The sequence below is a fragment of the Blautia sp. AM23-13AC genome (genome assembly GCF_003435675.1).
Taxonomy (GTDB): Bacteria; Bacillota; Clostridia; order Lachnospirales; family Lachnospiraceae; genus Fusicatenibacter; species Fusicatenibacter saccharivorans.
Map to the genome: position 1 here is coordinate 57,672 of NZ_QTUL01000010.1, position 53,363 is coordinate 111,034.

General features: G+C 43.4%; 37 protein-coding genes and 2 pseudogenes (1 of these 39 only partly in view). 11 read left to right on the forward strand and 28 right to left on the reverse strand.

Annotated elements, in window-relative coordinates:
- The 5 genes from DW642_RS11565 to DW642_RS11585 form a co-directional block, all read right to left on the reverse strand.
- Window positions 1-1,137: the 5' portion of an alpha-L-fucosidase gene (locus DW642_RS11565; protein WP_117510264.1), read on the reverse strand. The gene continues 153 nt to the left of window position 1, outside the view; 1,137 of the gene's 1,290 nt are visible here — the first part of the coding sequence; the start codon lies at window positions 1,135-1,137; the stop codon falls past the left edge of the window.
- A gap of 193 nt (window positions 1,138-1,330) precedes the next feature.
- Window positions 1,331-2,962, reverse strand: coding sequence for an extracellular solute-binding protein (locus tag DW642_RS11570; protein WP_117510265.1), 1,632 nt, complete (start codon window positions 2,960-2,962; stop codon window positions 1,331-1,333).
- Window positions 2,963-3,099: 137 nt separating this feature from the next.
- Complete coding sequence (locus tag DW642_RS11575) at window positions 3,100-4,029, reverse strand: carbohydrate ABC transporter permease (protein WP_117510266.1); 930 nt, start codon at window positions 4,027-4,029, stop codon at window positions 3,100-3,102.
- Between the two features lie 14 nt (window positions 4,030-4,043).
- Window positions 4,044-4,979 carry an ABC transporter permease gene (locus DW642_RS11580; RefSeq protein ID WP_022463174.1) on the reverse strand — a complete coding sequence of 312 codons (936 nt, stop codon included), beginning with the start codon at window positions 4,977-4,979 and terminating at the stop codon, window positions 4,044-4,046.
- A gap of 454 nt (window positions 4,980-5,433) precedes the next feature.
- Window positions 5,434-7,674, reverse strand: coding sequence for a glycoside hydrolase family 3 N-terminal domain-containing protein (locus tag DW642_RS11585; protein ID WP_147326120.1), 2,241 nt, complete (start codon window positions 7,672-7,674; stop codon window positions 5,434-5,436).
- A 242-nt stretch (window positions 7,675-7,916) separates the two neighbouring features.
- Between DW642_RS11585 and DW642_RS11590 the strand changes: the two genes are divergently transcribed.
- Both DW642_RS11590 and DW642_RS11595 read left to right on the forward strand, forming a co-directional pair.
- Window positions 7,917-8,984: a carbohydrate-binding family 9-like protein gene (locus DW642_RS11590; protein WP_055221380.1), complete on the forward strand. Its 1,068-nt coding sequence runs from the start codon at window positions 7,917-7,919 to the stop codon at window positions 8,982-8,984.
- Window positions 8,985-9,035: 51 nt separating this feature from the next.
- The gene (locus DW642_RS11595) at window positions 9,036-10,058 is read left to right on the forward strand and encodes a LacI family DNA-binding transcriptional regulator (RefSeq protein WP_117510268.1); all 1,023 of its coding nucleotides are present in this window, start codon (window positions 9,036-9,038) and stop codon (window positions 10,056-10,058) included.
- Window positions 10,059-10,196: 138 nt separating this feature from the next.
- Here the strand turns inward: DW642_RS11595 and DW642_RS11600 are convergent, their stop codons facing one another.
- From DW642_RS11600 to DW642_RS11610, 3 genes are all read right to left on the reverse strand, one after another.
- Window positions 10,197-13,307: an alpha-mannosidase gene (locus DW642_RS11600; protein ID WP_117510269.1), complete on the reverse strand. Its 3,111-nt coding sequence runs from the start codon at window positions 13,305-13,307 to the stop codon at window positions 10,197-10,199.
- A gap of 115 nt (window positions 13,308-13,422) precedes the next feature.
- A complete protein-coding gene (locus tag DW642_RS11605) occupies window positions 13,423-14,412 on the reverse strand; it encodes a glycoside hydrolase family 130 protein (RefSeq protein WP_055221374.1) in 990 nt (329 codons plus the stop codon).
- 217 nt (window positions 14,413-14,629) lie between these two features.
- Window positions 14,630-16,501 carry a beta-N-acetylhexosaminidase gene (locus DW642_RS11610; protein ID WP_117510286.1) on the reverse strand — a complete coding sequence of 624 codons (1,872 nt, stop codon included), beginning with the start codon at window positions 16,499-16,501 and terminating at the stop codon, window positions 14,630-14,632.
- 371 nt (window positions 16,502-16,872) lie between these two features.
- Here DW642_RS11610 and DW642_RS11615 point away from each other — a divergent pair, with 371 nt between their 5' ends.
- Together DW642_RS11615 and DW642_RS11620 are read left to right on the forward strand one after the other, a co-directional pair.
- Complete coding sequence (locus tag DW642_RS11615) at window positions 16,873-17,325, forward strand: response regulator (protein ID WP_242991177.1); 453 nt, start codon at window positions 16,873-16,875, stop codon at window positions 17,323-17,325.
- 147 nt (window positions 17,326-17,472) lie between these two features.
- Window positions 17,473-18,363: a LysR family transcriptional regulator gene (locus tag DW642_RS11620; protein ID WP_117510270.1), complete on the forward strand. Its 891-nt coding sequence runs from the start codon at window positions 17,473-17,475 to the stop codon at window positions 18,361-18,363.
- A gap of 93 nt (window positions 18,364-18,456) precedes the next feature.
- On the opposite strand, the gene DW642_RS11625 is transcribed toward DW642_RS11620, so the two are convergent.
- From DW642_RS11625 to pflA, 3 genes are all read right to left on the reverse strand, one after another.
- Window positions 18,457-20,034 (reverse strand): flotillin family protein, encoded by a 1,578-nt coding sequence (locus tag DW642_RS11625; RefSeq protein ID WP_226906392.1) that lies wholly within the window; start codon window positions 20,032-20,034, stop codon window positions 18,457-18,459.
- A 247-nt stretch (window positions 20,035-20,281) separates the two neighbouring features.
- Window positions 20,282-20,629: a HEAT repeat domain-containing protein gene (locus tag DW642_RS11630; protein ID WP_117510271.1), complete on the reverse strand. Its 348-nt coding sequence runs from the start codon at window positions 20,627-20,629 to the stop codon at window positions 20,282-20,284.
- Between the two features lie 235 nt (window positions 20,630-20,864).
- Entirely contained in the window at window positions 20,865-21,644 is a 780-nt protein-coding gene (pflA, locus tag DW642_RS11635; protein ID WP_022463161.1) for a pyruvate formate-lyase-activating protein, read from the reverse strand.
- Window positions 21,645-21,857: 213 nt separating this feature from the next.
- On the opposite strand from pflA, the gene DW642_RS11640 reads away from it, so the two are divergent.
- Window positions 21,858-22,175: a PadR family transcriptional regulator gene (locus tag DW642_RS11640; RefSeq protein ID WP_022463160.1), complete on the forward strand. Its 318-nt coding sequence runs from the start codon at window positions 21,858-21,860 to the stop codon at window positions 22,173-22,175.
- A gap of 17 nt (window positions 22,176-22,192) precedes the next feature.
- Complete coding sequence (locus tag DW642_RS11645) at window positions 22,193-23,248, forward strand: DUF4097 family beta strand repeat-containing protein (RefSeq protein WP_117510272.1); 1,056 nt, start codon at window positions 22,193-22,195, stop codon at window positions 23,246-23,248.
- Between the two features lie 94 nt (window positions 23,249-23,342).
- Here the strand turns inward: DW642_RS11645 and DW642_RS11650 are convergent, their stop codons facing one another.
- The 5 genes from DW642_RS11650 to DW642_RS16290 form a co-directional block, all read right to left on the reverse strand.
- Entirely contained in the window at window positions 23,343-25,265 is a 1,923-nt protein-coding gene (locus DW642_RS11650; protein WP_117510273.1) for a hybrid sensor histidine kinase/response regulator, read from the reverse strand.
- 78 nt (window positions 25,266-25,343) lie between these two features.
- Window positions 25,344-25,547 (reverse strand): hypothetical protein, encoded by a 204-nt coding sequence (locus DW642_RS11655; protein ID WP_022462380.1) that lies wholly within the window; start codon window positions 25,545-25,547, stop codon window positions 25,344-25,346.
- An 80-nt stretch (window positions 25,548-25,627) separates the two neighbouring features.
- Window positions 25,628-28,501, reverse strand: a complete 2,874-nt coding sequence (locus DW642_RS11660; RefSeq protein ID WP_117510274.1) for a response regulator — start codon at window positions 28,499-28,501, stop codon at window positions 25,628-25,630.
- A gap of 432 nt (window positions 28,502-28,933) precedes the next feature.
- Window positions 28,934-29,113: a hypothetical protein gene (locus DW642_RS11665; RefSeq protein WP_028086473.1), complete on the reverse strand. Its 180-nt coding sequence runs from the start codon at window positions 29,111-29,113 to the stop codon at window positions 28,934-28,936.
- A 124-nt stretch (window positions 29,114-29,237) separates the two neighbouring features.
- Window positions 29,238-29,816: an ATP-binding protein gene (locus DW642_RS16290; protein ID WP_242991184.1), complete on the reverse strand. Its 579-nt coding sequence runs from the start codon at window positions 29,814-29,816 to the stop codon at window positions 29,238-29,240.
- Between DW642_RS16290 and DW642_RS11680 the strand changes: the two genes are divergently transcribed.
- Window positions 29,809-30,810, forward strand: coding sequence for a relaxase/mobilization nuclease domain-containing protein (locus DW642_RS11680; protein ID WP_242991178.1), 1,002 nt, complete (start codon window positions 29,809-29,811; stop codon window positions 30,808-30,810). The two genes, DW642_RS16290 and DW642_RS11680, sit on opposite strands and share 8 nt — an antisense overlap.
- Window positions 30,811-30,973: 163 nt before the next feature.
- Here the strand turns inward: DW642_RS11680 and DW642_RS11685 are convergent, their stop codons facing one another.
- From DW642_RS11685 to DW642_RS11715, 7 genes are all read right to left on the reverse strand, one after another.
- Window positions 30,974-31,675, reverse strand: a complete 702-nt coding sequence (locus DW642_RS11685) for a pilin N-terminal domain-containing protein (RefSeq protein ID WP_117510275.1) — start codon at window positions 31,673-31,675, stop codon at window positions 30,974-30,976.
- Window positions 31,659-32,525: a class C sortase gene (locus DW642_RS11690; RefSeq protein ID WP_242991179.1), complete on the reverse strand. Its 867-nt coding sequence runs from the start codon at window positions 32,523-32,525 to the stop codon at window positions 31,659-31,661. The genes DW642_RS11685 and DW642_RS11690 overlap by 17 nt, the downstream gene beginning before the upstream one ends.
- 125 nt (window positions 32,526-32,650) lie before the next feature.
- Window positions 32,651-34,417 (reverse strand): SpaH/EbpB family LPXTG-anchored major pilin, encoded by a 1,767-nt coding sequence (locus tag DW642_RS11695; protein ID WP_117510288.1) that lies wholly within the window; start codon window positions 34,415-34,417, stop codon window positions 32,651-32,653.
- Window positions 34,418-34,533: 116 nt separating this feature from the next.
- Window positions 34,534-43,407, reverse strand: coding sequence for a Cna B-type domain-containing protein (locus DW642_RS11700; protein ID WP_242991180.1), 8,874 nt, complete (start codon window positions 43,405-43,407; stop codon window positions 34,534-34,536).
- 126 nt (window positions 43,408-43,533) lie between these two features.
- Window positions 43,534-44,988, reverse strand: coding sequence for an Rrf2 family transcriptional regulator (locus DW642_RS11705; protein WP_117510278.1), 1,455 nt, complete (start codon window positions 44,986-44,988; stop codon window positions 43,534-43,536).
- A 272-nt stretch (window positions 44,989-45,260) separates the two neighbouring features.
- The gene (locus DW642_RS11710; protein ID WP_117510279.1) at window positions 45,261-46,919 is read right to left on the reverse strand and encodes a PucR family transcriptional regulator; all 1,659 of its coding nucleotides are present in this window, start codon (window positions 46,917-46,919) and stop codon (window positions 45,261-45,263) included.
- A gap of 298 nt (window positions 46,920-47,217) precedes the next feature.
- On the reverse strand, window positions 47,218-48,093 hold the full coding sequence (locus DW642_RS11715) for a tyrosine-type recombinase/integrase (protein WP_242991181.1): 876 nt from the start codon (window positions 48,091-48,093) through the stop codon (window positions 47,218-47,220).
- A gap of 217 nt (window positions 48,094-48,310) precedes the next feature.
- Here DW642_RS11715 and DW642_RS11720 point away from each other — a divergent pair, with 217 nt between their 5' ends.
- The 4 genes and pseudogenes from DW642_RS11720 to DW642_RS16665 all read left to right on the forward strand — a co-directional run.
- Complete coding sequence (locus DW642_RS11720; RefSeq protein WP_117456480.1) at window positions 48,311-48,685, forward strand: helix-turn-helix domain-containing protein; 375 nt, start codon at window positions 48,311-48,313, stop codon at window positions 48,683-48,685.
- 276 nt (window positions 48,686-48,961) lie between these two features.
- Entirely contained in the window at window positions 48,962-49,507 is a 546-nt protein-coding gene (locus tag DW642_RS11730) for a transposase (RefSeq protein ID WP_242991182.1), read from the forward strand.
- 216 nt (window positions 49,508-49,723) lie between these two features.
- Window positions 49,724-49,855, forward strand: a pseudogene (locus DW642_RS16660) (helix-turn-helix domain-containing protein); the annotation flags it as partial.
- Between the two features lie 78 nt (window positions 49,856-49,933).
- Window positions 49,934-50,122 (forward strand): annotated as a pseudogene (locus tag DW642_RS16665) (IS256 family transposase); the annotation flags it as partial.
- Between the two features lie 160 nt (window positions 50,123-50,282).
- Here DW642_RS16665 and cptIN read toward each other — a convergent pair.
- The 5 genes from cptIN to DW642_RS11760 all read right to left on the reverse strand — a co-directional run bounded on the left by cptIN (window position 50,283) and on the right by DW642_RS11760 (window position 53,242).
- Complete coding sequence (cptIN, locus tag DW642_RS11740) at window positions 50,283-50,780, reverse strand: type III toxin-antitoxin system CptIN family toxin (protein WP_117510281.1); 498 nt, start codon at window positions 50,778-50,780, stop codon at window positions 50,283-50,285.
- A gap of 490 nt (window positions 50,781-51,270) precedes the next feature.
- Window positions 51,271-51,741, reverse strand: coding sequence for an NUDIX hydrolase (locus tag DW642_RS11745; protein ID WP_117510282.1), 471 nt, complete (start codon window positions 51,739-51,741; stop codon window positions 51,271-51,273).
- 34 nt (window positions 51,742-51,775) lie between these two features.
- Window positions 51,776-52,258 (reverse strand): NUDIX hydrolase, encoded by a 483-nt coding sequence (locus DW642_RS11750; RefSeq protein ID WP_117510283.1) that lies wholly within the window; start codon window positions 52,256-52,258, stop codon window positions 51,776-51,778.
- Between the two features lie 229 nt (window positions 52,259-52,487).
- Window positions 52,488-52,730 carry an NUDIX domain-containing protein gene (locus DW642_RS16300; protein WP_242991183.1) on the reverse strand — a complete coding sequence of 81 codons (243 nt, stop codon included), beginning with the start codon at window positions 52,728-52,730 and terminating at the stop codon, window positions 52,488-52,490.
- An 11-nt stretch (window positions 52,731-52,741) separates the two neighbouring features.
- Window positions 52,742-53,242 (reverse strand): kinase, encoded by a 501-nt coding sequence (locus tag DW642_RS11760; RefSeq protein ID WP_117510284.1) that lies wholly within the window; start codon window positions 53,240-53,242, stop codon window positions 52,742-52,744.
- Window positions 53,243-53,363 lie beyond the last annotated feature (121 nt).

A 53,363-nucleotide genomic window follows, 5' to 3' on the forward strand; every position in this document is an offset into this window, starting at 1 on the left:
CGTATAGGAGAACCGAAGCTCCTCTCCCGTATGCAGAACCGTCACCCTTTTTACCGGTGTTTTAATGCCTTTCACGCACAGCGTCTCCTGCGGCTTATCATAGACAAAAAGATACATCGTCTTCTGATCCGCCGAAATCGTGCTTCCACCGAGGAAATGATTGTAATCCAGTCCTTTTTCTGTTCCAAATACTGCTTCCTCGTGGTCATGAATCCATCCGCCGAGATCCAGCAGCACCTTCTCCTGACGCTCATCGAGCGTTCCGTCCTCTTTCGGTCCGATGTCCAGCAGCATTCTTCCGCCGAGGGTAATACAGTCACAGAACATGCGCACAATCTGACCGCTGCTCTTGTAATCATTGTCCGATGGACGATATCCCCAGGAATCGTTGATTGTCGTGCAGAATTCCCACTCGCCTTTCGGTCCGTACAGCGGGATTCCCTGCTCCGGTGTCTCATAATCTCCATAGCCCTGCATTCTCGAATTCAATACAACGTTCGGATTCAGGGTATGCAGATATTCCCTGAATTCCGGCATCTTCCACTGTGCCGCGCTCCGTTCCCAGTCACCATCAAACCATAAAAGATCCACCGTTCCGTAATTCGACATCAGTTCTTTTAACTGATGATTGTTGAATTCCAGAAACTCCTGCCATTTCTGCGGCTCCTCCTCTTTTCCGGCCGGGGAACCATAGATATCGTTCAGACAGTCTTCTTTTTTCATTCCTTCCGGGTAAACCGTGCGGTACCGCGGATCCGACCAGTCGATCAGTGAATAATAAAGGCCGACCTTCAGACCTGCCTCACGCATGGCAGCTGTATACTCTTTTACAAGGTCGCGCGCTGCCGGTGTTTTCTTCACAACACTTAAATCACTGTATCCGGTATCAAACAGTGCCACGCCGTCATGGTGCTTTGCTGTCATAACCACGTACTGCGCACCTGCTTTTTGAAACAGCTCCGCCCATTTTTTCGCATCAAACTTCGATGCTGTAAAGCCTTCACACTGTTTCATGTAATCTTCATAAGAAATATTTCCGTTGTGGAACGACCATGACTCCGACACATCACCCACCGCATAAATCCCATAATGGATAAAAATGCCCAGCTTCGCGTTCCGAAACCAGTCCTGCATCATATCTTCCAGCTCCTCCTTTTTTGTACTCCCAGATTAAAAGACTCCGGGCATAGCTTTTTTATCCGATCTAATTACCCCTTTATTGTTCCTTCCCATTGTATCAGTTCTTGCCCAAAAAGAAAGGCATATTACCGTTTTACACTGTAATATGCCTTTTTTTCATTCCATAGGAAATATCATTACCTTTTCCTATTTATTTCGCGATTTCCTCAATACCCTGAGTTGCTACCCAGTCCTCAAGTCCCAGAGAGTACATACCGTCTACATAAGCCTGCCAGTCAGCATCGTTGTCGATGTCAAGCTCGCCGCATACGAACTGTGCCTGCTGCTGCTCAAAGAAATCTTTGATTGCTGTGTTCGTATCAGAGAAGGTATCAATCTTATCCAGGTCAATCCAGTAGGACGGAATAATCTCTTTGGTCAGATTTGCCTCATAAGCTTCCTCTGTCGCTTTTTTCTCATCGTACATCGGATGCTCTTCTACAAATTCGAAGTCTGCCGGCAGATATTTCGGCAGAGACTGCGGCCACAGATTGCCCCAGGAATATTTTTCCTGATCTTCCTCAGACAGTGTGGTGGTGTCAATCGCATGGTATCCGTCATCCTCTTTGTTTACAATCACGCCAACCGGTCCTCTGTTGCAGCCGATGCCGTTCTCCAGTGCGAATGCATTGTCAAACCAGCGGCAGATGATTTCCGGATGCTCTGCCTTGTTTGTGATGACAGCCTGGGTTCTGTATACGCTGAAGCCTTCCGTATCGCGCAGCCAGATTCCGCCTTTGTCTGTATTCAGAACAGGCATGGAATCGAAATCGCCTTTTTCCTCTGCATCCGGGATTCCGGTAAACTCTCTGCTTCCGTATGCGATGGAAACGCCGTACAGATCCTGATTTCCTTTACCTTCCCATGTGGAGCTGTCCTGTGTGTAAAGCTCTACGTCTACGAGTCCTTCTGCATACAGTTTGTGGAACCAGGAAAGGAACTCACGATACGTATCGCTGACACCGCCGTAAACAACCTTTTCATCCTGGATTGCAATACCAAGTTTGTTCATCGGAAGTCCGAAGTAACCGGCCATAGCCTCGATATGTTTGTTGTTCGGGTCTGTAGAGAACGGGATTTCATCGGAAGCGTCGCCGTTGCCGTTTGCATCCTGCTCTTTGAATGCTTTTAAAACTGCCTCAAACTCGTCTGTAGTGGTCGGCATGCTCATACCAACATTTTCCAGCCATTTCGTATTGATGTATGGGCTGTATCCAACGGTTGTATCGGCGCATACGTACGGAATCGTGTAGATGTGTCCGTCCGGTGCTGTCATTTTTTCTCTTACACCCGGCAGATCCAGGATAGCAGAAATGTTCGGGCAATATTTCTCAAAATAATCTTCCAGCGGAATGAATACGCCCTGGTTGACACCGTAGGTGAGGATTGCATTATCGCTTAAGGTCCATCCGCCGATCACATCCGCGTAATCTCCGGAGTTCAGATCCAGATTCAGTCTCTCCGTTGCTGTTTCGTATGGATAAATTTTCAGGTCAACGTCTACATTGGTCTGTTTTTTGAACTCATCGAGCATGATAAACTCGCCGGATTCGCTGGAATCATCGCAGAAGATAGAGAAGGTGTAATCTCCCTCATCTACCAGCGGAAGACCTTCCTGATACATAATGCCGTTTACTTTTCCGTCCTCATCCACGGTGTCGTTTGCTGCGGATGCTGCAGAAGTACTCTTTGCCGAGCTGCTTCCTTTATCACTTCCACATCCGGTAAACATAGATGCCACCATTACTGCAGTTAAAACTGCTGCGACTGCTTTTCTTTTCATGATTTTTCCCTCCTGTGTTATTCCGGCGGCATTTTTCCGCCGGAAGCGCTTTTGCCTGTCCGTTGTCCGGACCCTTTATTTACATACCGCCGTTTCCCGTGCGGCAGATAAATCGTCAAAAAAATTTCCGCTGTAAATCAACCCTTCATGGATCCGATCATAACACCCTTTACAAAGTGCTTCTGCACCAGTGGGTACATAACCAGAACCGGGATACTACTGATGATGATCAGTGAGTATTTCATAACGTCGATCAGCTGCTGTTTTTCCTGCAGTGCTGCTCTTGCTGCCGCAGTTGTTGCTGTCTGGGACAGCGCGGTCTGGTTCGTGATCAGGATGTTACGCAGAACCAGCTGCAACGGATACTTTGCTTTGTCCGAAATATAAACGAGTGCTGAGAAGTATGAGTTCCAGTGACCGACACCATAGTACAGAACCAGAATTGCGATGATCGCTTTGGAAAGCGGAAGTGCAATCTGGAAAAAGAATCTCGCCTGGGTGCAGCCGTCAATTTCAGCTGCCTCATACAGCTCTTCCGAAATGTTCGACTTGAAGAAGGTTCTTGCCACGATCATGTTGTATACGCTTAAGCATCCCGGAAGAATCAGTGCCCAGATCGTGTTCAGCATCTGCAGTCTCTGAATAACCAGATAGGTAGGGATCAGACCGCCGCCGAAGAACATGGTGATCAGGTAAAAAATGGTGATCGGTTTCTTTCCGGAGAAATTGCTTCTGGAAAGTGCATATGATGTCGGAAGCGTTACGATCAGGTTGACCATAACACCGCAGAAGGTGATGATCAGGGAGTTTAAAAAGCCTCTCATAACCTGGTCGTTTTTAAATACTTCTGCGTAGCCCTTCAGGGTAAATCCGATCGGGTGAAGCAGTACTTTACCACTCGATACGGCGCTTGGCGCACTGATGGATGAAATGATAACCCAGTACAGCGGATATGCCACAACAAACAGAACCAGCGTCAGGATAATGAAGCAGGCTGCGTCAAAAACGACGTCCTCTTTGCATCGTTTCATTTTCTTTTTTGTCACTGCGGTATTTTCTTTACTCATGTTTTCGTTTCCTCCTACCACAGGCTGTTGCCCGAAAGTTTATCAGATATCGTATTGACAATGATCAGCATAACCATGTTTACGATGGTGTTGAACAGACCGATTGCTGAAGAATACGACATATCGTTGTTGATCAGACCGACCTTATAGACGTAGGTGGAAATGATCTCGGATACGCTGGCATTCAGGTTATTCTGCAGAAGGAAGGCTTTTTCGAAGCCGACGGAAAGAATGCTTCCGCAGTTCATAATCAGAAGAATGGTTGCGGTCGGCATGATCAGCGGAAGGTCGATGTGACGGATCAGCTGTAATTTCGTTGCGCCGTCTACCTTTGCCGCCTCATGCAGCTCCGGGCTGATGCCGGCGAGTGCTGCGAAGTAAATAACAGAGCTCCATCCTGTACTCTGCCATACGCCGGTCCACACATAAATGTGTCTCCAGTAGGCTTTTTTCGCCATGAAGTTGACCGCCGGAATTCCGATTGCTTCCAGTACGTGGTTGATAACACCGACGGACGGAGACAGGAACAGAATGATCATACCGCACATAACTACGGTGGAAATGAAGTTCGGCGCGTAGGTGACGGTCTGGATCACTTTCCGATATCTCTTATGGCGGAAGGAGTTCAGCATCAGTGCCAGGATGATCGGAATCGGGAATGATACAACCAGTCCGTACAGACTCAGGATCAATGTGTTCTTGATAGTGGAAGCAAAGTATGGAGAGTTGAAGAATCTCTCAAAGTAGTACATGCCTACCCACGGGCTCTTTGTGATTCCGGCTGTCGCATTAAAGCGGCGGAACGCGATCTGTACACCATACATCGGAATGTAGCTGAAGATGAATGTCAGGATTACGCCCGGAACACAGAAAAGCCAAAGCGAGATGTCTCTCTTAAAGGCGCGGATGGTGCGGCCTTTTTTCTTTGCTTTTGTTGGTTTCTCTTTCATTTCTCTCTTGTCCTCCCTTTTAAAGGTTTCGTGTTTTCCTTGATTGGAGCATCCCTTGTCGTGAACATTTTGAACATTTTGCTTTCGCATCATCCTCGCATGCTGCTTCTTTTTTGTGCAACTGCCACAATCAAATCTGTTATTTAAGATTTATCCAACACTGTTTTGATGAGTTTATTTTACATTTTGTTTCCTTATTTGTCAATTAATTTTTAAACACAAATATCATTTTGTTACTTTTACGCAATTTAAACCGATACTTTTTAAGCACTTTTCCCATAAATTCTCCTGTTTTTCCATTTGTTTTTCGTTTCACGGCATCGGAGCGTACGATCCATTTATATTTTTATCCATTTTCTGCAAACCAAAAGAAGGAAACTATGTTTCTTTATTTTGTAATATAGTTTCCTTCTTTGTTCATTCTTATTATATTTTTATGTTTTTTCGTCCGTTCTTACATTTCCGTCACGTTCCCGCTCCACCATTTCTCTGCTCCATCTTCAAGCATCAGCTCGTACTCATGGCAGATGACCTCTGGTTTTCCCGGAATCTGGACAAAATTCAGCTCCTCTTTTGTAAGATGGAACACAGCTTCTTTTTTCTCTCCCGGTGCAAGTGCAATTCTCGTAAAGGCTTTCAGCTCTTTGATTCTTGCCACAACGCCGCCGGAACGTTTCCGCACATACAGGCACGGAACGGAAGTTCCGGCCATATTTCCGGTATTTTCCACGGTAAAGGAAACAGAAATACCATTTTCTTCTTTTGTTACGGAAACATCACTGCCGGTAAACGTTGTGTAGGATCTTCCTTCTCCGAAGGTATGCAGCGGCTGGCTTGTCATATCACAGTACGCCGGGGCAACGGAAGTCCGATAATTGTAGCATACCGGGATCTGTCCCACGTGGCGTGGCATAGAAACCGGAAGACGGCCGGACGGATTGCTGCTTCCATAGAGAAGCTCAGCAACTGCCCTGCCTCCCATCGGTCCCGGGTAGAATGCATATAAAACGGCATCGGAAGCATTTTCGATCTTCTCGATACAGTATGCTCTTCCGGCAATTACAACCGTTACCAGTGGTTTGCCAAGGCGGGCAAGTGCTGCAATCAGTTCTTCCTGCGCGGCCGGAATGTGAACCTTCGCGGTGTCCATTCCCTCGCCGCAGTCCATCGAACGGCTGCCCGTTCCCTTCGAGGCTGCTCCGTTTGCATCGAACACAGCTCCTCCAAACCGTGAGGAGGAACCGCCGACAACGGCCACGATCACATCGCTTTCTTCTGCAAGTGCCATCGCTTTTGCTTTTTCATGCTCATCCGCCTCGGAAAAACCGGACCCCATCGCATAAGAGACTTTCACGCCATCCGGTGCTTCCTGCTTCATGCCCTGCAGAACCGTGACGCACTCGCTTTCCGGCACCGGCGGAGTATAATCGCCGAGCATACAGTAACGGTCTGCCGCATGGTAGCCGATCACTGCTACTTTTTTATATTTCTTTGCAAGCGGAAGCACCGTCTTTTCATTTTTCAGAAGCACAGCAGACTCCCGCGCCAGTGCAAGAGATACCTCCGGAATGCCGGCTTCTTCCGGTGAAAGCATGTTTTCCTCCATATAAGGATGCTCGAACAGGCCTTTTTCAAATTTCAGTTTCAGAACGCGGAGCACCGCCTCATCGATCTGGCTCTCTTCCAGAAGTCCCTGATCAACCGCCTCGCCGAGACGGCCAAAGGCTTCATCCCACAGGCTCACATCAACACCGGCCTTTCTTGCCGCAACGGCTGCATGCAGCGTATCCCCCTCTGTGTTTTTCAGGAAATCGACAGCCAGTCCGTCTGCCATCACAATGCCGTCAAAGCCCATCTCACCGCGCAGTACATCGCGAAGCAGCCATGCATTTCTGTGGCAGTACACGCCGTCGATCTCGTTATACGCCGCCATGATTCCTTCCACACCGGCTTCGCAGCACGCTTTTGCAGACGGAAAATGGATTTCACGCAGCTCACGCTCCCCGATTCTCGCCGCACTCGCATTTACACCTCCGGTCGTCTCGCCCTGGGCGCAGAAATGTTTTGCCACGCTGCCGACGCCGGTCGACTGCATTCCGGTCACGGCTGCTTTTGCCATCGCTGCTGCAAGGCATGGATCCTCAGAGTAGCACTCTTCACTTCTTCCCCATCTCGGATCGCGCGCCATATCAAGTGCCGACATCAGCGCCAGCTCCACATGACCGCTCTTTAACTGCTTTCCGCATGCCTTGTAGCCTTCCGAAAGAAGCGCCGGATCAAACGTTGCTCCGGCAGCCAGGTTGACCGGAAGCAGACCTCCTCCGAGTGCCTGATGGCCATGCGGGCACTCGCTGCTCATCATCATCGGAATGCCGAGGCGGGAATGTTCCATGACGTAGTGCTGTACCATATTGTAGGCTTTCGCGGAGAGTTCCGGCACGATTCCGGTCTTCTCGTCCTTATCTGCCCACGGGTCGGCACGGTACAGGCCGTACAGAACCCCCAGTCCGCCCATGCGCTCTACTTCTTCTTTGAATTCGTCGGTCAGGGTAAATTCCTCTCCCTGCCGCTCATAGATCCGGAATCCGTACAGACGCTGATTGAGCTGTCCCACTTTTTCCTTTAATGTCATCCTTCCCAGAAGATCCTTTGCTCTCTCTTCCGGTGAAAGGGCTGTATTCTGATATGCTTCCATCTGATTTTCCTCCTTATATGCTTTCTGCCCGGCCGTTTTCTTCCTGCCGGTGTATTTTTGATCTGTTTCCCCCAAAATTCTCCTATGAAACGGCTTTATTGTATCTCATTTTTTTACTTTTGTCCACAATAAGTTATATTTCGTTCATTTTTGTTCATTTTTCATGTTGAAATTTATTACTTTTAGTGTTATGATACCTTTCGCTACTAAATTTTGCAAATTACAAAGGGAGGTTTTTACTTATGAGCAAAAACATCACGATTCCGGTTCCGGCTGTCCCGTTTGCACCGCCGGTTTATACCTGCCACCGCGCAAAAAAAGAGTTCCATCTGGACGGAAATATCAACAAACCATTCTGGGAGGACGCACCGTATACCGATGAATTTCTGGATATTCAGGGCAGCCACATGCCGCTTCCGCGTTTTGTCACCCGCGCAAAAATGCTCTGGGATGATGAAAATCTTTACGTTGCTGCCGACCTTGCCGGCGATGAAATCTGGGGTCATTTAACAGAACGCGATTCTGTCATCTACTTTGACAACGATTTCGAGATCTTCGTTGACCCGGATTCCGATACGTACCATTACTATGAATTTGAAATGAACGTTCTGAACACGGTATGGGATCTGTTTCTCGCAGAGCCGTACCGCGACGGCGGCAGCGGCCTCAATGGCTACGATATGCACGGCCTTCGCACCGCTGTCCATGTGGACGGTTCCATCAACGATCCTTCCGCTGAAAACAAAGGCTGGAGTGTTGAGGTTGTGATTCCGTTCTCTGCTCTCTACGAATACCAAAAAGAGCGCCGCGCACCGAAAAACGGAGAATTTTACCGTATGAACTTCTCCCGTGTGCAGTGGAATGTGGATGTCAAGGACAACACTTACGTAAAACGCACCGATGAAAACGGAAATGTTCTCCCGGAAGACAACTGGGTATGGGCTCCGACCGGCGTCATCAATATTCATTATCCGGAGCTGTGGGCTTTCGTCTTCTTCTCCGAGGACCGCGAGGATGCTCCATGCGACAGCACCATTCCGGAGGACGAGTATCGCAAATGGGAGCTCCGCAAGCTGTATTACGCAGAAAATATTCTGTTTGAGACAACCGGCTCCTACAGCAGCAGCCTCGATGAACTGCAGAAAACGCTGGATGCGTATGCACCGAACGACTGGAATAAATCTGTAAAAGATCTTGGATATACCATTGAAACCACCAGCCGTACGTACCTGATTTCCTGTCCGAGTGCCGATCGTGCACATCTCCTCCTTCTGTATTCCAACGGAAAGGTTGAAAAAATTACACTTTAAGCGTATAATATCGGTTAGTAGTTAAAATTTGTAACAGGATCGGTTGAAACTATGAAAAAAGTCACTTTACAGGAAATTGCAAATTCCCTGGGCATCTCCCGGACCACCGTCTGGAAGGTGTTCAGCGGACACGAAGGTGTCTCCGATTCCCTGCGCACCAAGGTCATCGCCAAAGCCCAGGAGCTTGGCTATGCCATCCCGGAAGATTTTCAATATCCTTCCAGCGCGGAGGAGACCACGCCGGTCAACATTGCAGTTGCCGTCTGCAGACCGGAAACCTCACTTTTCTGGATGACCATCATCCACCAGATTGCAAAAGTATTTTCAACACACAATGTCAATCTCGTTTACACGTATCTTCCGACTTCGGCGGATAAAACGTATTTTCTCCCGCCCACACTTACAAACGGAAGCGTCCACGGCATCATTGTTCTGAACGTGTACAACGAACGTCTTCTGCGTCTGCTCGCAGAGACACAGATTCCCAAAGTGTTCCTGGACACTTCCTCCCTCGTATCCCCGGATGAACTGAACGGCGATCTTCTCCTGATGGAGAGCCGGAACAGCGTCCGCAATATCACCGCCCATCTTCTCGAGAAAGGACGCACCCTTCCGGGCTTCATGGGTGATATCGGCTACGCACAGTCCAACCGCGAACGCTATGAGGGCTTCTGCCAGGCACTGATGGATGCCGGAAAAACACCGAATCCTTCTCTTTGCCTGACCACACCGCTTGGGATTGACTCCTACCGCGAGGAAATCGATTCTTTCCTTTCCTCCCTTTCCCGCATGCCGGACGCTTTTGTCTGCGCCAGCGACTACGTTGCCTGTATTCTGATGCAGCTTCTTGAAAAGCGGGGACTGCGCGTGCCGGAGGACGTTGCCGTATCCGGCTTTGACAACAATATCGAGGATCTTCTGGCAGAAAATCTGACTACCGTTCAGGTCTTCAATGAGGAGCTCGGCTCCCGCCTGGCGCTTCAGATTCTTTACCGGATCAAATATCCGCACACGCCGCATGAAGTGACGTATCTGGAATCCAAAGTTCTGTACCGCGCTTCCACCGGCGACTGATGCAACCGTTTTTCTAATTTTGCTTTTTGAAAAGACACCGTCTTCCGTTTATTTCGGATCCGGTGTCTTTTTTGTGTTTTCTTTTTTCCGGGAACGCATTGGTTCTGCGCTCCCGGAAGCATTTTCTGTTCTGATTTCTTATTTTGTCGTGCGAATGCGGATGGTACGGATCTCGTACGGTTTGATCGTAAGTGAAATCTCGTTTTCTTTCACATCGATGGCACTCTCTGCCGGCTGCTCCAGCAGATTGGTTTCCTCTGCGGAAAGAATCGCATCTGCGCAGTACAGTGTCACTTTCGTTCTCGCATTCTCCACCTCATACAGACGCACAATGATGCCATCGCCGTCCTCTGCCTTTTTCACGGTCTCAAGCACAACGTTGCGCTTGTCCACGGACAGGAATTCCATACGGTCTTTTTCTGCCGCACTGGAAACAGCTTTTGCCGGCACGTTCAGGTTCAGTGCTTCCTGTACCGTACCTGCCTCGCGCCATGTTCCTGCGTGCGGATACAGAGAGTAGGTAAAGAAATGTTCTTCCTGGTCTGCGGTCAGATTCGGCTCGGTTCCGGATTTGATCAGGGTCTGTGTTATCACACGGTCCTTCATGGAATAGCCGTACTTGCAGTCGTTCATCAGGCTGACGCCGTAGCCTCCCTCGGAGAGATCGGCCCATTTGTGGCCGCATACCTCGAATCTTGCCTGATCCCAGCTTGTGTTGGTGTGCAGTTTTCTTGTCACATTACCGAACTGGATATCGTACGTTGCCTCGTCGCTGTGAACGTCTGCCGGGAAGTGAACTTTGAGCACATGCTCGGCAAATTTCCAGTCAACGTAGGTTTCGAAGTCGATTCTGCGGTCTTTTGCATAGAAGTGGATCTGCTGGCGGATCACGGTATCCATGACCTCACGCTCGATTTCAAGAGTTGCGCGGACCGGACCGTTTTCTGTCCACTCCATGCGGCGCACGCCCTCTACCTTCCAGGATTTCTCGGTGTGGAAGATATCCAGGTTCCATGCACTGTACTGCAGCGGTTTATCCTCATAGATGCGCAGCTCATTGCCGGTTTTTCCGCTCTGCAGCACTTCGCGGTCATTCTCTTTATCAAACAGGGAAGTAAATTCGCCGTTTGCATTGATCTCGATGGTGTAGAACGGTGTCTCAAACGTATAGCCTTCTCCTGCTTCTGTTACGGCAAACGGTGTTTCCACAGCTGCCCCGCTTACCGGACGCAGCACCTGATATCCCTTGGACGGCAGGTTTTCCGCATAAATAACGGCTCCATCTTTCGTCTGCTGTACCGGGTACACGTTCGTTCCGTCGGTCAGTGCCTCTGCGCTGTTTGCGCCAAGCTCTACGATATCGTTTCTCCTGTGCCCCAGCGTGTTCCATACAGTTACGCTCTCGTCCTTCTTCGCACAGAGTGCATTCAGACGCTCACTGATCAGTTCTGCAGATGTTTCTGCAATCTCTGCGTACTCTTTCTTTGTCTGCTCATATACCTCATGGATCGAGGAGCCCGGCAGAATATCGTGGAACTGATTCGTCAGAATCGTCTCCCACATGCGGTTCAGTTCTTCGGTCGGGTATGCTTTTCCGGCGTTTTCAGCCAGAACGGACAGAAGCTCTAATTCCATCATCGCGTACTCGCTCTTGCGGTTGCCGCGTTTGTTGCGTGCCATTGAAGTGTACGTTCCGCGGTGGAACTCAAAATACAGCTCTCCGATCCAGGTTGGGAGGCGTTTGCTGTCTTTTACTTTCTCATGCAGTTCGTCGAAATACGTTCTCGCAAATGCCTGGCGTACTTTCGGCACACCTTTGATGCCTTTTTCCATACGCTTGGATGTCTCGAGCATCGTTCTGGTCGGACCGCCGCCGCCGTCTCCGTAGCCGTAGCTGATCAGGATATCGTTGTTGATGTCCTTGTTCTGGTAGCGGTCCCATCCGCCCATGATCGCGTCCGGGTGCAGCATACCGTTGTATGTCGTAAAGAAGCTGGTCTCCGGCTGGCCGACGCCGAGCGTTGTGATCATATGGGTGAAGACTTTGCTTCCGTCGATACCTTCCCAGTTCATCGTATCGTACGGCACTTTGTTGAACTCGTTCCATGCCAGCTTTGTCGTCATGAAGTAGTCGATTCCGCATTTTTTCAGAATCTGCGGCATCGCTGCGCTGTATCCGAAGACATCCGGCAGCCACAGGATCTTGTTGTCCACGCCGAACTCTTCTTTGAAAAAGCGTTTTCCGAACAGGAACTGGCGCACGAGGGACTCTCCTGAAGTCAAGTTGCAGTCTGCCTCAACCCACATGCCGCCTTCCGGCTCCCAGCGTCCTTCTTTGACTCTCTGACGGATTTTCTCGTATACTTCCGGGTGTCTTTCCTTTACAAAGCTGTAGAGCTTCGGCTGGCTTGACATGAAATGATAGTTCGGATACTCCTCCATCAGTTTTAATACCGTTGCAAAGCTTCGGCAGGATTTCTGGCGAACCTGGTCAATCGTCCACAGCCATGCCACATCAATGTGGGTGTGGCCGATGCACGTTGCCACAACTTCGTCCCAGCCGCCCATTTTTTCATAGATCTCTTCCTGGATGCATTTTTCTGCCTCTTCGATGGAAGCGTAGAACTCTTTACTGTACGGCTTGCGCAGGTCCAGCAGATTGATCGTGTTGGTCAGTGCGGTTTCGAGATCCAGACGCGTTTTATTATCCTCGTCCATACGGTTCAGGCCCTGCATCGGAACGATGAGGTCGTAATAGATCTCCTCGATTTTCGCATCATGCTCCTCAAGGTCTGCCAGCAGACGGAACTCGCTGTGCAGCGTTCCGGTGTAGGACTGCAGGTCAAGCTGGATTTTTTCACCGGCCTTTGCATTTTCTCTTACAAGTACTTCGCGGTGGTTGATATCCATACCCTGGATCACTTCGCCGTTTGCAAACAGCAGGAACTGCGGGTTTCTTCCGTCATCCCATTCGTCCAGTCCTGCATGGACTCTCATCCAGAGATTTTTTCCATCGAAGCTCTCCGGAATGGTGATGGTGGTGCGGAACCAGTAATGTTTGTCCGGTCCGTACCAGCGGTCATTGACCGTATCAAACGATGTCCACGGCTCTTTTGATGCATCGGCCTCTGCCGGTGTGATATAGCATCCATTTTTCACCTGCATATCGGTGATTTTAATTTTCTGTGAAATCGAAAGTCTTGCCAGTTCCTGGCAGATTACGTTCACACGCTCTTTTACAAATTTCATAGTGCCTCCTTATGCTGTCCATGGGGTCATTTTTAAAAAGAAAGTCCGCCGGACCTGCAGGCTTCTTTCACCCGTAAGCCCGGCGGACTTGTCGCTTTTTAAGTTATCTTATAAATCAAAGGCTATTCTCTTTCACATAGTTCAGCAGCTCATCTACGGTTGTGAATGCCATACCGGTTACAGTATCTGCGCATCCGTAGTAGATAGTGATTCTTCCGGTTGCTGCATCGCTTAAGGTTGCGCACGGGAATACTACGTTCGGAACATCACCCATGCACTCGTACTGGGTGATCGGAGCCATAATATAGTCTTTCGTTCTGTATTTTACTTTCCACGGCTCGTCGATATCAAGCAGTGCGCATCCCATACGATATACGTATCCGTTGCAGGTTGTGATAACGCCGTGGTAGATCAGCAGCCATCCCTCATCTGTTTCGATCGGAACCGGGCCGGCACCGATCTTGGTGCACTGCCATGCAGACTCATCGCCGCGGACCGGGCTCATCATGTGACGGTGTCTTCCCCAGAATTCCATATCTTTACTCTGGCTGACAAAGATATCGCCGAACGGTGTATGGCCGTTGTCGCTTGGACGGCTCATCATCATGTAGTAGCCGTTGATCTTTCTCGGGAACAGCACGCCGTTACGGTTGAATGGAAGGAATGCGTTCTCAAGCTGAACGAATTTCTTGAAGTCATAGGTGTAAGCAACACCGATGGTCGGGCCGTGATAGCCGTTGCACCAGGTTACATAGTATTTGTCGTCGATTTTGCAGACACGCGGGTCATAACGGTACTCTCTTGTCAGAATCTCCTCGTCAGCGCCCTCAAATTTGATCGGTTCATCCTCGATCTCCCAGTGGATACCGTCTTTACTTCTTCCAACGAAGATGTCCATGCTGATGGAACGGCTGTCGCAGCGGAATACACCTACGTATCCGTCCTCGAACGGTACGACTGCGCTGTTGAAGATACTGTTGGAACGTTTCTGCTCGTAACGGCCGATGATCGGGTTCTGATCATAGCGCCATACCGGCATGTGCTCTCCTGCTGGTTTTTCCTGCCAAGGCATATCCGGCAGATTGTTTCCGATGATTTTACTCATGATTGTTTCCCCCTGTGAAAATTATTTTTTTCTTTCTCTCTTGTCACGCCATACGGACATTTTTGATCTTTCGATCCGATACTTCTATCTTCGTCCATTTCTGCGCAAAAGTCAAGTGTTTTTGTTCACTTTTATGTAAATTTTCGTTTTCTTTGTTACTTTTTATCGTTCATTTATTTTCTATTTGTGTTCATCTTTGTTCACAAATGGATTTTTTCTATTTTTCGTACGGTTTTCTTCCCCGCAGAATGTCGGCATACCAGAATACAATCTCTGAAATGTGGTGCAGATCGCCTTCTTTGCTGATGCTTCTCCAGGACGCTTTATACTTCATAAACCAGGTTTCCAGCCGTCCCGCAAGTGCCGCGCAGGCTGTCTCATCCTTTTCTTTTCCAAGCTCAATGTCACACATTCTCGCGCCCGTCTCATTCCAGATGTCAATCGCTTCCATCGTGAGTTCCAGCACCGGAACCATTGGACGGCAGGATTCTTCCAGAGCACCGGCTGTCTTTTTCAGTTCTTTTTTCAGAGCCGCAATTGTTTCCTTTGCAGCTGCACGCTTCGCCTCATCTTGGATTCTCGCGTCAAACAGCGCATTCCGGTTGTTCGGATGACCGAGCACTTTTTCCTCGTAAACGACGTTGGCATCCCACCAGTCAAAGATGGAGCATTCTGCCGTTTTTGCCATATAGGAAACGAATTTTCCGCTCCGGTCGCCGTAGGCCAGACGGGAAATCTGTTCATTCAGCTCCTCAAAGCTGTCGGTATCGTCTCCCCAGGAGAAGACGGCTCCATAGATCATGCCAGGAAGGGAAAAGTCCGGCTGATTGATGTGGCCGCAGTCACCCCAGTCTGTGTTCAGAACACCTTCCGCATGGTATTTTCTCGCATAGCCGCACATCCGTGCGATATTTTTGTAGCTGTTCTCCACCAGGTTCATCCACTGGTTCCAGCCGCCGACCCCAGGACAGAGATACTGTCTTGCACCAGCTTCCGCCATCACTTTTGCCTCATGCTCTCTCTGCTCGGCTGCATAGCCCCAGGTCAGGCAGACGGTTTCCTCTGGCAGCTCTTTGATCAGCTCCGGCTGTGCGCAGATGATATCGCCCCAGAACATCGGCTTTTTGCCTTTTGCCACGAGAAACTCGCAGAGCTCTTTTACATAGTCGATATACAGGCGGTGAACGCCTTTCTCGTCTGCCAGCGGTTTCGATTTTCCTTTTCCAAGGTCGAACGTTTCGTCCGCGCAGATGTTGAATTTATCCGTGGCAAAAAGCGCCATGTACTCCTCGATCATGGCCTTGATCAGCTCGATCGCTCTGCCGCCGGAGACATCCACCGTGTGATGCTGCATCCGGTCCCAGAAGGAAAACGGCTCTTTCCAGCTGTCTGGGAATTCACAGAGGTCGCCATAGCTCTTTGTGGAGAGCAGCATGTACAGATGGCCGAACGTTGCGATCGACGGCACCAATTCGATATGAAGCTTTGCGCAGTACGCATCCAGCTCGCGGATTTCCTCTGCCGTAAGCGGCGTCTCATCGCGCCACATCTCGGAAAGTCCGGAGAACAGATACGTGTGCTCCACATAGAGCTGCAGCTGGTTCAGCTTGTAGTACGCCATGCGGTCTGCCACCTGTTTTAAATAGGAAAGTGTCAGCACACGGCCTCTCGTCTCATCGAGATAATAGCCGCGCACCGGCAGATCCGGCTCATCCTCGATCCGCACGGCAGGAAGCAGTGCACCGTATTCGTGCATCACCTGGCACAGCGTCTGCACACCGTAGAGCACGCCGGCTCCGTCTCCGCCCTGGATGCGGATTTCCTCCTCTGTCACCTGCAGCACATACTGCTGGCTTTTCCTTGTCTCATCCAGTTCCAGTACAATCGCGCCGGTCTCTTTTCTTCCCGGAACGCCGTATCCGATATCGTACTGCATTCCGGTTTCCTTTTTGATTCCCTTCTGCAGCACTTTCGCATACGTATCCCCATTTCCCAGCAGTCTGCCATCCAGTACAATTCTGCCGTCATAGCAGAGTGCATGTTCCCCCGTCAGGAGTTTTACCTCTTTTGGTTTTGGTAAAAATTTCATTTTCCTTCTCCTCTTGTTTTTTGTTTTCTTTGTAACCATAGAACTTTCACTGAACGTTAAGTAACATTTTGAAACCACTTTTCTCTTCTCCCCCATCCTACCATATTTTTTCCACATATTCCACAATAATTTGTAATTTTCTTCAATTTTTTTCAAAATTTCTTCCTGTTCTGCTCTTTTATATGTAAAGTAACTTTTGTTTCCCATTTTCATTCCGGAACAAAATCTGTTTTTTCGGATGAATGCGATCATCGGCTTTACCGCTCTGGCTGCCGCCCACGTCAATCAGCCGGACCAGGTGCAGGAATACCTGAACAAGATTTCCACCTCCGGCCAGCACCTTTTTCCGCCTGAACCAGATTCTGCTGAATTTGCTGAGCAATGCCACGAAATTCACACAGAACGGCAGCACCATCATTGTCCGTATTATTCAGAAACCGTACTATAAAAAAGGGTATGCGCTCTACGAATTCCACGTCCGCGACAACGGCATCGGCATGAGCCGGGAATTCCAGGAGCACCTCTTTGAATCGCTTACACGCGAGGAGACTTCTACGGTCAGCGGCATTCAGGGTACGGGACTTGGCATGGCGATCAACGTCAGCCATATGGTACAGGAAATCGCGATGGAGCTCCTTTCGAACGCCGGATTTTCCGTCAGCCTTGCAGACGACGGCGATGTTGCCGTTGAGACGCTCCGCACCGCAGCGCCGGATCAGTTCGATCTGGTGCTGATGGATATTCAGATGCCGAAACTCGACGGATACTCTGCAACGCGCCAGATCCGCACGCTGGACAGCGCCATTGCCAAAGTGCTTGGCTGATTCCCCTTTCTTATCTGCCGGAACCGTGAATTTTCTCTTACTCGAAAAAGAGGAGAAAAAGTTCACGGCTCCGGCAGATTTTTTCTTGCATTCTTTCGGGGAAGTGTGCTAGAGTGAAGGTATCATATTTTATAAGAGGTGCTTATTTTGGATATTAATTACGAGTTATATAAGGTTTTCTATTACGTTGCCACCACACTCAGTTTTTCCGAGGCCTCCAAGCTGCTTTTTATCTCGCAGTCGGCGGTCAGCCAGTCGATCAAGGTACTGGAGAAAAAGCTTGGAATCACGCTCTTTATCCGCAGTACAAAGCGCGTGCAGTTAACGCCGGAGGGAGAAACGCTGCTGCGCCACGTAGAGCCTGCGATCAACCTGATTGCGCGCGGTGAAGCACAGATTATGGAAGCGGGAACGCTTGGCGGCGGCCAGCTCCGCATCGGCGCGAGCGACACAATCTGCCGCTATTTCCTTGTTCCGTACCTGAACCGTTTCCACCGCTCCTTTCCGAATGTCCACATCAAGGTGACAAACCAGACTTCGACCCAGTGCGTCGATCTGCTGGAATCCGGCCAGGTGGATTTCATCGTGACCAATTATCCAAACTCGCATCTTTCCAGCCGTCTTCAAACGATTCCGATTCATTCGTTCCACGATATCTTCATCGCAAACGGCGAATATTACCCGGAACTGGAAAACAGGCCGGTTCACTTAAAAGAGCTGCTGCAGTACCCGATTCTGATGCTCGACCGCAAGAGTACGACGAGTGAGTTCCTGCACAGCCAGTTTCAGCGGTTCCAGCTCGACCTCGTGCCGGAAATTGAGCTTGGCAGCAACGATCTTCTGATCGACCTGGCGAGTATCGGCCTTGGCATCGCGTTTGTGCCGGACTACTGCCTTGTAAAAGAGACGGCGGCCTTCCAGCTCGACCTCGTGGAGGAGCTTCCGCCGCGCCAGCTTGTCGTTGCCCACAGCTCCCATCTGCCGATCCCGCAGGCGGCAAAAGAGTTCATGAGCATGCTGGAAAAAGGCGCCGAATAACTTTTTCCGATCTATACGTCAAAAGAGGCAGGATCCTCAAGAAATTTTTCTGGATCCCTGCCTCTTTTTCTGTTTTTATGATCCGTTCTGGATTTACTGCTCGCTGCCGTCTTTCTGCACCGGTTCGGATGCTTCCGCTTTTTCCGGGCTTTCTGCATCCGCTGCTGCCTTTCCGGCTTCTGCTTTCAGATACTCTTTGAGCTCTTCCGGGCTGGAGATCTGAATGTTGCGGTTTACTTTTGCATCGTATGTATCGGCTCTCATGATTTCGGAGAGATCGACACCGGTCGCCTCTTTCATCGACTCAAACAGCTTTGCCATCACCACCGGCACATTGCCCGCTACGGAGCCGATGCCGTTGTCTTCGCTTCCGCCGCCGATGATCGTAATCTTGTCGATCTGGCTGAGCGGCTCTGCGATCTTTCCGGCGATCTCCGGCAGAACCTTGATCATCATCTCTGCCATTGCGGCTTTGTTGTAGCGCTGGTAAGCCTCGGCTTTCTTCTCCATACCTTCGGCCTCTGCAAGTGCCTGGGCGCGGATAGATGCGGCTTCCGCCTCACCTTTTGCCTTGATACCGAGTGCTTCCTGCTCCATCGCATAGCGCTGGGCTTCTGCCTGGGCTTTCTTTGCCTCCGCCTCGCGGATTTTTTCGAACTGGTCTGCCTCTGCGTCTTTCTGACGGCGGTACAAATCTGCCTCTGCCTGCTGCTGTTTTGCGTAACGCTCGGCCTCGGCTTTCTTCTTGACTTCTGCCTCGAGGGATTTCTCGGTTACTTCTACTTCTCTGGCACGGAGCTCAACCTCACGCTCCTGACGGGCGATGTTCGCATTCGCGGAAGTGATTTCCAGCTCTTTTCTCTGCTGCTCTTCCTGAATCTTGTACGCTGCATCTGCCTCTGCCTTTTTGATATCGGACTCTTTTTTCAGCTCTGCCGACTTGATTGCCAGATCGTTGTTTTTCTTTGCGATCTCGGTCTCGGCAAGAACGCGCTCATCGTTCGCCTCTTTATTTGCACGCGCCTGGGCAATTTTGATTTCTTTCTCGGAATTGGCACGGGCGATCGCCGCAGATTTCTTGATTTTTACGATATTGTCGATACCGAGGTTTTCAATGACCTGATTGGAATCAACGAAATTCTGTACGTTGAAGCTGATGATGTCAAGTCCCATCGCAGCCAGGTCCGGTTCTGCATTTTCTTTGACCAGCTCCGCAAACTTCTGGCGGTCGGAAACCATCTCTTCCAGACGCATCTTTCCAACGATCTCACGCATGTTTCCTTCAAGGACTTCTCTTGCAACCTTGGCAATATATTCGCTGTCGCGGTTCAGGAAGTTCTGGGATGCTTTCTGAAGCTTCTGCGGTTCGTCCCCGACTTTGATGTTGACGGCTGCATCCACCTGAATATTGATGTAGTCAGCGGTCGGCACGGCGTCGCTCGTCTTCACATCGATCGCTACCAGCTTCAGACTCAGCTTGTCCAGCCGCTCAAAGAATGGGAGCTTGATGCCGGCTTTACCGATCAGGATCCGCTGGCCTTTTTGGAAACCGGAAATAATAAATGCGGTATCCGGCGGCGCCTTCACATAACCGCTCGCCAGAATGGCAAGAATGATCACCACAACAGCGATCACGGCAATCATGGTTGCATGTTCGAATACAAATTCCATCTTGTTTCCTCCCTTTTTTCTGCGGATGCTTTTCGCTCCGCGTTCTGCTTTTGTGTCTGTGTTATTTTCACTATAGCATTTTTTGCGGGATAAATACAACTGCATTATTATTACGATTTTGTAAGATTTCTGTTCGGGCAAAAACAATCCGCTGGAGCAGATTCTGATATGCCTTGCAACAAAAAAACGAAGGAGCTTCTTTTTACAGAAACTTCTTCGCCTTTCCTTTTTTTCACTGATCCTGCTCTTATGCTCTTTCGACAATCTTCTCCAGCGCTTTTGTGATCGCTGCTTTCAGCTCCGTCTGATCTGCCGGTGTCTTGACGGCCAGCTGACGGATCAGTGCTGTTACGTGATCGTCTCCAACATCACCAAGGCTCGTAACGGCCGCGATTTTTACGTCTACATCGTCTACTTCCAGAAGAGAAGTCAGAATATTAACAGAACCATCATTTCTCGAAGCTGCACAGGCTTTTGCAAGCGCTACCTGCGTTGTCTTGTCCGAATCCAGATACTGTTTTCTTAATTTGTCCCATTTTCCTTTTTCCACCATTTTTTTCAGCTTGTCTTCCGATGCCTCTTTTGAACCAAACATTGTAAATCCTTCTTTCTTTTTGCTCTTATTTTTGGTGGATGCAGCAACTGCCGCGGCGAATCAAAAAGGTTCGTAGTGTTTTTGCTGTCGTCCCTGTCATGTCCGCCACATTGTAACCATGCTCTCGTCCATAACAGAAATTATACTCCTTTTCTTCTGGTTTTTGAACAGAAATACTATAAAGTTTTTATAAAAATTGTTACTTTTTCACATTTTTTTCTTGTTGTTCTGCTTTTTATTTCAGATATCCCGTATATTCCGCCGTATGCAGCAGTTTATTGGCGTTTTCCACGCGCTCCTTGGTCGGCGGGTTGATGCCTTCGAGTTTGTATGGGATTCCTAAGGTTTCCCATTTGAATACGCCGAGGGTGTGGTATGGGAGAACCTCTACGCGCTGTACGTTGTGCAGGCTGTGTAAAAACTCATCGAGGCGAATCAGGTATTCATCGTAGTCGCTGCGTTCCGGGACGAGGACGTGGCGGATCCAGACTGGTTTGCCGATCTCGTCAAGGTAGCGCGCCAGATCGAGGATGTTCTCGTTGGTGCAGCCGGTCAGCTCTCTGTGCGCCTTGTCGTCAATCAGCTTGATATCGAGCAGCAACAGGTCGGTGTATTTCATCAGCTCATTAAATTTGCTGAAATACGGCTCCTCTCTTGTGAACGGATTTCCACTGGTATCCAGCGTTGTGTGAACGCCGTTCTTTTTTGCCTTGCGGAACAGCTCGATCAGGAAGTCGATCTGCAGCAGCGGTTCTCCGCCGCTTACAGTAATGCCGCCCTTTTCGCCCCAGTAATTTTTGTAGCGGAGCGCCTTTTTCAGCACCTCATCCGCGGTCTGCCAGTCGGCATCTTTCGTCGTCCAGGTGTCCGGGTTGTGGCAGAACTGGCAGCGCATGTTGCAGCCCTTCACGAAAATCACGTAGCGTACGCCAGGTCCGTCGACGGATCCGAAGCTCTCGATCGAATGGATCGCGCCCTTTACCGGGCCATTGTTATTCTGATTCATTTCACTCATATTTTTTCCTCTTCTTTCCAACTTACTATCTTTCTATTTTTCTGTATTTTCCGGTCAAATTTCAGGGTTCTGCTTGATTATACGGAAATCCGCGGTTCTTTTCAAGGCATTTCCATGTACAAAATCGAACACATGGCAGAATAAAAATTTGGTTTGCTATATTGCATTACGATATAGTCTGTGTTATGATCTACTCAACAAGGAGGTGTTCATATGAATCCACAACTCAAAAAGGGCGTCCTCGAGCTCTGTGTCCTCTCCCAGCTGACAAAAGAGGACAAATACGGCTATGAGCTGACAGACGCCATTTCCCGCGAAATGTCCATCGCCGCAGGAACGCTCTATATGATTTTAAAACGACTCAAGGAAGCCGGTTACGTGGAAACGTATCTGCAGGAATCCGCATCCGGCCCTGCCCGGAAATATTACCATCTGACTGAAGCAGGAACAGCTTATCAGCAGGAGAAAAAACAGGAATGGCTGGATTTCACCCAGCAGATTAACCGACTGATTTCAGATGAAACGATCTGACGATAGAAAGGAAAATCATGATGAATACAACGTATGAAACTTATATGAATACATTGAAACAGGGCCTTGCATCCTTTGATTCTGCCGCCGCAGAGGAAATTTTAAACGATTTCGAATCCCATTTCGCCGACGCCCGCAGCCAGGGTCTCTCCGATGAGGAAATCTGTGCGGAACTCGGCAATGTCGACGATGTCCTCGAATTTTTCCGTCAGGAATATGCCACAACGGAGCAGCCTGTTGCAAACGTGCTGCCACAGGAGAAAACCCACTCCAATTCTGAAGAAACACATCCGAACTACCCGTACGACCCTTCCACCGCCATCACCGCTATGGAAATCTCCCTGCGGAACGCTTCTGCCAACTTTGCTCCGGGCACTTCCGCTTCGGTTGAGTTTGACTTTTCCGGCGACTTCGATCCGGACCGCTTCGAAGCAGGCATTGAGGGCAATACGTTCTGTCTGCGAGAGAAAAAGCTCATCCCTTCCGTATTCTGGAAACATCTTTTCTGCAATAATCACCAGAAAGAGGTGTTCTCCTTCCAGGTGCCGTCCACCGTACAGAAGCTGACGCTCCGCTCTTTGAACGGCGCGGCCGGGCTTGATACCCTCTCCCTTACTACGCTCGAAATTTCCGCCACAAACGGCAAAATCACCGGCGATTCCCTTTCCGCATCCAGCTGCCGCATACAGGCTGCGAACGGAAAGATCGTCCTGACCCGTCTGCGCACAGACAGCCTCGATGTTTCCGCCACAAACGGCAGACTTGAAATCACCGGCGGCTGCTCCCGCGCATCCTTAAACAGTGTCAACGGCAAAGTCCTCTTCGAGGGAACCTGTTCCGAGTCCCTGACAGCAAAATCCGTCAACGGTTCCGTGAAACTCCATCTCCCGCACGACCTTGCCGATGCGTCCATTCATGCATCCACGACAACCGGAAAAATCCGCCTCGTCTCCAATGGAAGAACGGATTCCTACACAAAAACATTCACCCACTCCGGTATTTCTGCATTCACCATTCAGGCAAGTACCGTCAACGGAAATATCCTGCTCTCTGACTTGCCGGCAGAAGACTGACAAAAAAAGAATGGACTGGATAAAATGTTTTTCTTTAGTCGACTGATATGTAAGAAGGACACTGACTACAAAATCAGTGTCCTTCTTTCTTCCTTTACATATATTTCATAATAGTCGGCAATAATACATTCATATCTATTGGTTTTGCAACATGATCATTCATGCCACTTGCCAAAGCCATCTTCTTATCTTCTTCAAACGCATTTGCTGTCATTGCAACAATTGGAATCTGCGATTTGTTACCGTCTTTCAGTTCTCGAATTCTCCTGGATGCTTCATATCCGTTCATAATCGGCATCTGAATATCCATCAGAATCAGACTGTAGTAATTTTGCTTTGCTTTGTTAAACATATCAATACATGCAACGCCGTTCTCCGCTCTTTCTATCATGATTCCCTCTTCCGTCAAAAGTTCCGTTGCAATTTCTGCGTTCAAGTCATTATCTTCTACCAGAAGAACCCTTTTTCCTTCCAGTTTTTTGATATTCAACTGACCGTCTGCATGTTTCGGATTCCTTTCTTCCGCATTTGCTATTTTTAATGGAAGCGTGATTGTAAAAGTAGAACCTGCTCCCGGTTTGCTCTGAACTGTGATCTTGCCATTCATTAAATCCACCAGTTTCTTCACGATTCCCATGCCAAGTCCGCTACCTTCTATTCCGCTGTCTGACGAAGATCGTTCCTGTGAAAATGATTCAAAAATATGTTTTTGGAATTCTTCTGACATTCCGATTCCGTTGTCTGCTATGATAAGCTCTAATACACTCCAACCTTCTTTTTCGCCGGGATATTGGTTCAATGTACAGCTTATGTTACCGCCTTCACCCGTGTATTTCACAGCATTACTCAAAATGTTAATCGTAATTTCAGATGATCTTGCATCATCCATATACAGGTATGGATATCGAATGTTCTTATTGACTTTCAGTGTTTGATGTTTTTCTTCTATCGGTTTCCTAAACATATCAATACATAAATCAAAGTTTTTAGAAACATCTGTTATTGTTTCATCCAGCGTTGCCTGGTTGTTTTCGATTCGTGCTAATTCAAGAATGTTATCAATCAAATGCAGCATTTTCTTTCCGCACAATAATATTTTTTCAAAGTAATCCTCTAATATAGTTGGCTCCTTTAAATGTTTCTCTCCCAATTCTGCATATCCAATGATTGCATTCATAGGGGTACGAATATCATGAGACATATTAAACAGAAATGTTGATTTTGCTTTATTAGCTGAATCGGCCAGTCTTGCAGCTTCCTGCAACAGTTTTTGCTGTTTCTGCTCATTTTCTTTTTGCTTCTTATATACAGAATATCCACAGGTACATAATATTACCAAAATACACGCTGTAATGCATCCCAGTACAATACTTAACTTATTCGTCTTCTCAACCATTCCATATGCTTTCTGCATATCCATTTCTATGCAGAAAGCACCTATCACTTCATTAGATTCATCTTCCGCTGTCACAGGATAACAGGCTGTAAAAATAGGTCCCCATGTTGTATCAACAATATCCTGAGAATATACTGTTTTTCCAGAAAGTGCTTTTTCTATATAAGGAACCATCTCCTTTTCAATCGGATCTCCTGGATGTCTGACGTCACCAGCCGATGGATCCAGTCCGTCTACAACGTAAATCAATCTACCGTCTTCATTTCTGGTTGCTGTGTAAATATATCTCGTAGAATTCAGCGTTCTGATTTCATTCATATATGTCGACATATTCTTGAATAGTTCTGTATTCTCATCAGCTTTACTTTTTATTTCATTAAAATCTTTTCGTCCCAGTCTGTCATTTACCAGCTTATGAACCGCATCTGCACTGGAAATATCTCGTTCAATTTCTGTTTTCAGAGCAGTTTTGGTATATGCTTGTTGTAAAATAAAAGTATATGCGACAACAGCCAAAATCACCATTGCCAGAAGGAATACCAACCGTCCCTCAAAAATTTTCCAATGATTTACCGGATTTTGATCTTTTCTTTTTTGTTTTATATAGTTATTTTTCATCATCGTATTTCACATGCCTTTTATCTAATTTTAATTTAATACAAAAACGTCTCAACTCTTCACGTATTTTACAAACATGGGTTACATTTCCAGACTCATCCCTTTTTTTACAGTAAAAAGCATTCTGTGCCAACTGCCATCACACATACGGTATTCTGTGGAAATGCATTCTTCCGCCTTCAATCTTGCTGAAAGTGTAGAGATATCCAGAAATGGACGGATCAGCGAGCGGTATTCAGATGCAGCCATTGTATCACAAAACTGATACAGTTTCTGTTCTGTCATAACAAAATCCTCTCTCTATGTTTCCTGTCTGCTTATCCCATGCACCTAGAAGGCTCCTGATTGCTGCGGTTGCCTCATAATCATTCATGACAGGCATTTTGCTTTCTCAACTCTTCGCTTATGGTCTGCTTAATTTTTTCATCATCCAACGGCTTTGCAAGATGTGCGTTCATTCCTGCTTCCATACACCTTTCGGCATCTTCCCTGAATGCGTTTGCAGTCATAGCAATGATAGGGATAGTTTTTGCATCTTGCCGCTCCAGAGCTCTTATTGTTCTTGCAGCTGTAAGACCATCCATCACCGGCATCATAACATCCATCAAAATAACATCATACGTTCCCGGTGCGGAAGCTTCAAAGTGCTGAACAGCTTCTAACCCATTGTTCACTGTTTCTACTTTAGCACCATTTTCCGTCAGCATGAATTCTGCTATTTCCGCATTCAGCTCATTATCTTCAACCAGCAATATCCTGATATCTGATATATCTGCATCAAAATCTTCTTTTTCTTCTGACCGTGCATTCGTATCAATTTTAAATGGAAGTATTACAGTAAAACAGCTTCCTTCACCAAGCTTGCTTTCAACGGTTATGGTTCCGCCCATCTTTTCTACAAGTTGTTTCACAATAGGCATTCCCAGACCTGTCCCATTATAATCAGAACGTGGGGAATTATCTGCCTGTACAAATGGAGTAAACAATTCATTTTTTATAAATTCTTCTGACATTCCAATTCCATTATCTTTTATTTTAAATTCACATGTCATGTGATCTTCTGATCTTTCAATCGTTCTCATACTCATGTAAATAAAACCATTCACCTTATTGTACTTCATACTGTTTGTAAACAGATTCATCAATATTTTTTTCAGATGAACTGCATTGCTCCAAACATATATACCACTGTAATCATCATGTTCTCCTATAACATGAAGTCCTTTTTCTTCTGCCTGAAAGTATAGCGACTCCGTGATTTCTTTACATACCTGATCCAGATTGATGGATTCATCACTAAAAACCACGGTATTCGATTCTAACTTTGCCATATCCAAAACATCATTTACCAATGATAATAGCAGTTTCGAAGACTCATTTATTTTATTCAGGCAATCTTTTGTCCGCTCACCATCATTTCCGCTTTTTTCAAGAATTGTAAGCATGCCCATAATGCCATTGATCGGTGTCCTGATGTCATGAGACATGTTATTTAAAAAGGAAGTCTTAGCCTTATTGGCACTCTGTGCTTCTACAAGTGCATTTTGTAATTCCTGCTGTTTTTCTTCAAGCTCCTGATTCAGCTTCAATGCCTGCTCAGCAGACTTCTTGGATTTTTCTTCCGCACGTTTTGATTTTTTCAAAGAATCAAGAATTATACACAGGACAACAAAAATAGAGATTCCAACTATGAGTGAGACAGCCAGTAAATTGTCCTGAATAAAATCCTTCGCTGTAACTTTTCGTGAAGAAGCATTATACGAAACTACTGCACCTGAAAATTGAGTTGTAGGCATAGATGTCAGTGTTTTATTCAGAATGGACAAAAGAACCGGTTCTCCCTGCCGAACAGCAAATGGAACATCGGCTTCTTTTGTCAGGAAAACACTATGAAGCTTATTATTTTTCAAATAGTCAGAAACAGTACCTGAACTGCTTACAATGCAATCTGCCTCCCCTTTCTGCATCGCTTTTACTGCTGCATCTGATGTCCCATATTCTATAATCTCCCATTTTGGATAATTGTATGAAAGATATGCCTTCAATGAAAAATTATCTTTTTCAACGGCAACTGTATTCTCTTTATTTTCATCAAAAGAATCCTTTGCCGTAATTGCTGCCATATTGAGAGTCAATAGCGTATCCGACAAAGCAACTCCTTTTGTTTCTGCAAAGTATGGATTCTGGTTTGTATGAAAAATCAGGTCTATTTTTCCATCCTGCAATGCCTGAAGCAGTTCACTTCTTGTATCATACCCCTTTAATTCAAATTCCAGAGTCTGACCTTGCAGACAATTTTCTGCAAGATCCACATAATCTGTGATAACACCTGTCAATTTGCCTGTTGATGGATCTACACTACTGATACCTCCATCCTGATTCAGATACCCTATCCTGATTGCTCCATGCTGCCCGATCCACTCCCTTTCTTCTTTTGAAAGAAACGAGCTGCTCTGTGCAGAAAGATAACGCCTGTAGAGATCATCAGTGTAAAATGGGTTGTCATCCTTGATTCTGCGCATAGCACTATCCAATGCTTCTTTGATATCCGGACGTTCTGGATTTATAGCGAAATAGATTTCTGTCTCTCCAATACTTGTAATCGGTGAAATATCCGATTCTTCCCAACGGGATTCTTCTACCGAAACAAAGCAGTCAATTTCGTGTTTCGACAGTTTGTCCATAACTTCTGCGGTATTAGAAACATTGACATGCTGCGTATGCAGACCATACTTTAACTCCCATTCGTTAAGCACATCCTCCGTTATATTATCTTTAGACACACCAATATTTTTTCCCTCAAAAGAATCCAAATTTCCTGCTGTAAGATCCATATTGGATGCATCCGTATAGATGTAGTATTTCTCTTCCCCCATAGGCATATCGGAAAAAAGCATATTTTCAGCACGTTCGTCTGTATAGGAAATGCCACCAAGAATATCAATTTCTCCATTTTCCAACTGTGTAAAGCAGTTTTTCCAATCACTTGTTATGTATTTATATGTCCATCCTGCATAACCTGCAATATCTTGAAGATACTCATAACCATAGCCGCTTCTTTCTCCCTTTTCATTGACTACATTATAAGTTTCCTCAAAAGATCCTACCCGAATAACATGATCAGAATTTTCTTGGGCAGATGTGGAAACAGGAAAAACAACCAAACATATCATTATGCAAAATATAAAATAACAAAATTTGAAATTTCTTATATTCTGTACTAATTTGCACTTCTTCATCTTTCTCCCACCCTCCAGGCTACAGTCGCTTGCTTGCTTGCAGATTTTAATTTTACATTCATTAATGTTCAATACCCCCACAACATTTTTATAAATATCTTTGCGACAGCTTCTGCTGTACTTTTACTATAATTATACTCTACAGCCAACTTGTGTCAATTTACTAACAGAGTAATTACATTCTTTTACTCCTTAATCTTGCTATTACTCTCCCCACAAATAGAGCCGAACTAGAGTCATTCGATAAAACAAATGCCGAAAACCCGCATAAATACAGGCTTTCGGCATTTTAGTCCGTTACTCGAACTCCTTTGCGGACTGCGTTTCATGACACGCAAAGGCTGTTATTAGAAGTTTATGTTTCGAATATGCGTTCTGATTTTGTGTTTTTCGCACCGCTTATGAAGAAATAAACTCCAAAATAACTCCATTTTACTCTTTATTATTTTGTTGTTCTTCTCTTGCGTACAGGAGATCCAATGCCTGACATACAACACCACTCATGCTCTGATAGTGTCTTTCTGCATACTCAACAAGTCTCTGTTTTTGTTCTGGAGTCACCCGTACTCGTATGTTTTCTTCTTTGCCATCTTTTGGTGTTTTTCTAGCCAAACATATCACTTCCCTTCCACAAGTATAGTTTACTACTGATTACTACAAAATGTCAATCTATTTTTGTTATTTATATATATATTCTCTTGGACTAATCTTGAGCTATCTTGGACTAATTTACTTCTCACTCCTGTAGATCTTTATCTACAATCTCCCAGTAACCATTCTTTGGAGATCCATGTCTTATAAGAATACTATACTCTTTTAACTTCTTAATATTGTTCTCAATATTTCGACTGGCAACCCCAATTTTTTCAGCTAACTTAACTGCTGATAATTGATGATCTTCTGAAAGTAACTTTATAATCTTTTGCTGTGTATCGTTGAGGTCTGTTCTCCACACTACCTCCGATGCTTCTCCGATGCTTTCTTTTCCATTTGTCATCGGAAATGAACTACGGAACAGCTCTACCCGAAACATATTATCGAATTCCTGAAATCTCGGCTTCGAAAGTCCATACTCTTCTGCAGCATTAAGGATTCTTTTTATTCCGCTTCCCCATGCTTCTACAAGTCCCATCTGACTGAATATATTGGCAATGCCTTTATTCCGGATCTTCGAATGACCATTCATGACTTCCTCATAAGTTAATCCGTTATATAATCCACCCGGAGAAGTCACCTCCAGTCTTTCATCATAAACTGCGACCTGAATACAAGATTCATCCAACAGGTTACAGTGACAATGGGCGTTAATGATCATTTCCAATAAGCGGAGCTACCATAAAATCTGCCGGATCAGTAATCGCATCTGCCAGGAAAATGGACTTGCCACCAGTATGCCAACCGGAGAAAAAGGAAAAAGCTATAAAGAGAACATGGAATATCATCATGGCACCAGCTGGAAAGTCAAGCTACGTGTTGCAGTTGATAAGGCAATCTGGACTTCCATCAACTATGAGGAATTTCTACAAAAAATGCAGTTAGCCGGATATGAAGTCCGCCAAGGAAAACACCTGTCCTTCCGTGCACCGGAGCAGAAGGACTTCTCTTACCTGAAATCTCTCGGAAGTTATTATAGCGAAGAAAATGTCCGCATCCGTCTGGCAAAAAATCGTAGCAAAGTGAAAACTCCAAAGCATCTGTCCAGAGATGCTCGCCTGTATATCAATATTTCCACTTATGTTACAACCGGCAATCGAGAAGGATTTGAACGTTGGGCAAAACTAAATAATCTAAAAGAGGCAACCCGCACCTTCAACTATCTTTCTGAAAATAATCTGCTGAATTATGAAGATTTTCAACAGCATGTTTCTGATGTTGATGCTTCTGTTAAAGCGGCTGAACAGAGAATAACACAAATCAACAATGAACTGAACACGCAGAAAGTCATTCAAAAACATTGTGATTCTTACCGGCTCTGCCGTAAAGTGATTGAAGATTGCAAATCTGCTAAAAATCCAAACGCATACCGGACCAAACATCAAGTAGAATACCAACTCCACGATTCACTAAAAAAAGAGCTTCAGGATCTCGGTGTTACCAAAATCCCAAGCTCTAATAAAATCCAGAAGCGGATAGAAAATCTTGAATCTGAACAGGCTGCTACTGTCCGTGAAAAGCAGGAATTACAGAAAAAGCAGAAGACACTGGATATCATCAGACAGAATTTCACAGCACTGCTTAATTCTCCTGAGATCAGTTCAGACTTACTTCCAGCAAAACGGGAACCTATTTCTGTCACAAGAGATAAATAAGATTGCACTGGCAACTCACTCATTTTCTTTCAAATCTTCCCATGGTTTAAAACCCATTTTCTCCCAGGTGACGCCATACGGTGCACCTCCGGAGGTATTTGTTTTTGGATTATGACAGTTATATAACGAAACGAAAAGACCGGGATTTCCCGATCTTCTCATATTATTTATGGACTTTTCTTTTACAAATACTAAATATGACTAAGGATATTCCCATTAAAGAAAGCCACATAATTACATTCGTATCATCTCCCGTTTTTACATTTGGAGTGCGACTGCTATTATCACCCGATGGTTCTTCTGAAACTGGTGGCGTATTCGTAGTAATTGGTGGTATCGATTCATTTTTAAATTTAGGTTCTGCCGTTACATTCCAAATTATCTGACCATCATAATTACCTGGAACTGTTATGATAAAAGGTTCGCTTTGATATACTTGATTGCTAATTTGTGTTTTTTGTGTCTGGATAAAAAGATACACTCCTTTTTCCAGATCTCTGTACATAACTTCTCCGTCTGAGTTGGTCTTTCCGGACATTCCTTTGATGTTGTTATCCTGTACATATTTTTCCAGTTTTTTTGCAGCTTCTGCCTGAGCGGAAGAATCATCAAAATCAAATATGACTCCAGACTTTACAAACTCACTCACTAATGCCCATGAATTATTTTTATATGTTCCAACCTGATACATCGTAAATTCAGTATTACTTAGCTTATATACCGTGGTCTCATCTTCAACAGTTGCTTTTAATAATATACTTCCCAGATCATTCGCAGACACAGGTAACGGAATGAGGAGTAAAAGCATACACATCACACTGACCATACACATATATATTCGCTTACGTTTACTTATTCTGCTCATGTTTTTTCTCCTTCCTGCGTTTATGTAACTTAATACTCACCCATATGATGATGAAGGCAAAAATTCCAGCAATCAATAGAATCAAATTGAATGGGATTGTGCGCTGAAGACCAACTTCCTCATCTATCTTCTGTGCCTCTTCATACGGAATTCTAGTGCCACGTACAAGCAGTCTGTGCGTGTTAACCGCATAAGGAGTGCATGTGACCAGTGTTACATAATCCTTGCCCTTTTCAATCTGTAAAGAATCTGTATCTGATGGCAATACTGTCAGAATCTGATCCACCTGATAGGCAAAGGTATGATGAAGAACTTTAATATAAAATACATCTCCAACCTCCATTTTGTTCAGGTCGGTGAATATCTTGGCATTTGCAAGTCCACGATGTCCGGATAATACCGCATGACAGCTCTCACCACCTACTGGAAGCGAGGTGTTTTTCAGATGTCCTACACCTGACTGCAGTACTTTTTCGGATGTTCCATGATAAACCGGAAGAACAACATCAAGCTTTGGAATATCAATATATCCCATCATTCCAGTATCATCAATTTTCAAAAGTTTGTTATACTCATCATCTTCTGTCTGGTTTTCATTGCTTTCTGAAAATGGATCTGCTATGGAACCAATTCCAATCAGGCTTTCATTGTATTCCTGTGCCTGCTTGATCATGGCATTTTCCTGATCTTCCGACAGATGAGAAACTTCCTGTTCATAATCTGTAGCAATGGTTGTGCTGTTCATCTGATTGATATAATTGCTCACCACCGGATACAGGATTAAAGAAAATGCCAGTAGATATCCGATTCCTCTTAGTATTTTCACTACTTTCTTCATAATATCCTTCACCTTTTCGTCTGTTTCTTCTGAAATACTCAGTTTACACTGAACATTTCAGAAAAAGCAGACATCCTCCCGGTACAATACCGGGAAGATGAACTGTCTTTTTATCCATTCTTAAACTTCAGAATGTCTTAGTTTTTTGCTTTCTTTTTACCAAAAGCTTTGCTTGCTGTTAATACACCGAAAAGAACGATACCAGCCAGTGTTACCATAAGGGCACCCTTGCTACCAGTGGATGGAAGCTGTGCACCTGTCTTATTTTCTACAGGCACTTCTGGTGAAGTCTCTTTATCCATATTTTCTACAGTTGTTGATTTGCCATTATATGTATAAGTTACAGAGTACTTTTTAAGTTCACCAGTTGCATTATCATATTCTGGTGTAATTACAATCTTAATATCGCTGAGAAGCTTGTTGTATCCGTCAGGAGCTTTTGTCTCTTTTAAGTAATATGTTCCGGCTTTCAGACCTTTCACAAGAACTTTACCGTCGTCATCAGATACGATTTTTGCAGATGTAAATCCAGCTGCACTTGCTTCTTCCGGTGTTGCCTGGCGGTATACACCGTTATTTTCATTTATAATATTAATCTTAGCATTTGTATCTGCTGCAGTACCTTCTGTGTTTGCCTTGTAAAGCTCGAATTCTGCTCCTGCAAGTGCAGTCTTATCGGTTTGATTATTCTGATCTTTTAAATAATATTTAAAGATTGTAAAATCAAACGTATGCGCATTTACAATACTTGGTTCAGATTTTCCTGTTTCATCTGTTCCTGGTTTATTACTAAACTCTAATTCCGCCTTGTTGGTATTTGGATTCATACCGATCACAGCATCTTTATTTAAAGTAGCTGTATATACAACTGTAATTGTCTCACCCACGTGTTCCTTATAGGAATTATAGAAATCATTTAAAGTAACTGTTAAAATACGGTTAGTTTTGTCATATGCAAGTGCATATGTGTTTACTCCTGACTTTTTAGCTGTAAGTGTTGTATTTCCAACTTTTACAGATAACACTTCTTTTAAATCAAGTCCTTTGGATAATGTATCGGTAAATTTAAAAGTATAAGAAGTATATCCTGTCATATCCGGTACTTTAGATGTCAGCTGGTAAGTAACAGTATCACCAATTCCAAAATCTCCGGCTTTCTTTTCCTCTGCTGCGCCATGTGGTGCGATGGTGTCCTCAGACTCATTTTCGTCATCTAATTCCATCTGGTGATTGCCTTCCCAGTTACCATTCACAATCGCATCAATTTTAATACCATTCCCCGTCTGTGATGGAATAAGTTTCTTATCTACTGTCGGGTAATTGCTCTTCATATTAACTGTAGCATCAGTACCTGTAACACTGACTAAAGATGCTACAGATTTTACTGTTTCATTTCCAGGTGCTGTAGATGTATCTGTTGCACCTAACGGATAAACTACATAATATCCGTATGCAAGATTGTCGATTACTGTAGCATCAGCTGTTGTCTCTACAGTTTTATGAGTAGCCTCTACAGCTGTTTTTGTTTCACCTGATGCACTAAGGATCCATCCCAGGATATCTTTTGCAAACGCTGCGCCTTTACTTCCATCATCGCCAATCTGCTCTTTAACATATTCATATGCTGCTCCACTTAAAGCTTCACCTGTTAAACTTTCAGATCCTGGTATTCTAGTATTATTCTTAAAGAATCCTTCATATGCACTGTTCAGTGTATATGCTACGTTATCGCCACTTTTTGTTGCTGTAAAAATCTGATACAGATCCAGAGTCTTTCCTGCCACTGTATTGTTGACAGTCAGAGTGCCTTTTGGATCTTCTGCTGCAAATGCAGTCATGCTCATGGACAGTATCATGGTCATTGCCATCAGAACTGCCATAAATCTTGATACTAATTTCTTCATGTTCCTCTTCTCGCTTTCTTTTGATTTTTTATTGGTTCGCTTTGGATTCTTTCAGCCTTTACGGTGGAAGTTCCCCACGCAGCCATATCTCTCTCATGACACTACTTCCCCCTTTCCTACATCGTCTGTTTCCTTTTCTTTCTACGTCCGGTATAAAGCAGGAACGCTAACAACAGACCACCTGCTATGATGAACATCATGATGCCTTTTCCACCAGTGTCCGGAAGAAGTGCAAAATGTCGGTTGATGATAGTGAAGGTAAATCCATCTTTAGAAGTTTCGATTGTAGTTGTATATCCTTTTATTTCCGTTTCCGTAACAGAATATTTGTAATAATGCAAAGTTCCGTCAGCATCTTTTGTATAGGCTGGGAGCAGCTTGTCGGGTTTTTCTGACTTAATAATCTCCTGCCATGTGGATTTTGAGATATCGCCTTTTATTACATAGTTTTCATATCCCGGCACAACTTCTATATGTTCCGTTCCATCTGCATCCGTCCAGCTTCTGGAAATCGTGACTGTAATGGAAGCCGGCCTGATACCATCCATATTTCGGAAATCTTTCCAGACCTTATTAATGGTCAGATTTACAAATTCATCACATGGATCCTGTGTATCCGATGGTTCCGGTGATGTGCTGTCCCCTGTATTTACTGTAGTTTTGGCATCTGACATCAGAACCGCTTTCGCATCTGATACATAAGCATTCAGATCTGCCGTTTCAGAAGAATCTTTTGTTGCCATGACCGCATTCTGCAAGGTGTCATATGTATCTACCTGCACTACATGTTTTACAGAAAAGATGCTCCATCCATTTTCCTGGCTGAACGTATCTGTCAGGACAGCTGAATTCTTTTTGATCTCATTGACCGTAATCGTCGGTTTTCGGTAGATACGGTAAATGTTATCCTCACCTTCTACACCTGCTTTTGTATTAAACTCATATACGGAGTCCAGTTTACTATTTCCGCTGAATGGTCCCACCAGCTTGGATGTTCCACGGACCACATCGCAGTAATACATGTCATTATTCCGAAGAAGACCTTCGTCGTTGTAACCAACAAAGCCTCCGCTTCGTCCATCTGTTGCCGTACCGTCTGCATCATTTCCGGCTCCGCCTGCGTAGACATTGTATCCAATGCTGATTCCATACACATTACTGTCTGTGATTTTTGTCCTGTTTGCCTTGATCAGGTTGACACTGATATTTGATTTTGTATCATCATCTTTTGAAATTCCATTACTGTCACACGGAAGCTTAATAGAGGAATCTCCAATCTTTATGATTGCAAAATCTGTCCGCTGGCCGTTGTCTGGTGACTTTTTGGACAGACCAACGGAAATATCAAGTCCCAGCAGATTCACATGGATGAGATTTCCATCGTACAGCGCATCGACCTTCACAATTCCAAGATTGATGTGCAACAGGTTGGAGTCCTGAATTTTATCCAGATACAACGCCTTTACAAGATTATCCAGAACTACGAGCAACGCATCCACCACCGTGGAATCCAGTTTTACATCCGCAAGATAGGCAAAGCTTGTTCTTCCGGCAAAGCCTCCGGCTGTTCCACCGGATTCTACCAGTTTCAGGCTGTTTTCCTGATTTTGGGCATCTCCGGCATTACAGCCTGTCATTCTGGAAAGATTTGCATAGCCGATAAATCCTCCTGCGATCTGCTCCTCTCCACCTTTACTCTGAACGGTATAACCACCAGGTATACCTGCCACACTGCTGTCATCAATGTGGGAGCCAAAAATATCCAGAACACCGAGGGCACCGCCAAGAAGCTGTCCTGCATTATCTCCCAGCACATCCAGCTTCTCCATTTTCACAACTCCGCTTTTTCCGGAGTAACCTACAAAACCGCCGACGCTGTTCAGTCCAGTTACATAATTTAATCCTGTTACAGTGCTGTTTTTGACAGAACCATTTAACAGTGAACCACCAAATCCTCCAGCTGTTCCGCTGTATGTAACCTGATTATTCTGTCCTGCATCTGTTGCTGTGTTAGCACTGACGCCAAGCCCTGCATCTGGACTTCCTGTGACATTTCCGTAATATACATAGCTTCGGAATGCATCCAGCACATCGGTTTTTCCAAGTTTTAAAAGATACTGTAATACCGAGGTCTCATTACCTGCACTAATGTTTGCGGCACCGGAAACATCCGCAATACCGAAGCATCCACCGGCATATTCACCGGCTACTACGGAACGGATCTTGTCTGCACGGATTCCGCTTCCCGGCGTATCCTTCTCGCCGAGGACCGCTCCGCAGAGACTTCCTGCAAATCCTCCTGCTGCTTTTGCGTACCCGGTATTGCTTCCATTTTGATAGGTTCCGTTTACGATCACGCCCCAGTCATCCCAGGCTGACACAGATGCACAGCGGATGGTGGAAACAGTAGCATTCAGAACCTTAATCAGCTCTGCCGGAGCATTTACCATAAGAACATCCAGAAGCTTATTCAAAAGTCCCTGTTTTGTAGCTGTATCAATAGCTGCCACACTACCCGGATCTACTTTTCCGGCAAAACCGCCTACATAAGAAGTTCCATCTACACGCCTTAAATTTGTGATACTGCAGGAGGAAGTTTCATCTCCCCAGATTTGGCCGCCGATCATTCTTCCCACATAGCCTCCGGCAAATCCTGCCGGATCTTTGTCTGCAATACCGGTTGCTTTGATCCTTGCACCGGAACGATATCCTTCCACATGGGACTGTTTCACGACTGGCACAAAGGTTTTTAATGCTGCCAGGCTGTCTGCACCTATAATCTTAAGGTCTTCCAGTGAAACGCCACCTGTGTTTGCCACAGAACCTGTGAGCATCTCACCAGCAAATCCACCACTGCTTCTATAAGCCTCTGCCAACTGAAGATCTACGGCAGTACCGTTTGTAACGGTTCCTCCTTCCATCCGACCCACATAGCCTCCGGCAGAACCACCCTGTGTTGCATTACTTGCCAGAATGCTCCGTCCTGCTGTAACAGCGTATCCATATGCATACTGGGAAATAATCTCATTTAACTGATTCTGATCATTGACTTCACCAAGTGCCTGTAATTTATTACCGTAACTTCCATAAGAACCGACAGCACCAACCCATTTGTTCCAGGTATCCGTATCCAGTCCACGAAGCGGTCCATAAACAGCTGTATTCTTTTCTGTCGGATATACTGCCTGAAGAAGCGTCAGCGGATTATCTAGTTTGATAAGACCAAATAAAACCTTCAGACTTCCTGTATCTGCAACATTCGCACACCGCATCAGTCCGGTATAACCTCCGGCATATTCCGTTCCATATACGGAACGGATACGATAGGCCGCACATTCTCTTACGGTTCCTGTATATGCAGCACCTTTCCAGTTATCCGTATTGTTTCCCCAGATCTGACCGCCATAGTTGTAACCCGCATATCCTCCTGCAAGTCCACGGTAAATGCTGTCATCACTTTCAGCCTGAGCCCTCACAGCACCTCCACAAGGTACACAGGTTGTTTCGCTGTTTTTGATCACAGGAACAAATGCCTGTAAAACGCCAAGAAGATTATCTGCCTTGATCAGTCCTCCAAGAGCACTTAATCCATTTACCACATCTGCCGCATTCCCCGGCTCCATGATTCCAACATATCCACCGGCACTTTCACGCCCTATGATATGTGCAAAATTATAAGAATTACTATTTTGAATCTGAACTCCAAGAAGTTCTCCTGCATATCCACCGGCTTTTCCCGTAACACCGTCTCCGTCTGTTGCAAGAACATTAAATCCGCCTGTTGCTCCATAAACATCTGAGTTGTCTATGATAGATGCAACTACAGTCAGTGCTGATAACAGTCCTGTCGTAGAAAGAACATGATCCAGAACGCTTGCTCCACCGATGGCTGCCGTACTTCCCATAGCAGCTTTACCAATATAGCCGCCGGCATAACGATAACCATTTACCGCATATGCACTGTCATTTCCGTAATAACTGCTACCATCTTCCTGCTGCAGATTCTTCGGCTCACTGACACCTGTATGCTGCAATTTATTTACATCGGAATTGCTGATCTGTACACCAGTTCCGCATCCGATAAAGCCTCCGGCACTTCCGGCATCCGCATCGTTGGTGCTATCTTTTTCAAGAGTACCTGTAACGGTAACGGTAACGGTAAACCCTTTTTCTACAGAATTAACACTGGCATTACTGATCACCGGAACAAAAGCATTGACCAGGGATAGTAATCCTGTCAGATCAACCAGTTTTGTAAGAATTGATGATTTAGATCCAATCTCTGCAACCGCTCCGGCTTTTACCAGACCTCCGAAGCCTCCGGCATAACGAAGGCCTTCTACTTTCAGAAGATTTTCTACTGCCGTTCCTTTTCCGGAATCAACAGCATTTGCTGAATTATCTACATGACCGCTCTGCATCTCTCCAACGAAGCCACCTGCATAGCCTTCTGCGTTTTCAAATCCGTTGTCAGCTGTAACAGTCAATCCATCTGCGGTACCAGCAACTTTGCAATTTGTAATTTTGCTGGATGCAGCCTGCAAGACACTCGCCAACTCTTTCAGACTCAGAATCTTACCAAGGACACTGTTCAAAAGATCTCCTGTGGCATCTCCTGCCTCCGCTGCACTTCCGGACCGCATGATTCCGATATAGCCACCGGCATGATACGGCGCTGTGACTTCTTTTACATTAGTCACATCAGAGTTTTTAACCATAACTGCTTTTCCATTACCGATGTATCCTCCGGCATCTCCAAGCGCCACATCATCATTTTTTCCGGATGCTGTTACGACTAAGTTGTTTCCTTCAATAGAAGAATCGGAAATTCTCGGATAAGCCACATCCATGACACTGAGAAGTTGATTTACATCCAAGAGGCCCAGTAACTTAATAGAACCTGTCTGTGCCACATCACCAGGCATCAGCCTTCCTGCAAAACCACCGGCATAGCTGGTTCCCTTTATATAAGAGAGTCCGGTAATATTTGTTGTTGCAATCGCACCAGTCTCACCTTCTGTTGTTTCATTCTCGCTATTCGTGACTGCTGAAATGAAATCTGCTTCTTCACTATTCTTTTCACCTGTAGAGCCATTCGAAGATGAATTCGTGTCTGTGTCAGCTTTGAATCCGGAATTGTTGTTTCCATAGTTGATATCTACTGCCTGTCCTTCACCCAGAAAACCTCCTGCCATATCAGCGGATACCTGAGGATCAGAACCATTCGAAACATAGGCAATAGACGTATTATTGAACTCCGGTCTCAGGGCACTGACAACTCCAAGCAGGTTCTCCAATTCAATTCCTGTCAGTTTTGATGTAGTGGAATCTCCAGCACTTAATGCATCTCCGGCTTTAGCAAAACCTGCAAAGCCTCCGGCTTTTCCTGATGTTGCAGATGCAGTAACAGTTTTCAGGTTGCTGATCTTAGTGTCCCTTGCTCGTCCACTAATGCATTCTCCAATAAAACCACCACTATAACCTTTCTCATTGCCAGTAAACACACTATATCCTGACGAAACACCTGAAACAGTGCTGTCAACTGTAAACGTCTCAATCATCTGCCCTACAGAAAGAAGGCTGTCAATTTTCAAAAGCGGTAATCCAAGAAGTTTAATACCACCAACATTAGCAAGAGTACCACTTCCGAAATATCCGGCAAATCCTCCTGCACACTTTCCAGCCGTTACAGAATTCAGATTTGTGACGGATATTTTCCTTACTTCTCCACCTGTTCCATAACCGATAGCACCTCCGGCACGACCATTCTCTTTATCTGACGCAGTAACTGTAAGTCCCAAAGAGCCTCCGTTTACGGAACAATCTTTACATTCAAAACGCATGTAGTCTGCTGCTGTAACTGTTCCGCCAAGGACATCACTGACACTGGTCATTTTAGCGTAACCTAAGATTCCTCCAGCATTCTCTGTTGCTGAAACAGACATGCTTTCTGATGCAGTAATACTATTAGAATGCTCATTAAAACTGTAAGAAATACTGTTTTTTGCAAGCATACGATTCAAAGCTTTTGTAGTTGATTTTGAACCATCTGCAAGTTCTGAAGTATTAGAAACCTGAACAGCTCCGGCATATCCTACAAGTCCACCGGCATATTTGCCACTGGCATCTAGGGATATCGTACTTCCACCAATGGTACATCCGCTTATAACAGAAGGGCGAAGTCCCACCAGGTTCAAAATATCCATATCCGTAATATTACCGTTCAACAAACCTGTAAGAAGTTTTTTCACAAGATCAAGAAGACCTTTATTTTCATCAATAGATGTAACAGCACCAAGGGTTGCTAAGCCGGCAAATCCTCCGGTATAATCTTTTCCGGACACTGTACCAAGAGAAGAAATACTGCAGTCCACGGCATAACTGTTACGCATTTCTCCTATAAATCCACCTGCATAACCACTTTCCTTACCAGAGCTTCCTGTCGCAGATACATTTGCACTGCCATTAATGCTACATCCAAGCATTACTGTATTGACCGGGAAATCAGCTATTTGGATTCCCAGATGATCCAGTGCACCTGCAACAACTGCATTGGAAGCACGGCCAATAAATCCTCCTGAGTAATCTGTACCATTAACACTCTCAGTACCATTAACTGAACATCCAGTCATTACAGCACCTATTGTTTCACCAGCAAATCCACCTGTATAATTCTGCCCAGATATCATATCATTGCCAGATACTGAACAATTGCTGAACACCGGATTCACATAGCCAATTGGAATCAGGTTTCCAACTCTTAGAACACCTCCATTCAAAAGCGTTGTAATCAGATCCCCAAGACCTAATACTGGAATCAAGTTTAATAAAGTACTAAGTGCGTCCGTTACTCCTTTAAGCACTCCTGAAAGAGCTTCATATTTTGTAATACCCGAAATGTACCCGACAAAACCACCTGTCCAGCTGTTTGCATTAGATACTCCTGATAATCCTTCTACATGACAGTCTAATATTTGTACATTTCCTTTTACAACGCCGGCAAAAGCTCCTGTTGAAAAAGATTTTGGATCCTTTTCCAACCCACTTGATAATCCCAGGACTTTTAAAACTCCGGTCAACACTACACCAAGCAAACTAAAATCTTTTTTAATAGAATTCGTTGTCGTTGATACAGAAACTCCTGATAAGGTAAGATTTTTTACGACAACCTGTTTTGATGAAATCTGTAATGAACTGTCATATGGGGTCGATAAACTTCTAAAAAATCCAACACCATATTCCGTGTCCGAGCCACTTCCATTTGAATAAGCACTCTGATTAATTGCTGTGTCCTGTACAATCTTTACGTTACTGATTTTGACATTAGCACCTTCTGTCATTCCCTTGCGGCCTTCCATATTTCCCTGGAAGTTCTTTATAGGAGTCCAGTTATCATCTTTCCCATTAGAATTTGTCCCTTCTTTGGAAAGATCAATATCACGAAAGATAATATAATTCGCATCCTTACTGTATTTATATCCAGATCCTGCAATATTGGTATTGCTATGTTTTGACGTATCATAAGTAAGTACATAAGTTTTATTCTCATCAACTGTTATACTTTCCGAATCTATATCATCAGTAAAACCACTTTCATCCCCACTGCTTGTAAAAGCTTCTGCATCATCACTTCCTGTCTCAGCTGCTTCCTCGCTATCTGACGGAATCATATCAATCAAATCACTGTCATTTACAGTTTCATCTGCTTCAACGGATGCCGCTTCGGAATCACTGGCAGTACTTTCTGTTGCAGTTACTGTCATATCGGCTGACTCCTGAATCGTACTACTTACATACACATAACACTGTGTAGCTTTTGTACCAGCTATATCCCAAGATTGATTATCCAAATATTCTGTATCATTCAGCTTATGAGCACCGTTTTTATTAGCATACAATTCCTTTCCGGACCAATTATATGTATCATTAAACTTTACAATATCCGCATCACCCGGATAATACAGTTCCGTTTTGTATTCTGATGTATCCGCTGCCGGTTTCCAGTCTGTATATCCCCCCAGTATTCCCTCATTTTTCTCTCTTGTTTCATATACTCGCCAGATTGGTTCTGTCACATCCGTATCTGTTCCGATTGCCCGGAGCTGTGTTTCATTTCCAATCAGAATATAATTTTTATCACCGATCTTTTTTACCACCTGACCGAAATAATTTCTTCCTTCATAATCAGATGGATAAGCGCTAGTAATATCCTTAGTTGTCTCCTCTGTCCCAGCCTTATTTGCAAGAAGCTCCGGTGTTTCTGTTGTAAATGAAGAAGCAAGCACATAATTATGTGTTTTGCTGTAAGTAAGATAGGTACCATCTTCCAGTGTAAAAACCTGTCCCATTCCAACTTTTTCAGCAATATAATCCTCGCTCATTACAGGTTCGCTGTCTGAAGATTCCCCTTTCATCAATTCAAGCTGGTATCGGTTATACACATAAATCGTATCAGTCACTGAATCATATACTGTGTTGCCCGTGCGCTCTGATGATGAAGTGATGCTACCTGTAAAATCTGATGGGAAATTCCAGACATTTTCATTATCTATTGGAATATCATTCATCAAACAATAGGAAGCGTCTGATGCATAGGTAAGTTCTGCACCATCTGCAAGGACCTTGTCCCCTTCACCAACATTTCCATCTTTGTCTCCGGAAAACATCTGTGTTCCTGTACCGATTTGCAGAAGTTGCTGGTAATTGTAGATACATATTTTTCCATCTTCATAATCTGGATTTGCTTCTTCCAAAGTATCTGAGGTGTTTTCATCCTCGATAATTGTTTCTTCTCCATCTGTAAATCCTTGATCTTTGGAATTACCAAATTCCTCTGTTACTTCAGAACTTATATCTGTATTTGGCTCTGATTCTCCTTCAAAAGAATCAGGAATATCACTTTCCGTGATATCAGATATTTCAGATGTATCACTGCTGAAACCATCCTGTTCCGATATATCTGTAATTTCACTATTGGTCTGCACATTCATTCTTTCTGAATCTTCAGCATTCGCAACTACGACTTGCGAAGATAATAATGTAACACACAGAACAACTGCTGTAATTCGTCTTAAAACACTCAATTTCTTGTTCACAAAATCGCCTCAAATCTTCTGTCATGCTTGACTTTTTGTTACTTTTAACCACTCTGGCTGCTTTGCTGCCGCCGTCAAGCACTGGATCAGTTTTTTAGAAAACGCTCCACATTCACCATTTGAAATCATCTGTATTGCCTCTTCAGGTTCATACTTTCTTTTGTATGGACGATCATTGATCAATGCATCGTAAGCATCAACAATCCCAACAACCTGTGCACACATTGGAATCGCATTCCCTTTTAAGCCGTCTGGATATCCTGACCCATCATATCTTTCATGGTGGTGTCTGCATATTTCATAGCTATATTTGTTCAGCTTTTCCGTTGTTATCCCCTCTGGAAATCTCCGGGTCATCGCTGCACCTACTAATGGATGTTGTTTTACTACATTCATTTCTTCATCTGTCAACTTTCCATTTTTATTCAAAATTTCAATTGGTACTTTTATCTTTCCAATATCATGAATCGGTGCCAAATGGGCTACTGAAGCAATTTCTTCATCCGTAATTCCGTATTCCGGATAATTCTTCTGCAACTGAAGATATACCTGTTTCGTATAGAAACTGATATCATCTTGATACCCTGATTCAACTATCTGATTATGATTCAATACAGTAGTTAAAAGTGATACCATATCCCAATACTGCTTTGCCAAATCCTGTTCTTTCTTTACGAGTTCCTGTTCCATTCTTATAACTGTGTTCTGGACAATCTTCTCATTATGTAATGTAATAATTGCAGTATTCTCATTTGCATCTATATATTTTTTTGCTTCCATCCAAACATATTCATTCTTATCTTTTCCCGTAATTCTGCGATATGGAAGATCTTTTTCCATACATCCATCAACCAGGTTTTCTTCTAATCCTTCACTTGATAAGAAACCATGAACCATTTTTTTATCAGAAACATACACATATCTTTCTACATACTGGCTTATGAACTCTTCATAGCTTTCTGTATTTCTTACTTTCTCATACACTTCACGGATATGTGAGTACACACACTCGTAGCTTTTATCCTTCAAGTTCAGTTTTAACACAACATAAAATCGTCCAAAATATTCATCTTCTCCAGGGCGGATAACATCTGAAACTTTTACGCTCTCTAATTTATTATTGTATGTATTCTGCAGACTCAACAATATTTTATGTATCTTGCAGGTATCTTCTAAATTTCTGGAACAAAAACGATCTTCTTCCAAACAACGATTAATTGCCATTGTTTCCTCTACACACGATATGATATCCATTAAAGAAATGTTCTCCGGTTGTTTTGCCAGCATATAGCCACCATTTGTACCTTCACAGGCAGTGACTATTTTTGCATTTTTCAGTTTTTTCGCTATTTTAGGAACATAATTAGCCGAAACATTTAGCTTCCTTGACAATTCTGATGTAGATACCATCCGTTCCTGTGCTGCTAAGTAACACACAATTCTAATTGCGTAATCTGTTGAATTTTTTAGTTGCATCGTTATCCCTCTAATCTAAGCCCTGCAAAGTCTTAGTTTATATCAAAAAAATACTATCCTCTGTAGCAGTGATTCTTTTCCTGAAATATTTTCTCATCAGTTTCTCAATTATACAGATTGAAACCGGTTAATATAATGTACAATCAATGAAAATATTTATCCGTTTTTTTGTAAAATCTGTTCCATTGTATCGATATTCTCCATTAATATCTTTTTATGAACTTCGTTCAAAAAAAAGAAACCATGCCTCAACATGATTTCTCTTTCTTTTTCTATTCTATTTCTTTTAACATTTTATAAATAATCAGACCATTACTGACTGCCAGTACTTCATTTGCATTGTCAAAATTTATTCCGGAAATTTGTTTTATTTTTTCAAGCCTGTAAGATATTGTTCTATAATGAACAAACATTTCGTCTGCAGTTTTCCTAATACTTTGCTTATTTCTAAGATACATCTGCAAGGTTGTAATCAATTCTCCCTTATGTTCATCATCATATAAATATAATTTCTTTAATGTTTCCGGAATGTATCTTTCCAGTTCCGTCACATCATCAATTTCGCCGAATATCTGGAAAAATCCGAGGTTTGAATAATGTACTACTGACTTATTCTTATCACCAGTCACCAGGCGGATAATGTCTATATACTTGATAGCCCGACTTGCTTCGTGATAAGATTCTTTCAGCCGTTGATACCCTTCCACACTTTTTCCTATACCAATCTGAAAGTCTGTATCTTTCTTTCTATAAAGGATGCTTCGCTGGATAACATCCTCTACTTCTTCCATCTCTTTCTGATACTCCAGTTCTGTCTGATTGGAATCTACCTGTTGAATCATAACAATCTGATCCATATTTCTGTAAATAAGCGCATCCGGCAGAAGATACATCAATTCACCCACGATAACACCTACTTCGTGAAGCTGTTCTTTTGTATATTTTCTTTGTACATTTTTTTTGATGGTATGAAAATCAACAACCCTGTAAGTATCGCTTTCTTTCATTCCGAGCTGTGCTGCCGCTTCAGTCATTTCTTTCGAACTCAGTAATCCATTCAGAATATTATGGATAAGATCTCTCTGATACTTCTTTTTCACTTCATCCTGTGCAAATTCACTCAAAAATCCATACTGCAAGTTAATAATCGCATTTTCGATTGCCATATAATCAAGTTCTATCAGTTCTCTATTTTCTTCTGTTATTGTTATATATATATCCACCTCACTCAATATGGCAAATTTCACTATATATTGAACACAGCTTCCTTTCATCTGCTTCATATATTGAAATTTCGTAATAATATTGGGTTTATATGGCTGAATTTCATCTGACAATATTAACTTGGAGTTGTCCAAGTTTGTTGAAACCATACAATTAAGATTACCATAATACAATACAACAGGATTCTCGATCATGATGCTTAAAAATTTGATAATATCACTTGCTGTATTGCTTGATCCATTATTTTTTAAAATAAACGTATTAAAATTATCATGTGTAATTTTAAAATACTTTAAGCGTGCAGTGTCTTTATCGAATACCTGCATCATAACATGACGGATAATTCCCCAGTAATATAAATCTCCTGGAATTTCTACCAGAGGAATTTCATATTTTTTGCAGTGTTTTTCTAATAAACTCAATCTGCGTCCTGTAGGATCATATTCTTTTTTTTTCTTTACAATGAATCCACTTATATCACTTTTAACTAAATCTTCAAAATGCTGCTCTACTTCTCGATCACTGCATGATAAATATACCTGAATACTGGTTATGAGTATTTCACCACCCGTCAGGTATCGCTCCATATCTTCAATTTCGATTATTCGAATGCCTTTCACTTCCAAATCTAGACCTTTTTCACCGCAAAGCAGCTTCATTTTTGGAAATTGTTCTGATTCAAGTAATTTTCTTACAGTATATCCCATCGTTACTCCTTATCCATTGCCAAATCAATACAACATAATATCTGTTATGTTGTTTATGGACAGATTATTTTTCGTACGATATAATGCTAAATAACACCCTGCTATCTGTTATGCTGTTCATATTACATAGTTCCTTTCTGATTTTTTGGTAGCTGTGCCCTATTTAAGTACCGCTTTTGGTAAATTGGCTATAATCTTTATTATTTTTATTGCTTAAAGTTATCTTTTAGAGGAAATGAATGACTTGCAGAAATAGGGTAGAACAGGTTAATAGAGGCACTGTACAACATAACAGATATTATGTTGTACATTCCAATATTTCCTGTTCGACAATCTTATCCAGCTTCTTTTGGAACACTGTTTCTGTAGTTGCTGTATATATTCTCGTTACATTGATACTGCTATGTCCAAGTAAATCAGCAAGACCTGTAATATCTTTTGTCACTTTATAATAAATTCTTGCAAATAGATGTCGAAAATTATGCGGGAATATTTTTGATTCTGCTACTCCTGCCTTTTCTTTTAATCGTTTCATTTCTCTCCAAATATTACTTCTGTCTTTTAACTTCCCATTTTTCGTGACAAATATCCAACCTTCTGCTATTTGGTTATTATGGCAATAGGAAAGAAGTTTCCTTTGCAATACCTTCGGCAAAAAAATCCTTCTATACTTTCCTTTATTATAAATCTCTATCCTTCCAGATTTTACACGCTCCACTGTAAAAAATTTTATTTCGCTAATCCGAATTCCTGTACATGCTATTGTTTCAATACACAATGCAAGCTGTTCTTTTCCTTCTGCCATAGCTGTTGCAATCAATTTCCTGCATTCTTTTTCTGTCAATTCTTTCTGATCCTGTAAAAAAGGCTGCTTCTGCACTTTTATTCTTTTCACTTTCAGCTTTCCTACATTCAAAAATTCCAGGAACTGATTCAAGGCGGCAAGCATTGAATTAACACTATTGACAGCATATTTTTGAGCAAGCCATTCTTTATATTGCAACAATACTTTTTTATTGATCCGCTTATCATCTGCCAAAAAAGATAAAAACTTTTTTATATCTGCCATATATTTATTGATTGTTGCCTTTGCATTTTCTTTCTGGTATAGATAATCTGCAAATTTTTCTATCTCACTTTCTGATAGCTCTATTGAAAAATCCATCTGTTCCATAATCATAGTCCTCCTGAGAATTCATTTTCTTTCATTATAGCTGTTCGCTTTTTCGTATTCCCATACACTACTTTTTCTACTTGTTATGCATCCAAGATTTTTCAATATTTATCTCCGATTATATATCGTATTGTTGATTTTAGTCAACAGTAGACGCTTATTTTTATCATCTATTGTGGATATAATTTAACAATACGAGAGGAGATGTCTTATACTAATGTCGGATAGCGAATTATGTTTACAGGAAATCGGAAAAAGAATTATGGATCGTCGAAAAAAGCTGGGACTCACTCAAGAAGCACTTGCAGAAAAAGGGGAAGTCACTACCCAGTTTGTTTCTTATGCTGAATCAGGGAAGCGAGCAATGAGGCCTGAAAATCTGCTAAAAATCTCCTCTGCTTTAGAAGTAAGTGCCGATTATTTACTCACTGGTGAAATTATAGATAAGGATCTGTTGATTCTTTCAGATAAGCTCCGCCGACTCACGCCTTCACAGGTACGCACAGTTGAAGCTATTATAGATGAATGTAACAACCTTTTTAATCAGAAAGAAATTACCCTTCTCTCTCAAAAAAGGAATGGAAGCTACTAAAACAGTAACTTTCCATTCCTTTTTTCAATTATCTTACACCCCGATCAGCCCCTCTCTCCGGCTTATCTTTTCCCTGCTTTTCTTGAATAATCTTCTTATTGATCTCAAGTCGTTCATGAATGGATTGCAAATTCTGCTCGAACGATACACCTATTCTGAAATCGGCGGTACATTCATTCTGATTTAGCGGTACGCGTTTTCTACTCCAATCGGTACGTTTTTCCTTTATTATTGTGATGTAACTATTATTCATCACAGTGCAAAGGAGGAACTATTATGCACGACTACAATACTATTCTTGGTGTCATAGAACTTCGACTTAGCAAAGTCAGTTATGATACCGTACAAAAACGTTACCGGATTGGCCGGAGTGGAATCATATTGATTATGAAACGTTATAACGAGTCTGGATTATCACTGGATGACCTTCGGCAAATGCCTGCCTTAAAAGTGGTTGATCTTATCTATCCAAAAGAAAACCTCAGACACAAGGATATTCCACTGCCTGATTTTGGAAAAATACATGAGCAGATGGTTCAGATGGGAAAACATGCTGATCTAAGTTTTCTATGGATCGATTACAAAAAAGAACATCCTAATGGTTATCAGCTCGCCCAGTTTTATAAGCTGTACCGCGATTTTATGGTAGATACTTACGGTACTTCTAAAACCTCAATGCCCGTGGAACGGATCCCTGGCGAAAAGATGTTCATTGACTGGGTCGATGACCAGCCGGAACTGCTATTGGACACAGCTACCGGAGAACTTCAGAAAAGTTATGCCTCCTTTCGCAATCATTTGATGACTACGAAAGAACTATAACACGTTGAAAACTTATTGATCAGCTGAAGCGGAAATGCGTTCAGTTACATCCAGAAAGGCTGATCAGTTCTTAGCGGAATGCGTGGTCCGATGAGCCGGAATTTGCACTGCCAACTACCGTAAGATAATCCAGCTTCTGTAATTCTTCATTTAGCTGTTTGACAATCTTATAAGCATAAGACTTGGAAACTCCCAGTTCCGCTGCAACTTCTTCTAATCAGCAAGGAAGAATATGATGAATGGAGGTATAAGTATCCGGAACTGGATACTTACCAGAAACGTGCCAAGATACCATCTCAGGAATTGAGTGATTACCTCGTAAAAGAATTGACTAAAAAAGAAAAATAAGGAAAAAGAAAACCTTACCGATTTTTAGGCTTGCCACCCTTGCATATCATAGAAGAATCTTATTTACAGACTTTTTCTCACAGTCTCAATTCTACCTACCGGAAACTGAATCGCCAGAGAAGCGTATTTCCAAGCGATACAGCTCTATTAAAGGCACTGTATCTTGCCACATTTGAAGCTACAAAGAAATGGACCAGTACGATCCGCAACTGGGCACAGGTGTATGGTGAACTGAGTATTATGTACGAAGGACGCCTCCCAGAGTAACGAATAAACGGGCGAATAAGACGGGCGGAAAACCGCCTGCTCTTGACATGCCATTCAACAACTGTTATATATAAAACAAGGGTGAGAAGCCTGATTTTTAGGCTTGCCACCCTTGCATATCATAGAAGAATCTTATTTACAGACTTTTTCTCACAGTCTCTTATAAGCTGTCATCAGCATGTCTTCCCGCTATGCGTTCTTTCAGTTTTTTCAAAATTGCCATAACATCTGGCTGTGTCGGTGTAAATTTAACCCCTCTCTTTAGCATACCCATGACTTTTCTTGCTTTCTGCTCAATTTCATTTGCCGTATGCTCACTAGTAAGCATGAGATGATTACCGCCTATGGTATACTCGCGTTCTATATATTCCTCTGTTATTGGGAACATATCCTGTATCAAAAATGCACTTTCTCGGCTATCGTCCAGCTTTACAATATGTATAATATCGCATGGCTTACCTGCCTTAGCTTTTTTCTCTACAATTCCTTTATATTTATCAATACGACTTGATAATGGTATCATCCAATATATCCCTGTATTTGTATCTTCAAAGCAATAATAATGAGGTCGGTTCCCCGCCTTATTCCCCTTAAGATATGGGTCTGGCATATCTTCAAAAAACTTATCTTTAATTATATAAAATCCTGTTTTCTTCATGTAATTTTCTCCATATAGAAAAAGTCCCCCGCCTTACGGCGAAGGACTAAACTTTCGACCCAACCATTTATATACCGCATATCGGTCAGCGGTAAACTTTCAACCCGACCATTTATATACCACATATCGGTCAGTGGTAAACTTTCTTTGTACTTACATACTAGCAAGAACAAAGCAGAAAGTCAATAGGACTTTCTATTATAATTTTATGCCGATTAGACATAAGCTATGCAATATATCAACACCTATAAAGCAAATATACAATCAAGCTAATTATAACTTTGTATTATCATGTTGATGTCTTCTAATATATGATATACAGTTATCAATATGTTTTTCATCCACTATAGGCTTCCATGACTTACCTCCCCATAATCCTTTTGGTATCTGCTCTATAAGGACAGGATATTCTTTTCTCAATAGCCTTGAAGATGCTCCGAATAATAGTTGCCCAACTTTGGAAAGTGCTAGCTAATATTCTTTATGTATTCTATAGTCTGTTTTCTACCAGCTGTATCTGACTGTAAGACTGCTTTTCTATCTGCTTATATTTTTCAATCAATTTAGGCTGAATCAACGGATATGTCCAATTCTCAGGCAACTCATCCATTAATATAACCTTTTCCATTTCACTATGTAATTCTTTAGCGAATTCATTTATCTCCGCAAAATAAAGCATTCCAAAGGTTTCCTCGCCTGTATCATTTACTCTTGTTTTGCCTATCACTGAATATACACAGATTGGCTTTATCTCATATTTTACTGCTCCTGTTTCTTCCTGGAGCTCCCTTTTAGCGGTTTCGAGAATATTTTCGCCTGCTTCTCGATGCCCTCCCGGCACTTCATAGGTATCTCTTTCTTTATGCTTACAAAACACCCACTTGCCGTTGCTCTGTGAAATTATTACTGCAAACTTCAGTAATGAATCATCTACTGTATCATAAAATTTAACTTCTAACATATTTCTTCTCCATCGACACCTATAATCTCATCTTCTAAATTTGCTTTGAAACAAAATGTACAATTTCCTTCTTTGGTTCAAGAATATAAGGTACCAACTCCTGCGGATATACCTTTACATCATTCTTTAAATCCTCAAGTGGAACCCAGCAAAAATCTAAATCAATCCTTTTGTCATCCAGACCATCATAACCATGAAATACTCCATCTAAAGGAATATCATAATTAACGAGATGTACATTATAATATAAACATATCTGATGACATGGTCTTTTACCCCATGGAAAATATATTTCACCAATCGCCAGCAGATTATCTACCTCTATTTTAGTGTGAAGTTCTTCTTCAAATTCCCGCTTCAAAGTTTCTATACTTGTTTCCATTGCTGCTACATGTCCACCTATAATGGAATAATCATCATTCTTAGGACGCTGTAATAGAATTTTTCCATTGCGTATCAATATTCCACCAACTCTGTATGAAAACACAAAATGATCATTCTTAAATAAAATATCCACTTAAAACTCCTTTGCATTTATTTAAACTATTTCAACTCTTCTATCCATTTGCCATTTTCTTCAAAAAAGAAATACTCACTAATATTGTCATTTAAAAATACTTCCAACATCTTATCCATTCCATAAGCAAGTTTTCTCTACTTCATTTCATCTAATGTCAGCCAGAATACATCCCCTTCTTCAGACGAAGTAACTATTCCTTCAAACTTATCTATCTTATATAATAGCACTATATATCTTGTTTCTTCATCCAGTCTTTTATCCCACAAAGTTTTGGTTCTGAAATTTTCAATCCAGTTTCTTCCCACACTTCGCGTATCACAGCATCTGTAAATAATTCTCCTCTTTCCACATGTCCTCCCGGAAATGTTATTCCAGAGTAATCGTCATCAGTCTTATCTTGGACAAGTATCCTATTTTCACTAAACACCATACACATATTAGTCATTATCACTTTTTCTGTTCTTGCCATTCGTAATACCCTTATCCTTCATTTGCTGAATCCATATATATCATTTCAACAATACTGTCTGCATCAATATCAGATGTAATAATTTTTTCATTAAAAACTGATGAAAAATCCTTTTCTCTCCACCATCTACGCATATCTTCTTCACCAAATTCCTGTTTTTTATCTCTTGTATTATGCCGCCTGACCGTCTCTTCAAATGATATATCAAAATAGTACGCATATATATCCATTCCATACAATTCATTTGCCGTTTTGAACAAAGGACTATACCACTCATCATACATGATGCCCTCTAAAATAACCACATCACAATGCTCATACCCATATTTCATAAGTTCTATCATAAGTGGTAATGCCTTAGTATCAACGCCATCTTTAACCCACAAGATATTTCTCCTAATCTCATCTTGTGAAATCATCATTGTATTGTATCCAAATTTCTTTTGCAACGCTCTAGCTACTGTTGTTTTTCCACTTCCAGAGTTACCTCTTAATATGATTATCTTTTTCATAATTTCTCCTTAATCTTGCTACTACTCTCTCCACAAATAGAGCCAAACTAGAGCCATTTGAGAAAACAAAGTAAACGGTAGAACCTGAGTACCTTTTTATTCACTTCAAGTTATGCCATAA

Excerpts from the sequence above, each read along its gene's own strand:
- DW642_RS11570 (WP_117510265.1), bottom strand. The coding sequence starts at position 2,962 with ATGAAAAGAAAAGCAGTCGCAGCAGTTTTAACTGCAGTAATGGTGGCA.
- DW642_RS11575 (WP_117510266.1), bottom strand. The coding sequence starts at position 4,029 with ATGAGTAAAGAAAATACCGCAGTGACAAAAAAGAAAATGAAACGATGC.
- DW642_RS11580 (WP_022463174.1), bottom strand. The coding sequence starts at position 4,979 with ATGAAAGAGAAACCAACAAAAGCAAAGAAAAAAGGCCGCACCATCCGC.
- DW642_RS11585 (WP_147326120.1), bottom strand. The coding sequence starts at position 7,674 with ATGGAAGCATATCAGAATACAGCCCTTTCACCGGAAGAGAGAGCAAAG.
- DW642_RS11590 (WP_055221380.1), top strand. The coding sequence starts at position 7,917 with ATGAGCAAAAACATCACGATTCCGGTTCCGGCTGTCCCGTTTGCACCG.
- DW642_RS11595 (WP_117510268.1), top strand. The coding sequence starts at position 9,036 with ATGAAAAAAGTCACTTTACAGGAAATTGCAAATTCCCTGGGCATCTCC.
- DW642_RS11600 (WP_117510269.1), bottom strand. The coding sequence starts at position 13,307 with ATGAAATTTGTAAAAGAGCGTGTGAACGTAATCTGCCAGGAACTGGCA.
- DW642_RS11605 (WP_055221374.1), bottom strand. The coding sequence starts at position 14,412 with ATGAGTAAAATCATCGGAAACAATCTGCCGGATATGCCTTGGCAGGAA.
- DW642_RS11610 (WP_117510286.1), bottom strand. The coding sequence starts at position 16,501 with ATGAAATTTTTACCAAAACCAAAAGAGGTAAAACTCCTGACGGGGGAA.
- DW642_RS11625 (WP_226906392.1), bottom strand. The coding sequence starts at position 20,034 with ATGGAATTTGTATTCGAACATGCAACCATGATTGCCGTGATCGCTGTT.
- DW642_RS11630 (WP_117510271.1), bottom strand. The coding sequence starts at position 20,629 with ATGTTTGGTTCAAAAGAGGCATCGGAAGACAAGCTGAAAAAAATGGTG.
- pflA (WP_022463161.1), bottom strand. The coding sequence starts at position 21,644 with ATGAGTGAAATGAATCAGAATAACAATGGCCCGGTAAAGGGCGCGATC.
- DW642_RS11640 (WP_022463160.1), top strand. The coding sequence starts at position 21,858 with ATGAATCCACAACTCAAAAAGGGCGTCCTCGAGCTCTGTGTCCTCTCC.
- DW642_RS11645 (WP_117510272.1), top strand. The coding sequence starts at position 22,193 with ATGATGAATACAACGTATGAAACTTATATGAATACATTGAAACAGGGC.
- DW642_RS11650 (WP_117510273.1), bottom strand. The coding sequence starts at position 25,265 with ATGATGAAAAATAACTATATAAAACAAAAAAGAAAAGATCAAAATCCG.
- DW642_RS11655 (WP_022462380.1), bottom strand. The coding sequence starts at position 25,547 with ATGACAGAACAGAAACTGTATCAGTTTTGTGATACAATGGCTGCATCT.
- DW642_RS11660 (WP_117510274.1), bottom strand. The coding sequence starts at position 28,501 with ATGAAGAAGTGCAAATTAGTACAGAATATAAGAAATTTCAAATTTTGT.
- DW642_RS11680 (WP_242991178.1), top strand. The coding sequence starts at position 29,809 with ATGATCATTTCCAATAAGCGGAGCTACCATAAAATCTGCCGGATCAGT.
- DW642_RS16290 (WP_242991184.1), bottom strand. The coding sequence starts at position 29,816 with ATGATCATTAACGCCCATTGTCACTGTAACCTGTTGGATGAATCTTGT.
- DW642_RS11685 (WP_117510275.1), bottom strand. The coding sequence starts at position 31,675 with ATGAGCAGAATAAGTAAACGTAAGCGAATATATATGTGTATGGTCAGT.
- DW642_RS11695 (WP_117510288.1), bottom strand. The coding sequence starts at position 34,417 with ATGAAGAAATTAGTATCAAGATTTATGGCAGTTCTGATGGCAATGACC.
- DW642_RS11700 (WP_242991180.1), bottom strand. The coding sequence starts at position 43,407 with ATGAATGTGCAGACCAATAGTGAAATTACAGATATATCGGAACAGGAT.
- DW642_RS11705 (WP_117510278.1), bottom strand. The coding sequence starts at position 44,988 with ATGCAACTAAAAAATTCAACAGATTACGCAATTAGAATTGTGTGTTAC.
- DW642_RS11710 (WP_117510279.1), bottom strand. The coding sequence starts at position 46,919 with ATGGGATATACTGTAAGAAAATTACTTGAATCAGAACAATTTCCAAAA.
- DW642_RS11715 (WP_242991181.1), bottom strand. The coding sequence starts at position 48,093 with ATGGAACAGATGGATTTTTCAATAGAGCTATCAGAAAGTGAGATAGAA.
- DW642_RS11720 (WP_117456480.1), top strand. The coding sequence starts at position 48,311 with ATGTCGGATAGCGAATTATGTTTACAGGAAATCGGAAAAAGAATTATG.
- DW642_RS11730 (WP_242991182.1), top strand. The coding sequence starts at position 48,962 with ATGCACGACTACAATACTATTCTTGGTGTCATAGAACTTCGACTTAGC.
- cptIN (WP_117510281.1), bottom strand. The coding sequence starts at position 50,780 with ATGAAGAAAACAGGATTTTATATAATTAAAGATAAGTTTTTTGAAGAT.
- DW642_RS11745 (WP_117510282.1), bottom strand. The coding sequence starts at position 51,741 with ATGTTAGAAGTTAAATTTTATGATACAGTAGATGATTCATTACTGAAG.
- DW642_RS16300 (WP_242991183.1), bottom strand. The coding sequence starts at position 52,730 with ATGGCAAGAACAGAAAAAGTGATAATGACTAATATGTGTATGGTGTTT.
- DW642_RS11760 (WP_117510284.1), bottom strand. The coding sequence starts at position 53,242 with ATGAAAAAGATAATCATATTAAGAGGTAACTCTGGAAGTGGAAAAACA.